We start from the raw sequence: 42,627 nt of genomic DNA, 5'->3' as shown, positions 1-42,627 counted from the left end.
CGGCGCCATGCGCCTGTCCCTCGCCCGCATCTACGACTGGCTCGACGACACCCTCACGACGTGAGCGGCGGTCGCCGGACGGCCCTCCCGGTCGGCCCAGACCGCCCGGTAGGCCCCGACCGCCCGGTGGGCCGCCGCCGGACGTCGGCGGTGCTGCCGCCGTCCGGAGCCGGCACCGCATCGACCCGGATCATCCCGCTGCCGGGCCTGAACACAGTGGGGTGAACACTGGCAGCCGGTCACCTTGAAGTCGGAGGTGCGGTGCCGGCCATCGAGATCGACAGTCCGTCGGTGAGCCATCTATGAGCCACCGTCATGTTCAGCACGCGTCCGCCGGTGACCGTGCCGACCAGGGCCCAATAGCGTTCCAGGCGGGGGTCGAAGCCGGACGACCTCGACACCAGCCCGTGCAGGTATGCGCGGAAGGCGGGGATGTCCGACTCGCGCCGGGCTCGTGCGTGGGCGGAGACGAAGGCGTTCACCGCATCCCCGGCGCTGGGCGGCAGCCCCTGGGTCACAGCGGCGGCCGTCAGGACGACGGCATCGTCGATCTCCCCGTAGAAGGCCGGGGCGTCCCTCATCTCTTCGTCGTGGTCCTGTGTCCAGCGGGTGAAACTGGGCGTGGAGATGAGCAGATGAAGCTCGGCGTAGGCCAGCGCTGAAGCGGGATCGGGGTCCTACGGTGGGTCGGGGGACAGCATGGCGATCATGATGTCGAGCCGGCGCTCGGGCATGGCCGCGGACAGCTCGCGATACCAGTGACCGGTGCGGGTGCGATGCGCCTGTGGGAGCCGCTGCACGCGCGAGAGGATCTCCAGACGCCGGAGCCGCTTCTCGCTTGTGCAGATGCCGGTACCAGGTGCGGGCGTGGTCCTCTGGTCGGAGTACTGCCTCTATCTCAACGTCACGATGCCGACGCCGAAGCCGGCCGGGCAGAAGCGGCCCGTGCTGGTGTGGATGCACGGCGGTGCGTTCCTGGGCGGTTCCGGCAGTGACTACAGCACCGAACAACTGGCGGTCCGGGGTGACACGGTCGTCGTCACGGTCAACTACCGGTTGGGAATCTTCGGTTACTTCGGCCACCCCGGGTTGGGCTCCGCCCCACCGTTCGGTCTGGCGGACCAGCAGGCCGCCCTGCGCTGGGTGCGGGCGAACGCGGAACGCTTCGGCGGTGATCCGGGCAGTGTCACTTTGTTCGGTGAGTCCGCCGGTGCCCTCAGTATCTGTGCACACCTCACCTCGCCGACGGCCGTCGGACTCTTCCAGCGGGCGGTGCTCCAGAGCGGTTCCTGCCTCATGTCCTTCCCCCGTGGTGCTCTTGGACCCGGAATGCCGGCGTACGAGCCGTTCGCCTCGGAGAGCGATGTCCAGACGGCCGGTGCAGAAGCCGCCCGGCAACTGGGCTGTACAGCGGGCGGCGGAGATGAGGTACTGGCGTGCCTGCGTGGGCAGAGCACGGATCGCCTCGCCACCGCGCAGCTGATGCAGTCCTTCAACCGGCCCGCCTTCGGCAATGCGCTGCTGCCCGTGGCGCCTGGCCAGGCGTTGGCGTCGGGGCACTTCCACCGCGTGCCGGTCATCCAGGGTTTCGAAATCGAAGGACCCACCCGCTGGTTTCGTGGTCATGTCCGCGTAGATCAGTCATCCAGCAGCGGGGGAGTCCTCCCGTCCGTACGGGGCCAGCTCTGCCGACAGTCCCCGCTGTTCCGCCTCGAAGGTTGTCCCGGAGTGGTGAGCGACCAGACAGACCAACCACCGCGGTACTTCGAGGGATTTGAGATGACGCGCACCGTCGAGCCACGGATAGGGCATGCGTCCTGCGGATTTCGGACGAACGCCGGGGAGCGATGTCCCCCCGTCATCGGTGATCTTTGACGCCGCAGCGACCGCGGGGACGGACTCTCTCCACCAGATCAAGGCAACTCGCTCCGCTCGCCGCCGCCCTCAACTGTTCCGGTTCAGGTACTGGAGGAACAAGGAAACATAGGTCCGATCGGTGGCTTGCGAGCAGGGAAATGCCCGGCCCGCTCGCCTTCGGTGAGCCGTGCAACAGGGACGCTATGGACACGGATCCGTCGGCCGTCCTAGATTCGTCCCAGTGCGAGGTCAGCCGGGGGATTGACGCTCATCATCGTGTGCCGGGGGGAACATGAGATTCGGCTTGCTGGGGCCGTTGCACGCCCAGATCGCCGGACGCGCGGTCCCGTTGAACGGGCCGCGGCAGACCAAGATGCTGGCAGCGCTTCTGATCGACGCCAACAACATCGTCGCCATGGAGCGGCTCGTCGCCGTGATGTGGGACGGGAACGCGCCCGCCACCGCGGTCCGCCAGGTCCAGGATGCTGTCTCCGGGCTGCGCCGCAACCTCGTCGTCTGCGGAGCACCCGGCTCCTTGATCAGCACGCGGCGCGGCGGCTATGAGATCCACCTGGCCCGGGATCAGCTCGACCTGCTGGAGTTCGACCACGAGCGACACCTCGCCGAACAGCGCACGGCCCCGTTCGAGACAGCCCTCGCGCTGCGGCGGGCGCTGGCCTGCTGGCGCGGAAGCGCCCTGGCCGACACTCCCAGTCAAGTCCTGGAAATCGATGCGGCGGGGCTGAACGAGAAGCGTGCGGCCACGCACAAACAGTGCCTCGCCATCGAACTCGACCTGGGGCGCCACCGAGAGGTCATCGATGAACTGACCGTTCTGCTCCGCGAGCACCCCTACGACGAGCAGGTCGCCGAACACCTGATGGTCGCCCTCTACCGGTGCGGAAGACAAGGCGAGGCGCTGCAGGCGTACGAGCGGCTGCGCCGGACACTGGCCGACGAACTCGGCGTCGACCCCACCCCGCCGCTCCAGGCGCTGCATCAGCGCATCCTGACCGCAGATCCCGCCCTGGCCGCTCCGGTCCCGGCACAGGGTCCCTCGGGCACACCACCGGAGAGTCCTGCCCCGGCGGCCCCCGGGCCGGCAATGGCGATGCCCGTGCGTCAATTGCCCCTCGACGTAACCGACTTCGTGGGCCGGGCAGAAGCACTGGCCGAGATCGCCGGACTGCTCGACGTGTCGGCGTCGAACCGGGCCCCGGTGGCCGTCATCGTGGGCAGTCCCGGTGTCGGCAAGTCCAGCCTGGTGACGCACGCTGCGCGGCTGGCGAGCGCCAACTTCCCCGACGGCCAGCTCTACCTCAACCTCGCGGCAACATCGGACGAGCCACGGGACCCGGGACTGATGCTGGCCGAAGCACTGCGCGCGCTCTCCATCGCCGGCAGTGCGATCCCGAACGGCCTGTCCGAGCGCGCCGCGCTCTACCGTTCGTTGCTGGTCGACCGTCACATGCTGGTGGTACTGGACGATGCCGGTCACGCCGATCAGGTGCTGCCGCTACTGCCAGGCGCCGACGGTTGTGCCGTGTTGATCACCAGCCGCACTCTGCTGACGCAACTTCCCGGCGCCCGGCATATCGACCTGGACGTGCTGAGCCCGGCAGAGGCGCGGGAGTTGTTCACCGGAATTGTCGGGCGGCGGCGGGTCGAGCGGGAACCGGGCGAAGCTGACGCGATCCTCGACTGCTGCGGCAACCTGCCGCTGGCGATCCGAATCGCCGGCGGCAAACTCGCGGGCCGCCCGGCCTGGTCGCTGCGGGTGCTGCGGGAACGCATCGAGGACGAGTCCCGGCGGCTGGCCGAGCTGAGGATCGGGGACCTCAACGTGCGGGCCAGCGTCGAACTGAGCCTACGGCTGCTGCCGGCCGACGCTGTGCGCGCGCTGAGTCTGCTGGGTCTGCTCGGCCCCTACACCCTGCCCGGCTGGGTGGTCGGCCCGTTGCTGGACCGCCCGGACGGCGAAGAAGTGCTGGACACCCTCGTCGACGCCAGCCTGGTGCGGCTGACCGCCACCGACGCCATCGGCCAGCCGCGCTACCGACTGCACGACCTGATCAGGACCTGCGCCGTGGAGATCGCCGCTCCCCTGCCGACCGCGGACAAGCGGGACGCGATCATCCGGGTGCTGTCCGTCTGGCTCGATCTGGTCAGGCGCGGTACCGACCGGCTGCCGGCTGGGCTGCTGACCGCCGCGCCTGGTTCGGCACCGCGCCGGTCGCTGCCCGACGCGGTCATGGACCGGCTCATGGCCGATCCGTTCGGCTGGTTCGACGCGGAACGCGACAACCTGCTCGGTGCGGTGAAACTTGCCGTGGACCGGGGCCTGGACGAGTTGGCCTGGGAGCTGGCGGCCGGCACGGCCACCTACTACGACCACCGGTGTCTGTATCAGGACTGGCAGCACGGGCACCGACTCGCGCTGGACGCGGCCGAGGCCACCGGCAACGCGCGCGGCGCATCGGTGCTGCTCCGCGGACTTGGTCAACTGCACATCTACCAAGACGAATTCGACCGAGCCACCCGCGCCCTCGACATGTCCATCGAGCTGTGCCGGGACAACGGGGACAAACGCGGCGAGGCACTGTCGGTGGCGATGCTCAGTACGGTCAGCCGGGTGCAGGGCCGTGACGACGAAGCACTCGAACGTGTCGAGCAAGCGCTGGCCATCGCGGTCGGTGAAGGCGACCGGGACGTCGAAGCGCAGCTGTCCTGCTCCATGGCCGTGATGCGACTCATGCAGGGCCAACTCGAAGAGGCGGAGTCCTGGTTCACCGGAGCCTTGAACCTGTCCAGGGCGCTTGACGACGAGCATCGCGTCGCCGTCGTGCTGCGGCGGTTCAGCAGACTGCACGATCGGCGCGGTGATCCGGACGAGGCGCTGCGCTGTCTGTGGCAGGCGTCGGCCACCTTCGAGAGACTGGCCGACGAGCGGTGCACCGCGTACACGCTGCTGGAAGTCGGCCGCGTGTACGCCGGTCAGGACGACCGGGACCAGGCGAGCCCGGCGTTGGAGCGCGCGGCTGGCCTCTTCCACCGGCACGGCGACCGCCAGGACGAGGCCACGTGCTGGCAACTGATCGGCGACCTGGACGCCGCGGCCGGCAGCCACCACATGGCGCGCCAACACCGAGGGCGGGCGCTGCGGCTGTGGCAGACGATCGGTGAAATGAACCAGACGACAGCTCCAGCGCGACCATCTTCCCCGTGAAGCGCGGCTGTGACGCGCCCTGCGGCCGTGCGGAACAGGCAGTTCGAAGTCATCCGTACCTACCACCCAGCCGACAAGCACTGTGGTCGGCCGATCCCGAAGTTCGCGCCGCCCGAGAGCAGGATCGCGCCGAGGCGTACCGCCGCGCGGCAGCCGTCATCCAGAGTTAGCAGAAGCGCGAGCATGGCGCGGCATACCTTGGGCGAGCATCCAATGAGACGGGGCTCAGCGGGTCCTCCGCTGCGGAAATCCACAGGGTGGCCGGACCGATGGACCGCCGTCGGATGATCAAGGGTCCTGTGGGCGGACGGCCGCCCGGCGTCGGCACGAGGCCGGCCTGGTCACCTGCGGGCTGCCGCGGAATTCGGCATGGGTCTCGTGAGCACTCGGCTCGGCCGGATGCTGGGAGATGGAGCCATACGGCTGCGCAGGGAACATCCAGACCGGCCGACACGGTTGCATTGGGCGAGGGGCCGGCGCCGCACGGGCGGGAATATGGAGACCGCGAGGTCATCCCACCTGGAGCCGGGCCCCAGGATCGCGGTAGGCCTGCCGCGAGCTCAATTTCTGCAGAGGACTGTTCAATGACTGACCGACCCTTGACGCTGATGGCAGTACACGCCCACCCCGACGACGAAGCCACCGGAACCGGAGGGGTCCTCGCGCGGTATGCGGCGGAAGGCATCCGCACGGTTCTTGTGACGTGTACCGACGGCGGTTGTGGTGACGGACCGGGGGGTGTCAAGCCGGGCGATGCCGGGCACGATCCGGCGGCCGTCGTCCTGATGCGCCGTCAAGAACTCGAGGCGAGCTGTGAGGTCCTGAAGGTCAGTGATCTGGAGACGCTGGACTATGCCGACTCCGGGATGATGGGCTGGCCGAGCAACAAGGCCCCGGGAGCCTTCTGGCAGACCCCCGTGGAGGAAGGCGCCGCCCGGCTCGCGGAACTCATGCGGCACTACCAACCTGATGTGGTCGTCACCTATGACGAGAACGGGTTCTACGGCCACCCCGACCACATTCAGGCCCACCGCATCACGATGGCGGCGCTGGAGATGACCGAGCTGACACCGAAGGTGTACTGGACGACGATGCCCCGCTCGATGATGCAGCGCTTCGGGGAGATCATGCGCGAGTTCAATGAGGACATGCCGGAGCCGGATCCTGCCGAGGCCGCCGCGATGGCCGAGATCGGCCTGCCCGACGATGAGATCTTCACGTGGGTGGACACCACGCCCTTCAGCGGTCAGAAGTTCGATGCGCTGGCCGCGCACGCCAGTCAGGGCGAGAACATCTTCTTCCTCAAGATGGGCAAGGAGAAGTTCGGCGAGTTGATGGGCGTGGAGACCTTCGTACGGGTCAAGGACGCCACCGGCGCGGCCGTACCCGAGAACGATCTCTTCGCCGGATTGCGCTGACCCGCCCGTCCGGCCGAGACCCGGAAGGTCATCGGCCGCACAGCGCGATCGAGCGGGTCACGCACCCGGAGGCTTGTCCGCCGACGCCGCTCGGCCCGAGGACCTGGAGCGGTAAGGCGCTGGTCACAGCGGTGAGGGCTGCCGGAGGTGGGGATGGAACGGATCGCCAAGAGACGGCTGCGGCAGGTGCGGCCCGCCTGGCGGGTTCCGGGGGTTTCAGGTGCGTTCGGCAGCCAGGGTGCCGTGGGGGGCTGGTGCGCGGCCGGTTCGGTGGTGCGCGGGCGCGCGGACGGGTTGCACGCTTACGACCTGGGCACCGGGGAAGCCGTCTGGTCGTGGACCGTTCCCGGCCGCACGGCGCTGCTCGCCATGAGCCGCACGGCTGTGAGCGGGGTGGGTCTGGCCGTCCACGCGGACGACAGCGCAGGTGGCGAGGTCGCCGACTGCGCTGTCACCGCCGTTGGGGTCGAGGGCGGCACTGCCCTGTGGTCCGTTCCGTTCGACCTCAGCGGCGGATCCTGGAGCCTGCACGAGCAGCACGTCCGCGGAGCCGTCGCAGTCGCCCCGAACCGCGCCGTCCTCCTGACGGACGGGCTCGGGCTCCAGGCCTACGCACTGAACAGCGGACGTCCCGTCTGGCCCCCGACCGCAGCGTTGAGGGGCAACGTCCAACTCGCCGTCTGCCGGACCGGCATCATCCAGGTCGGGCTGGACGACGGCCACCTCACCGTCCGGTGTCTCGACGCGGCCGAAGGGACCGTCCGCTGGGAGACCGCTCCGTCCACGCACGGGCCCGTGGCCACGGTCCACGTCCTGCAGGAAGATCCGCTCGCCGTCCTGTGCCGAGGTCGTGGCCGGGGCCGCCGCGGGCCGGAGGAGGTGCTGGTCCTCGACGCCGAGGACGGGCGGACGGCCGGGCGGATACCGGTCTCCGCGCACGGCGAGCTGCGTGTCGCGGCGTACGGACGTGTGGATGGACTGTCCGACGGACAGCGCGTGGCCGCGGTGGGTGAACTGCTGGTTGCCGTGGTGCGTCCGGTGAACGCCTGCGCCGATCAGCTGACCGCGTTCGCCCTGGACGGCGGGGCGCCCCGCTGGACCTGGTGGTCGCATGGGGTGGTCGTCAATGTCTTCGCGGCAGACGGTCACGTCGCGGTGGTGAGCCAAGCGGACCCTCACGTCCGTGTGCACCTGCTCGACGGCGCGACCGGAGCGGTCCGGGCGGTGCGACGGCTGGACGGGTACGAGGTGGGAATGCGTGGCCGGTACTACCTCGACGCCCACCACCGCCTGGTCCACCTGTCGCAATGGGGGGACGGGAGATGGCATCCGCTACAGATGTTCCCCTTGCGTTGACAGCGGGCGCGGCCCTGGTGCGGGCCATCGTGAGCGAGCCTGAGTGTGCCGCAGGTGGCGTGGACCGCGTGACCCCGCAGCCGTCTGCCCGATCCGGCCGTTGCGCCCATGCACCTTCGGCTTTGCCGACAACCAATCGGATTCCGCGATGGTTCGGGGATGAGCGACACACTGATTCAAGCCACGCCCGTCGACCGCACGGCGCGTGCTCATCTCCTCGACCATCTCACCCACCACCGCGCCCGCTTCCGGCGGATCGAGCACGCATCTGAAGGCAGAACCGACGTGGTGAGCGCCCTGCGCGGGCACCCGGTGGGGCAGGCAGCGAAGTGCATCGTCGTCCGAGTGAAGATGACCAAGAAAAGTTCTCACTACGTCCTGGCCGTGGTGCCCGGTGACCGCCGGGTCAATCTGGACAGGATCCAGGAGCTCTGGGAGGCACGGCAGGCGTCCTTCGCCGACCGCGCCACCGCTGAACGCCTTTCCGGTTGTGTCAGCGGCGCCATCGTGCCTTTCACCTTCGATCCAGCGCTGGAACTCGTCGTCGACCCGGCCCTCCTGGAACACGAAGAGATCTTCTTCAACGCAGCCGATCTGAACCTGTCCGTGGCGCTGGACGTGCGCGACTACGTACGGATCGCGGAGCCCCGCACCGAGGCCATCGCGGAGAACGCTGTTGCCCTCGCCGACTGAGCCCCGGCCTGCCGTTGTGTCCCGTCCCACGGGGGCGCAGCGGCAGGCGCCGCGGTACCCGTCAGGACGTGCGGGTGCCTGCCGGGTCGGCATCCGTCCGAAAGGACCACCGGCTCGAACCGGGGGAGAGGAGGCCCGCCCCTGGCTGTGGTCACGGGGACGTTCCTCTTGGCGTAGCGCGCGCACTCGTCAGGCTGCGGCGAAGCTACGACAGACCACATCCACTCAGCACATCAGCCCCCGATGCGTCCGGTCCTGCGCGGGGGATGCAGGACCGAACGCATCGGCATCGCGACCGTGGTGTTACGCGGTCCCGCCCTTGAGCCTGTCCGGTGTGCGGAAGGTTCCGCCGCTGTACATCGGGAGATGTATCGATTCTCCGTATCGGGCGAGCCGGCTCCAGGGTCGGTTGATTCCGGCGGAGCCGTAGCGGCGCACCCTGGTGACGGTGACGGTGACGGTGACGGTGACAGTGTCGAGGACGTCGACGTGGATCTCCTCGCCGGAGCCGGCCTGTTGGCGGACGATGCCCTCCGGGTCGACGACGGCGCTGGTGCCGACCCCGGCCGGGTCGCAGACGTTGACGTTGATGACGTAGACCTGGTTGGTCCAGGCGTTGGCGCGGGCGCAGACGAGTTCCATCTCCCGGTCGCGGGTGGGGGTCAGGGTGGGCTGGATGGCGATCTCCGCTCCCAGCCAGGCGAGCTGGCGGATGGTTTCCGGGAAGGAGCCGTCGTAGCAGATGGCCAGGCCCACCCGGCCGGTGCCGGGAATGTCGAAGACGGTGAACTCGTGTCCGGGCGTTGCTCTTTCGTAGGGCGGCCAGGGGAAGACCTTGCGGTAGCGGGCGACGATCTCGCCGCCGGGTGGGACGGCGAGGGCGGTGTTGTAGATGTGGCCGTCCTCGGCGCGCTCGTAGAGGCTTCCAGGGATGAGCCACAGGCCGGTCTCCGTGGCGAGAGAACAGATCCGGTCGGTAAGCGATCCGGGGATCGCCGTACGCCATGAGCAGGCGGCCCGCCTCATGGCCGCGAGCTCGCTACTGTCCGGGCCTGGGCGCCCGGCAAGTCCTCGGCTGAGCGGCGCGTCGACCTCGCGGCAGACCTGCGGCCGGAGTTATGGCGGGCATCGCTGGAAGTGTTCGTGCACTGCCCCGACCTCGACTTGCGGATGCAGTTGCGCAGCTGCACATCGGGTCCAACTCACCGAGATGAAACGGGGATGTTTCATAGACTGAAGTCACCACCACGCAATGGGCACTCAGAGAGTGGAGATGGACGTGTCACGACGATGGAAGATCGCGATCATCGTGTTGACGGCGGGGATCGCTGCCTTGGTCCTGGTCTTGCTCTACGGGCCCTCCTGGTTCATTGCCTGGGCGGACGACCCGGGCAAGTAGGGCACGTGCATCGGTGCGCAGTGGTACGGCATCCCCGTGTGATCGTCCCTTTGAGTCGTCGGACCGCGAGGTCATGTCCGTAGTCCTCGGCGAAGGCCAGTGGCGTGAGCCCTTCGGGGTCGGGAGTCGGGTCGGTGTACGGCCGAGGGGTACCAAGCGATCACCACGGTGCGGGCGTGATCCAGGGACGTGCGAAGTGCGAGGGACCCGACAACCGGAAGCCCCGACACAGTGGCCGTCCCTCACTCTTCGCTACCGGCATCTCGAAGCGTGGAGGACGGCCACTGCTTGTCTCAACGACGGGACGACATCCGGCCGACCGCGGTCGTGTGGGCTCAGGAGCCGTTGGTGAAGACGGTGACGGAGTTGCCCGGGACGGTCACGTTGTGACCGCCCGTGAAGTCCGCGGTCAGCGTGCGGACCTTGGTGGGGAAGCCGTTGGCGTCGACGGTCGGCGCTGAAGTGCTGGTGTACACGTACTTGTCCAAGGTGACTGTGCCGGTCGGTTCGTTGAGCGAGACGGTCTGCGTGTCGGCGGTGCGATTGACCAGGACGAAGGTCCAGGCGCCGGTGGGCAGTTGGGCGGCCAGGACGCGCACGCCGGTCGGCTGGGCGGGGGCGTGGATGGTGGATCCGGTGGGAAGGTAGCGGCTCAGCAGACTCCAGGTGTAGAACCAGGGCCGGAGCGCGGTCGAGTGCGCCGAGACCGTGTTGGGGTCTTCGGTGCCGCGTCCCCACATGCCGCAGTATGTCTGGGCCGCGTAGCCGTCGAGGCACCATGCGGCGGCGCCGTCGACCCCTGCTCGGGCCTCCTGCACGGCCAGGTCGGCCATGCGCAGCGGCTGCGTCGTGTCCAGCGCGAAGTCGTAGTTCTTGCTGCCGTCCGGGTTCTGGGCCGCCTTCATCCCTGTCTCGCCGAGCAGCACCGGGGTGCCGGTGGGCGTGGCCGCGCGGAGCTGAGCGACCGCCCGGGTCATCACCGGCTCGACGTACGCGGGTGCCGCACCGTACAGCTCCTGGTCGTAGAAGTGCGCCTCACTGGCGCCGAGCAGGCCGCTCTGCGCGGAGCGCAGCCACCACGAGTTGCTGTTGGTCCAGGAGCCCGAGTTCAGAGCGGTCTGCGTCTGCGTCAGGTCGTTGAGCGGATCGTTGAGGGCACTGCCGGCGCCGGCGATCGCCATGCCGCCGACCGTGTGATCCAGGGTCGAGGACGCGACCGACAGACGCAGGTATGTGGCGTTGGCGATGCCCGAGGCCGTGTAGGTGTACTGCCACATACCGCCGCTGTTCTGGCCGGTGACGGTGGCCACCGGCGTCGGTGCGGCAACGGACAGGCTCTTCCAGGTGGTCCCGTCGGACGAGGTCTGGAAGGTGACGGCGGTGTCGGTCGCGCTGGCGGCGTACACCTGCGCCGTGAAGGACTTGAGCGCGGCCGGCTTCCAGACCAGTGCGGAACTGCAGCCCGGGTTGCAGCTCTTCGCGGTCTGGTGGCCCAGGTCGCCGCTGTAGGCGGAGATGCCGGCCTCGGCGGTGTCCGCACCGGAGACGACGGTCTTCGAGGTGCTCACCCCCGCGATGGTGAAGGCGGTGGTCAGGTTGGTGGTCGCGGTCACCCAGTCCGGGTAGGAGTACGACTTCGGTCCGGTCGAGACGTTGGGCTCGTTGAGGCCCACCCAGTACTTCGGTGCGGCACCGTCGACCTGAAGGTGCTTCACCAGCGTCGCCTCGATGGTGGCGGTGCCCGGATCCGTGTAGTTCAGCGGGTCGACGCCGAACAGCCCGCTGACGACGGGGATGCCCTCATCGACGTAGTGTTTGATCACCTTTTCGGCGCTCAGGTAGGCGTCGTTGGTGAAGTCGTAGCCGCCGGTGCTCGTCCAGAACCAGGGCAGGTTGAACATCACCCGCACCACGCCGGGCTTGATGTAGTCCGTGCGGGACACCATCAGATTCCAGTCGGCGGCGGTCCAGGTGGTGCCGTTCGGCGGCTGCGGGGCCTGGTTGTAACCGAAGCCGATCCAGTCGCTGGCGACAACGTCGCTCGGTGCGACGGCGCTGCTGGGTTCGACGGCGCTGCTGGGGGTCGGCACGGCCAGGAAGCTCGTCAGCAGAGCGCCCACCCCCGCAAGAGTCGCGAACGCGGAACGGCCGGCCAGGGAGGGGGAGGGGCGGCGAGAAGGTCGTCGTGGACGCATGATGCGGGGTCTCCAGATCTGCGGGCGGAGCTGAGTCGGAGACGTCACCGTCGATGAGGGTGGTGAGTTCGCCCCAAAACCTCAAACTCAGCGTCCACCACGGTTGATGGTCGTCACTCAGGTGGTGACCGCCTCAAGTCTGGTCTGTGGCGCGGTCCGTGGCATCCGTGAAACTACGTAGTGAGCGGCGGGGCCGGACGTGGTGTCGCCGGGCGGCGGGAACCATGGGCTCGTGCGCCGGCCCGCGACCGGCCCGCGACCCGGCCGGGGACGGGGGCCCAAGGCTCGACATCGCGTCAGCGCCCGTCACCGGATCTCCGCGACCCCGAAACGCTGGGTAGCCTGTTCACATCAGGGCCTGACGAGCGGGGCGAGAGCGTGATGACGGTGGTCGGCAGGTCCGCGGAGGTGGAGCAGTTCGACTCGCTCATCAACGGCCTGGGGATGAACGCGGGGCCCTGGGTGGTCGACATCTCCGGGGACGCCGGTATCGGGAAGAGTCGGCTCCTGGGCGAGGCGTGTGCGCGGGCCAGGCGGCGCGGGCTGACCGTGCTGTGCGGCAGGGCCACCGAGTACGAGCGACACACACCGTTCCAGATCTTTACGGACGCGTTCGCGGACATCGATCCCACGGTGCTCGACGAGGAACTCGTGGCGGCGCTGACGCCGCTGTTGCAGGGTGTCCGCGGTGCGGGGGGCTCCCTGTCACACGCGGGATTATCCAACCGCTTCTCCGTGTATCGCGCCGTCGCCGGGGCGCTGGCACGGCTCGGGGAGAACGGGCTGGTGGTGGCGCTCGACGACCTTCACTGGGCGGATCCCGCGTCCTTGGAGCTGGTGGAGCATCTGATCCGGCATCCGGTGCACGGCCCGGTGCTGCTCCTCCTGGCGCACCGGAAACGGCAGACTCCGACCCCCTTGACCGCCGCTCTCACCCGTGGAATCGACAGCGGCGCCGTGCTGCCCATGGCGCTCGGGCCGCTGGGTGAACGGGAGTCCATCACGGCACTGGCCCCCGACCTGCCTGAGGACGATGCGAGGCAACTGCATGCCGCCAGTGAGGGAAACCCGCTGTACCTGCACGCCCTCCTCCACGCGTACCGGAACGGGGCGTCATTGCCGGGAGTCACCGCCCGGATCCACCCCCACGTACCGGACGACAACGCGGCCGGAGTACCCAATGGGCTGGACTCCTTACTGCTGGATGAACTGACCGCGCTGACGGGGCCGCAGCGCCTCGTCATCGAGGCAGTGGCCGTGCTCGGCGACCATGCGACCTCTTCGATGCTGCGTGTGGCGATCGGTCATTCCGGGCGCGAAGAGCCGGGTGACCCGACCCCCGAACTCGCCCGACGCGACCTGCTCCGGAGGGGAGCGGGCGACAAGTGGACGCTGCGCCACCCGCTGCTGCGGGCACTGGTCTATGAGAACACCGCCCCCCGGCTGCGTACCGAGATCCACTGCCGAGCGGCGGACGAGCTGGCCAGGACCGGTGCCTCCGCCGCCGAGCGCGCCCATCACGTCGAGAGGTCACTCAACGGCTGGGATCCGGCGTCCGCTGCCGTGCTGAGTGAAGCGGCCGTCCAGTTCGCCGATACGGCGCCGGCAACGGCAGCCCATTTGCTGGACGTGGTCCTGCAGATGCTGCCGGAAGCCCCTGAGTTCGACGGACAGCGCGGTGAGCTGACGCTGTCGCGAGCCAAGGCGCTGGGGATCAGCGGCAATCTGCGGCAGAGCCGGGATCTGCTGCACGCACTGATCAGCGTGTCAGGGGACGGCACCCCTGCCCTGCGCGCCGATGCCATCGCCTTGTGCGCCATGATGGAACGGCATCTGGGTCACTCGGCGGAGGCCACCGCGCTGCTCCGCAACGAGCTGTCCCGCACTCCCGGCCCTCCGCCCGGCCAGGTGGTCCCCCTGGGGCTGGCGCTGGGCATGTCCGCGCTGCTGACCGTTTCCTATCCCGACGTACGCGCGGACATCGAGCGGACTCTTGCCGCCGCTCGCTCCCAGGGCGACACCACCGGCGAGGCCGGGGTCCTCGGGCTCGCGGCGCTGGGGGAGGCGTACGAGGGCCGGACCGGGGACGCGGAGCGGTTCGCCGACGCAGCCGCAGGCCTCGTGGACGGCCTGACCGACCCCGGTCTCACCGACCTGTGCGAGTCGCTGGTGTGGCTCGCCTGGGCGGAAGCCCTGCTGGAGCGGTACGCCGAGGCGGAACGGCACGCGGAGCGGGGACTGGACATCGCCCGTCGCGCCGGACAACTCCACGTCCTGCCGCATCTGTTGATGAGCAAGGCCTACGTGCACCTGAGCACCTGCCGACTGCCATCGGCACTGGAGGCCGCCGAGGAGGCCGAATCCGTCGCGCGAGCCATCGGCAGCGGCGACCTGCTGGCGTTCACGTTGTCCACCAAGACGCTGATCGTCCTCGTGGGGAGCCCCCTTGGCGATCACCGGGCGCTGGCGACCGCCGAGGAAGCGGTGGCGGCGGCCGGCATGGGCTGCAACTGGTGGGCGTCACTGGCCTGGTGCATGCTCGGCCAGGCCGCGTACATGGCCGGCGATCCGTACCGTTCGACGGAAGCCATCCTGAGGGCGGGAGGCGGCCCCGGACTTCTGCGGCTGCAACCTTCGCTCCGCCCGGCCCAACTGGAGACCCTCACCAATGCCGCCATCGCGACAGGCGACCTCGACCAGGCGGCAAGCTGGGCCTCCCGGGCCGCGGAGGAGGCGGCCCACATTGGGCTTGCGGGCCAACGCGCGGCGGCGTTGCGCGCCAGGGCCGCGATCGCCGAGCAGCGGGGCGACACCAGCGCTGCCTCGCGCCTGTTCCACGAGGCGGCCCAGGAACACGCTCACACCGATGGGCTTCTCTGGGAGGTGGTGTCCTTGTTGCGGGCGGCCTCGCCGGCGAAGGTCACCGGCCACGGACCTCGTGCCGACGCCATGCTTCGCCGCGCCGAGCGGGTGGCCACCGGAGGCGGGGCGCGGTTGGTCTCCGACCTGGCCGAGTTGATCCGGTCACAGATGGAAGACCCGCCGCACGTCCCCGCGGAGCTGGCCCAGCTCACGGCACGCGAGCTGGAAGTCGCCGCATTGGTGGCCGAGGGACTGAGCAACCAGAACATCGCCACCAAACTCCACCTCAGCCGCCGGACCGTCGAGACCCACCTGTCGACGATCTATCGCAAGACCTCCGTACCTTCACGCTCGGCCCTGGCGAGTCTCATGACCCGGGTCGCTTGTGACAGCCGCGGGTGGCCGACAGCCTGAGCCTCAAGGACTACTGACCGGGCCCACCGATCCGGTGCGGATGTCGGGGGTTCGTCACAACGGTCCGCCGTTGGACCCAGGTTCGTGACGTCACGCTGTGCGGTGCCGCGGTCGCGGTACGTTCTCGGGCAGGCATCAACACCTTGGGGGGACCATGCGTAAGATCCTGCTCGCGACGGCGGCCACCGCCTGCCTCGCGCTGACGGCGTGCAATGGCACGACCGGCAGCGACGCGCACACGACGCCGACGGGCACACCGTCCGCCGGGCAGCCGACCACCGTGCTGCCGACGGCCACCGGCAGTCCTACCGGCACCGCGACCGCTCCCAGCGGCGACACCGGCAAGGGCAGCGCCGCGCTGGCGCTCGGAACGCCGGCACGGACGGTGGGGACCAAGCTCGTCGGCATCGTGGAGATCACGCCGACGACCGTCGTCCATGCCACGGCAGGTCGCGGACAGACCTCGCGGTACGGCACCTTCGTCGTCATCACGACCCTGGACACGTCGCTCTCCGCGAACGCGGCCGACGAGGAGACCACGGACGGCACGGGCGCCGGCTGGCAGTGGATCGGCTCGAACGGCCAGACCGTCTCCGAGGGCAAGGGCAACGCCTTCAAGGTCAGCATCGCGGGGTACGACAGCCTCGGCCGGATCGAGCCGGGAGCTCGGCAGAACCGCGCCGAGATCTTCGATCTCACCCCGGAGCAGGCCAAGGGCGGCACACTCGTCTACACCGACTCCACCAAGGCCTCCTACCGCTGGAAGATTCCGGCGGCCGACGCCGGGCCCGATGTGGCGGCGGTGAAGCAGCGTCTGGGCTGATGGCCACGAGGCGGCCGTGCTCGTGTGACCACAACTGTGCGGGGCCCGCACTCTGCCCATGGACTGAGAGTGCGGGCCCGTCGCGCTCCGGCGTGTTCTGGGAGATCAACCCTCCAAGCTCATTGCCGCTTCCCTGGGGTTGCCCGTGACGAACGTGCCTACCTCGGGTCCGAGGTAGGCAGCCTGACGATGGTCTTGCCGTCTGCTTCGCCCGCGGCCATGCGCATCAGCCCGGCCGTCACGACGTCCTCGAGGTCGATGACCGCGTCTATTGACGTGGTGGCGATCTCCGGGTGGTCGTTGAGCAGGGCCAGCGCCTCAGGCAGATCCTGATCGCAGATGTGTACCTTCGATGTCGAGATCCGGATCTCGTCGAGGACCAGCCGGGTCAGGTTCAGGGGCGAGGGGTCACGGTGCAGGCCGACCAGGCGGATGTGGCCGCCACGGCTCACCGCGTTCATGGCAGTCTCCAGCCCCTTGGGCACGCCCGACGTCTCCAACACGATGTCGGCGCCGTCGCCACCGGTGGCCCGCTTGATCGCGGCGGCGGCGTCCTCCTGGGACGCGTCGATGAGCACCGAGGCGCCACTTCGCTTCGCGATGTCCAAGCGGGCCGGCGAGACGTCGACGGCTATCGTCTCGATGCCCTGCGCCGTGCAGGCAGCCACCGCCAACGAGCCGATCCCGCCCAGGCCGATCACCGCGATGCGCGCACCCGCCTTGGCCTCGGCGCCGCGCACCGCGTGCAGTGCGACGGCGAGCGGCTGAGCCATGATCGCGATGTCGGCCGGCATGCTCCCGACGGAGCGGCTGATGCGCGCAGGGACGTTCACCCGCTCGGCAAGGCCGCCGTCCACGTGCAGTCCCACGGTGAAGTAGCTTGAACAGAGGTTCGTCCGGCCCGCATGACACCACCGGCAGTTCCCGCAGGAGACGCCGGAACCCGGGACCACCACGTCCCCGACGGCGAACCCGGTGACCTCCGCCCCCACCGCCGCCACCCTTCCGACCATCTCGTGCCCCAGCACGAGCGGACCGACATGACGGCTCGCCGGATGCGGCTTGGTGAGGGGGATCAGGTGGGGACCCGAAGCGAACTCATCCACGTCGGTACCGCAGATGCTGGCCCGCAGAATCTCCAGTTGGAGTTCTCCTGCCGCCGGTAACTGAGGATCAGGCCATTCCTGGACACGCACATCGCGTTGACCGTGGTAGACGGCAGCAAGCATCTGTTCAACTCCCAGAATTCAAAAGGATCTTCACCCTAGTGGAGGATCGTGGACCAGAGACGGTGGAAACGAGACAACAGGGCTCGCACCGCTCGTCGGGAACCGGCCTCGCGGCCGGATTCCGCCGGCCGGCAGCCGCCGCTGAAGAGAGCTCTCCCATAGTGGGCTACGTCATGCGGTGGTCTCGGTCCGGGGGCTGTTGAACGCCTCGGCGCGCAGTGAGACCGGTCCGTGGTGGGCGCCGTCCGGCCAGGATGCGGTGACGGTCTGCTGTTCCACCAACCCGGAGTTCCTCGCCTCCTTCGCCAACTACTACGTGGGCAACGGGGCGGTCATCAGCGGCCAGTTCGGCGACACCCCGGCGGACACCGCGGCCAAGGCCACCCTGACCCGCCTCTTCCCCGGCCACGTCATCGAACAGCTCAACATCGACCGCCTCGGCACCGGCGGTGGCGGCATCCACTGCGTCACCCAGCAGCAGCCGGTGCCGTAACGGGACCGCGGCACACCGGAGAGCGGTGCCTGACGAGGTTTTCGGGTGGGTCGGGCACCGCGCTCATGTCCTCATGATCCCGTGCCCCGGTCGGGGGCCGGGTTCTGCGGCGGACCCGGTTCGTCCGTCCGGCGCAGCGCCTGATGGACCGACCACAGGACGGACACCAGCGGTACGGCCACCACCGCGCCCATGACTCCGGCCGCGATGGCGCCGCCGATGACCGTGAACGCGACCACCACCGGATGCAGCCGGACGGCCCAGCTCATCACGATCGGGTGCAGCAGATGGCCCTCGATCTGCCCGATGACCACGATGAGGGCGACGACCATGGCCGCGATCAGCGGGCCTTTGGCCGCCAGCGCCACCACGGCGGCGACGGCAAGGGCGATGGGTGAGCCGATCAGCGGAATGAACGCGGCGAAGAACTCCAGCAGGGCCAGCGGGACCGCGAGCGGCACGCCGAGGGCGAAGAGAGCGACGCCGACCAGGGTCGCGTTGATCGCGGCCACCAGCACGATGCCGTGGGTGTAGCCGGTGAAGGTCCGCCAGGCGGCGCGGCCCCCGACCATCACCCGTTCCCGCGCGGCCGGCGGAAGCTGGTCGCAGAACCAGCCCCACTGCCGGTCGCCGGAGTGGATGAAGAAGACCGAGGAGAACAGGGCCAGCGCGAACACGGTCAGGACTTCGACCAGCCGGCCGGCGCCACTGACCGCCGTACTGATGAGAGTGGACCGGTGGCTCGACAGGAACTGCCCGATCCGGGACTGGACGTCGGTGAGCGCCTCGGGGTTGAGCCGGAACGGCGGCTGCTGGAGCCAGTGCTCGATCCTGTTGATGCCTGCCCGGAACTCCCGCGCCAGCCCGGTGCTCTCTCCCGCCACCGACCCGCCGACCAGGGCCAGGACGCCGAGGGCGAGCAGAATGCTGCCGATCAGGGTCACCGCGACAGCCAGCGGTCGTGGCAGGAAGCGCGCCAGGAGGTCGGTCACCGGTCGGAGCATCGCGGTGATGACCAGGCCGAGGAAGACGGCCACGGCGATCTCGTGGAACCGCCCCAGCACGGAGAAGACCGCGTACACGAGGACGCCCACCACGAGGATCCGCCAGGCGTACGCGGCGGCCGTCCGCAGGGCGGGGAACACCCGCGGCTCGCCGCCGGGCCCGGCCGGAGGTGGGGTGATGCCGCGCAGCGCTTGACGCGACGCCTTCCGGATCCGGTGCCCGCGCTCGGCGGACGGCGCGACGGGGTCCGGTTTGCCGGACTGCGGATGCGATGGCCTGGACATCTCCAAGCGCGTACCACCGGAGCCCGTTCCCGCCACGCCGTCGGCGCGACATTCGCCCGAAGGCGCGCCGACCGTGTGGCGTAGCGCCGGGGGACGCGTCACGGGAACGGACATTCGATGCCCCCGTCCCCGTCCCCGTACGGGCCGGCGCCTGCACGAGCGCTGCGTCGACCCCGCCCGCTGGCTCTGCCGTGTGGTGCAAAGTATGCAAATCTGTCGGATAACAGAGGAAAGGGACCGAGGGCTGAGCTCGGCACCCTACGGCGTGCGGGAGGACCGGACATGCGTCGGTGGGCCGAGTTCGTTCTGCGGCATCGCAGGGCGGTTGTGGCGTTCTGGGGTCTCGTGCTGGTTGCCGGCGTGCTGCTGGCGGGCCGGACGACGGATCGGCTGACGATCGACTTCTCGCTGCCGGGTCAGCCCGGCACCGTGACGGCGCACAAGATCGAGGCCGCTTTCGGCAGCGGCGGCGACACGAGTCCGTATCTGGTCGCGGTCACGCTCCCGGCAGGGCAGACGATCACCGGCCATGAGGCCGAGGTCGGCCGCGCATTCGCGGCCGTGGGCGCAGCGGTTCCGAACGTGCGAGTGATCGACGAGGCGAACACCGGCGACAAGGCCTTCAGGACGAAGGACGACCGCACCGCCTACGCGATGGTGTTCTACCGGTTCAACCCGTCACCGAGCCAGAAGCTGCTCACCGATCCCATCCAAGTGGCGGCGGCGAAGGCCTTGCCGTCCGGCGCCACGGTCGGGGTGACGGGTCAGGACGTCCTGGCCTCCGGGGGCAATGACAGCGGCGGGCCGGGGGTGCTCGGGGAGACACTCCTCGGTGCCGTCGGAGCCCTCGCCGTGCTCGCCTTCGTCTTCGCCTCGTTCCTCGCCCTGCTGCCGTTGCTGGTGGCCGCGGTGTCGATCCTCGCGACCTTCGTGATGCTGCTGCCGCTCACCTACGCCACCGATGTGTCGTTCATCGTGCAGTTCCTGGTCGCCCTCATCGGCCTGGGTGTGGCGATCGACTACTCGCTGCTGTTCGTCACCCGCTGGCGTGAGGAGCGCGACCGCGGCCGGGAGAATCACGAGGCGGTCGTGGTCGCGATGGAACGGGCCGGTCATGCGGTGGTGTTCAGTGGTGTGACGGTGGCCATCGGCCTGCTCGCCCTCGTCGTCCTGCCGGTCCCGTTCCTGCGCAGCATGGGCTACGGCGGCGCGCTCATCCCGCTCGCGAGCGTGTTGACCACTCTCACCCTGACCCCCGCGATCCTGGGCGGCATCGGGCCGAAGGTCGACTGGCCGAAGATCCGGCACGAGAACCGGGCGAGCCGGTTCTGGAGCCGCTGGACCGCCGCCGTGGTACGGCGCCGCTGGATCGCGGCCGCCGCCGCCCTGGCCATGCTCGGGATCCTGATCGGCGTTTTCTTCGGTATCAAGATCGGCCTGGCCTCCTCGGAATCGCTGGCCAAGAACGGCCCGGCCTACGACACCCTGCAGACCCTGGAGCGCGGCGGCGTCCCGACCGGCGCGCTGACCCCGATGGAGGTACTGGTCCGCACCGACCAGGCCGGACCGGTCGCCGCCGAACTGGGCAAGGTCGACGGTGTGCGTGGGGCGTTCGTGCCCTCCGGGCCGGCCGGCAACCGGGACGGACAGAGCATCGTCGTGGTCATCCCGGACCACGAGACGGTGAACTCGAAGAGCATCGACGTCGTCAAGCGGGTCAAGAACGTCGCGGCGACCTTTCCTGGGGTCACCGGCGTCGCCGGGATCGGTGCGGCGCAGATCGACTTCCTGCACGCCGTCTACGGCAACTTCCCCCTGATGCTCACCATCATCGCGCTGCTCACGTACATCCTGCTCGTGCGCGCCTTCCGCTCCCTGTTGCTGCCGCTGAAGGCGGTGCTGCTCAATCTGATCTCCCTGGCGGCGACCCTGGGTCTGATGGTGCTCTTCTGGCAGAACGGTCACGGCTCCAACGCGATCTTCGGCATCGCCGCCACAGGGGCCGTCACGTTCTGGATCCCGATCATGATCTTCGCGTTCCTGTTCGGACTGTCCATGGACTACGAGGTGTTCATCCTCTCCCGCATCCGCGAGGAGTACGACGCCGGCCACTCGACCGACGAAGCGGTCATCGAGGGCATCGGCCGCACCGGCCGGCTCGTCACCAGCGCCGCACTCATCCTCTTCCTCGCCTTCGCCGCGCTCGCCTCCGGCCCCGGCACCGATCTCAAAACCCTGGCGACCGGCCTCGGCCTGGGCATCCTGATCGACGCGACCATCGTGCGGATGCTGCTCGTTCCGTCCCTCGTCTCCCTGTTCGGCAAGTGGAACTGGTACCTGCCCGAATGGGCAGCCCGCCCCCTCCGCGTACAGCCGTCCTCCCCACACCCCGAGCAGCCCGCGCCCGGGCCGCAGCCCGAGCCGCAACCGCCCATGGGCTGAACCTTCAACGACCGCGGAAATGGGTGACGTCCGGCGTGTGGGCGCCGGACGTCACCTTCGGTGAGGGGGTGGTTCTCAGTCGGTGCAGACGGTGCCGGGGGCGGGCAGGGCTCGGGTGGTCAGGTAGCGGTTGGTGGCTTCCAGGGCGCACTTGGAGACCAGGAACATGCTGTAGTCGTCGCCTTCATGGCCCAGGACGACGCTGCCCGGGAGTTGGGCGGCCATGGCTGCGCCCGCACGGAAGGGGGCGAGGGCCTGGTGGGTGGACTGGAGGATCAGTGCGGGCGGTGCGCCGTGGACCGGCGCGCCCGCCTTGACGGGCTGGGACGGGGTGGGCCAGCCGAGGCAGCCGGCGATGGCCTTGTAGGAGCGCACGGCGCCACCGAGGTGCGGGGACACCCGGGCGAGTTCCTTCCCCAGTTGGGTGAGCTGGGCGAGGGAGTGCACCGGGCGGGTGTCGTCGAGACAGGCCGGCACCTGTACCTGGACCGGGTCGAGGGTGTCGTCCTGGTCGTGGGTGAAGTCCATCGGGTCGCCCGCCTGGGCCTTGACGATGGCTTTCGCGAAGTCCGGCCAGGCCTGACCGGACAGGGTCAGGTAGTCCTGGGTGGCCTCGCGGATGTCCTCACCGGTCAGCGGCTGGTGGGACGCGCCCCCGGTCGGGATCGGGGTGCGGTCGGCGCGGGCGACGAGGGCGTCGTACTCGGCCGCGACGTCCTTGCCGTGCAGGGCGCAGTCCTTCGACGTGGCGCACCAGGCGGCGAAGCGGTTGAAGGCCGATTCCGCGGTGGCCGCCTCCTGGGTGACCCGGGCGAGCGGCGAGCCGGTGTCGTCCAGGGCGGTGTCGAGGACCATGGTGCGCAGCCTGCCCGGGTAGAGCTTGGCGTAGGTGCGTCCGAGGAGCGTGCTGTAGTGGATGCCGTACCAGTTCAGCTGCTTCTCGCCCAGCCCGATCCGGACCGCCTCGAAGTCCCGTGCGGTGCTGGTCTGGTCGAGGTGGTCGGTGAGCGGGCCGTTGCGGCGCTGGCAGTCCTCGGCGAAGGCCCGGTTGTGGGACACGAGCGCGTTGAACGCGGCCTGGTTCTGCGGGAAGTGGCTGACTCCGGCGGGCTTGAGCGGTTCCGCGCAGAGGATCGGCGTGCTGTGCCCCACACCTCGCGGGTCCACGGCGACCAGGTCGAAGTTCTGGGTCATGGCGCCGGCGAAGGCCGGGAGGTGGATGTGCATCGCCAGCCGCAGCTGCTCGATGGAGGAGCCGCCGGCTCCGTCGTTCAGGAGCACGGTGCCCTGGCGGTGGGCCCGGTCGTCCGCCGGGCGGCGGACCAGGGCGAGGGTGGTGCTGCCGGCGCGGGGGCGGGACCAGTCGACGGGTACCTGGATCGATCCGCACTGCATGTTCGTGAAGTCGGTGTCGGCGCAGGCGTGCCAGTCGATGCTGTTGGCGGGGGTCCGGTGATCGGCGTCCTCGGTCTGCGCGAGCGCCGGTACGGCGATGGTGGCCACGAGCGCGGAGAGGGCCGCGGCGATCCAGCCCGCGTTCTTCCGGATTCTTGTCATGTCGACTTTCCTTGGTCATGAGCCTCGGCCTGTTCGGGCTCGAGGGGTTGTTCGGGATGTTCCGGTGGGGGTGTTCCGGTCGGGGTGCTCAGGTCAGGGCGTTTCCGGGAGGAAGCGGGGTCAGCTTTCGCTTCCGTCCAGGGCGCTGTCGGGGATCCAGGAGCCGTGGATGCCGGCGGTCACGCGGCGCGGCAGGTGGACGGTGGCGATCCGGTCGAGGCCGGAGGCGTCCAGGACCAGCAGCTGGGAGGCGTCCTGCTTCAGGTCGGAGACGACGGTGAGCAGATAGCCGTCGTCCTCGTTGGTGGCGCCGGCCGCGGGGACGAACACCGCCTCACTGGGCAGCCGGGCGTCGCCGACCTGGTGGATGCGGCGGGCGCCGGTGGTGCGGTCGTACTTGACGACGCCGTAGCCGCCGAACCCTTCCTGGTCCGGGAAGGACACCGCGTACTGGTAGCGGTGCTCGGCGCCCAGGTAGTCCTCGTTGAGGGTCGGGAACTCCACCGCGAGGTCGTCGATGATCTGCTCGTCGACGGTGCCGGCCGCCGGGTCGATCACCCAGCGGCGGGTGTAGGAACGGGTGCTGGGCTCGGTACCGCGCCCCGGCGCGCCGACCCACCAGTTCCAGGAGAGCTGGAACCCCTCGCGGTCCACGGTGGGGCCTTCCAGAACGATGCGTCCCTGGCCGTCCTCGTAGGCGTTGCCCGCGTGCAGCATGTTGCCGGGTTCGACGGAGAACCAGCGGATCTGCCGGGCGCCGTCGCCGCCGCGGGGCATGACGCCGATACGGGAGGGCTGCTGGTCGCTCCAGCTGTAGGGGATGCCGGAGTGCTCGGTGTGGTCGAAGGTGACGTTGCCCTCGATGAAGACCACGTGGCGGCGGGTGATGGCGAAGTCGTGCTTGAGGGAGGCGGTCGCTCCCGGGATCTCGGCGCTGTGGACGATCTCGCCCTTGGCGTCGGCGACGTAGTACGTCAGGAACGGCGGGAAGGGCGAGGAGGCGAAGAAGTGGAGCTCTCCGGTCACCGGATCGACCTTGGGGTGCGCGGTCATGGCGTTGTTCAGCCGACCGTTGAAGTCATGGGCGCCGACCGTCTCCAGGTCCCGGGTGAGCTCGAAGGGGAGGTTGGCCTCGCAGAGCGCCAGCAGACGGCCGGCGTGCTCGATGACGTGGGTGCCGGCGGTGCTCGCGGTCAGGTCGGGCCCCTTGTCGGTCATGTAGGGGGCACCGTCGAGGGCGGGGGTGTGCACCCACCGGTTGCGGTACCACTCGGCGCGGCCCGCGCGGAGCCGGATCCCGTGCACCATGCCGCTGCCCTTGAACCAGTGGGTCGGGGTGACGCCGGGCTTGGGGTTGTGGCTGTTGCGGATCAGCCGGCCGGTCAGCTCGGGGGGCAGGTGGCCCTCGACGGTGAGGTCGGTGGCGGTGATCTCGTCGGCGACGGGGGTGTAGTGGCCGGTCAGGTAGGGCTTCGCAGCAGTCATGGCAGGAATCTCTTTCCGTGGATGTGGGGTGCGGGGTGCGGGGTGCGGGGTGGGTCGGGTGTGTTGTCCGGTGTCAGGCCGCCTGTTCGGCGCGGGGCACGGCTGATCCATGGACCGGCTGATCCATCGGTACGGCCGGATTCAGGGGATTCAGGCGAGTTGTGGGTCGGAAGCCGGGCTGGTGGCGGTAGCGGCGACAGCGGCGTCGGTGGGGGTCCGCGGGCGGATGCAGCGGGTGAGGAGCACCGCGAGGAGCGCTGTTGCGGCCAGGACCGCGGCGGCGACGGTGAAGACGGCGCGGTAGCCGGCGGTGAGCGCTTCCAGATGGGGTTGGTGGGTGGCCGCGTGGGCGGTGACGGAGCCGGCCAGGGTGGTCAGGGCGGCGAGGCCGATCGCCCCGCCGACCTGGCGGGTGGTGTTCACCAGTCCGCCGGCCAGGCCCGCGTCCTGTTGCGGGACGCCGTCCACGGCGAACGCGGTGAGCTGGACGAAGGCGATGCTCAGACCGAGGCCGATCAGGATGCTGGGACCGAGGACGTCGGCGAGGTAGCTCCCGTCGGCGCTGATCCGTGACAGCCACAGCAGTCCGGCGGCCTCGGTGAGCAGGGCCGCGGTCACGGTCGCGGTGCCGCCGACGCGCCGGGATATGCGGGGCGCCATGGCGGCGCCGAGCATGTTGGCCCCGGCCAGGGGAAGCTGGCCCGCACCAGTGGCCAACGGACTCGATCCGAGCACCAGTTGCTGGTAGAGCGGCAGGAAGAAGAACAGGGCGATCCACACGGACCCCAGCAGCGCCATCAGCTGGTTGCCCGCCGCGACGCGGCCGGTGGTGAACAGTCGCGGCGGCATCAGCGCGTTCGGCCGGCGGAGCTCGATCACGACGAAGGCCGCGAGCAACGCGGCGGCGCCGAGGAGGGCGCCGAGCACCCGGCCGGCCGTCCGTCCAGCCGGCGCCGCGTGCGGTGGTCAGCCCCCAGACCAGGCAGGTCAGGGCGAGTGTGACGGTGGTGGTGCCCAGCAGGTCGAACCGTCCGGCCGTCCGGGCGGGCGCCGCCCGTGGCACGAGGGCCGCGACGGCGACCAGGACCAGCACCGACCCGAGTGCGACGGCGTAGAAGATCCAGGGCCAGCCCCAGGCCTGGGTGAGCACACCGCCCAGCAGGACGCCGCCCGCCCCTCCCGCACCGGAGACCGCGCCCCACACCCCCAGGGCCCGGCCACGCCCGGGGCCGGACGGGTACAGGTCCATCGTCAGAGCGAGCGCGGCCGGGGCGATGGCGGCGGTGCCGAGGCCCTGAACGGCGCGGGCGGTGATCAGGACGCCGGGGGAGGCGGCCACTCCTGCGGCCAGCGACGACACCGCGAACAGCGTGAGGCCGGCGATGAGTACCCGGCGGCGCCCGAGCAGGTCGGCCGTCCGCCCGCCGGCCAGGAGCAGCGCTCCGAACGCCAGGCCGTAGGCGTTGACCACCCACGTGGTGCCGCCGTCCGACAGGCCCACCCCGGCCCGGATCTGGGGGAGCGCCACGTTCACGATCGAGGTGGCGAGCGCGCGAGTACAGGCCTTCATCGGCCGGGACGAGGAACTCGCGCGCTTCGCGGCGGCCTTGGCCTGCGATCCGCAGGCGCCGTTCGCGTTCTACGTGTTCGGGCCGGGTGGCATCGGGAAGTCGACGCTGCTGCGCCGGCTGGCGGACCATGCCCGTAAGGCGGGCCGGCTGCTCGTCGAACTGGACGGCCGATTCGTCGGCCGGGATCCGGCCGACTTCGAGCGCGCGGCCGCCCCGTTCCTGGACGTCGCCGGCACGGTCCTGTTCGTGGACTCCTTCGAGCACTGCCAATGGCTGGAGAGCTGGCTGTGGCACCACTTCCTGCCGCGCGCCGCGGACGGCGCCCTGGTCGTCCTGGGCGGCCGGCTCGCGCCGCAGCCGCAGTGGAGCTCCGATCCCGCCTGGGCCGGGCTCCTGCACGTGGCCGAACTGGAGCCGTTCTCCGCGGAGCAGGCCCGGAGCGTGCTGGTCGCGGCGCGGATCCGGCCCGAACTGCGGGACCTGGTGCTGCGCTTCGCCGGAGGCAACCCGCTGGCCCTGTCCCTCGCGGCGGCGGCGGACTCGACGGGCTGGAGCAGGGAGGAGACGTGGTCGCCCTCGGGCGACGTCCTGCGCACCCTGTTGGCGGGGCTGATCGGAGAGGTGCCGACGGCGGCTCACCGCCGTGCCCTGGAGGTGGTGGCACAGGCGCATTCGACCTCCGAGGAGCTGCTGGCCGCGGTGCTGCCCGAGGAGGACAACCATCTGCTGTTCGGCTGGCTGCGGGAGTTGCCCTTCATGGAGTCCACGCACCGGGGGGTTCACCCGCACGACGCCGCACGTGAGACCCTCGCCGCCGACCTGCGCTGGCGGGCACCCAACGCCTTCCTGACGATGCGCCTGCGGCTGGCGGAGGAGTACATGCGCCTGCTGCGCGAGGCACCCGAGGAGCGGGTCTGGACGGTCACCGACGAACTCTTCTACCTCTTCCGTGAGGTGGAGCTCCTGGCGCGGCTGCGCACGTGGTCCCGCGAGGACGAGGTGCACGACCGTCCGCTGCACGCGGACGACCTCGACACCGTACTGCGCATGGCCGAGGAGACCGAGGGCCCGGAATCCGCGGAGCTGGTCCGCTACTGGGCGCGGCGTCAGCCGCAGGCGTTCAGCGTCTACCGTCTGGTGAACACGGGCCGGATCGTGGCGTTCACGGCCCGACTCGCCCTGCCGGCCCCTCCCGACCCCCAGGACCTGGCCACCGATCCCGTGGTCGCGGCCGCCTGGGCGTACACCGACGCCACGGCGCCGGTGAGCCCCGGCGATCACATCGGCGTGAGCCGCTTCTCGATCTACCCCGAGCGGTACCAGATCCCCTCGCGCGTCATCGACCTGAGCAGTTCCCGCGCCCAGGCGGAGGCCGCCCGCGCCCGCGGCCGCGCCTACGGCTTCGCCGTCTGGCGCGACGCCGACACCTGGGCCGAGCGCGTCAGGGGCAGCCTCGCCGACACCGGTGCGCGACCGCTGGTCGGTGAGCACACCTACGGGCTGTTCGGCGTCGACTGGCGACAGGTGTCCGTCGAGGCCTGGATCGGCCGCTTCATATCGGCCCCCGGCGTGCCTGCCGAGTCCGGACCACCGCACGGCTCGCGGAGCGCGTTCGACCAGGCCGTACGCGAAGCCCTGTCGCACTGGCGCGACCCTGGCGCCTTCGCGGCCTGTGCCCTGATGCGCGCCCGTCTGGCGGCCGACTTCGCCGACCCCGTCGAGGAACTGCGCGCCCTGCTGCGCCAGGCCACCGACGACCTCGCCCGCGATCCGCGCGGAGTGCGGGCCCGCGAGCCCTGACGGCGAGCTACTTCTCCGGCGCGCCCACCCAGGAGGCCGCCGCCTCGGCCTGCCGTACGGAACCTACCGGCGTCACCTGCGCCAGGGACTGGACCTGCTGTGCGAGGCGCTGTGGGAGTGGGAGCTGCACGGTTCCCACAAGGCTCCGTAGCGGGAGACCGCACTCCTGGGACCGGGACCCGGCCTGGTGCAGCGGTACCGGTGTCAGGGTCGGCTGCGGCGTCGTGCTCGACATCGGGCGGGACGCCTCCACCGGCAGGCGAACCGTCGCGAAGGTCTCCGGGGACAGGAAGCACCCGACGAACTTCGGGCGGCTCTGCACGAAGGGCTCCAGGACGGCGCCCACTTCTCCGTCTGCGGCGACGCGGGTCGCATGGCCAAGGACGTCGGCCGGACGCTGCGGCAGATCGTCGCGGCACACGGCGGCATGGACGGGCAGTCGGCCGCCGCGTACGTCCGGCAGTTGGCGTCCGACAAGCGGTACGTCCGCGACGTCTACTGATCGGCCGCCCGACTGCCGACCTGTCTGCCATCTGCAAGGCATCCTGCGAGTACAGCGCCAATCTCCGGCTCGCCGACTTCACCTCCGACCGCACGATCCTCGTGACCCACCGCAACGGTGAATCACTCACCGCCGAGCACGGCTTTCCGCTGCGTCCCGTCGTCCCGCACCGGGACCGCCGCTGCTCCCACCAGGAACAAGAGGGAGACGGACCACCTCTGTGAGCGTCACGGGCGCAGTAGGGGGAACGATCAGTAAGCCCCGGGATTGAGTTCCCGCAGGACGGCCTCACCCGCCGCGCGGTGCTCGGCGGCCGCCGCCGGATCCGTTGCGTCCAGCACGATCGCGATGCCCTCGTGAGCCAGCGCCTCCTCGGACCGGTATCCCAGTTTCGGGGCCAGCTCCAGTGCCTGCCGGTGCAGCCGCAGGGCCTCGTCGGGGAGGCCTGCGAGCCGGCAGGTCTCGCCGTAGCCGTTGAGGAAATGGATCTTCCAGTGTTCCTCGAACAACTCGTCCAGCAGCGCGAACGCCTCCCGGTGGCTGGCCAGCGCCTCCTCGTAGCGGCCCATCTGCCGCAGCGCGACGCCCAGGCAGTTGAGGCACCACGCCTCGTTGTTCATGTGCCCGTCCTCACGGGCCAGGGCCAGTGCCTGGTGCAGGTGCTCCGCCGCCTCGTCGGGTGCCTCGCCGGCGATGGCCACGCCGAGGGTGATCCGAGCCGTCAGCGTGGGCGGCCAGGACGGGTCCGCGTGGGGAATGTCGAGCACTTCGCGGGCCCGCTGCGCCGCCTGGTCGCGGTGTCCCAGCTGCAGCATCGCCCAGGCCTCCGACGCGGCCGCGTGGGCCGCCCCCGTCGGGCAACCCGCCTCCTCGTACAACTTCCCCGCCAGCCTGAAGAGTTCGAGCGGCTCGTCGACATGGCCCTCGTCCGACCTCAGATAACCGCGGCGCATGGCCAGTTCGGCCTCCGACCGTACGTCCCCGGTCCGGGACAGCCCCAGTTCGGCCGCCTCGTACGCGGCGCCCGCCTCCGCCATCCGGCCCGCGTTGTAGCGCGCGAAGCCCAGGTCGCTGTGCGCCTCGGCCAGTTGCAGCGGATCGCCCAGGCGCTGCGCGGCGGCCAGCGACCGCTCGAAGAGGAAGTTGAGGTGCGTCGTGCCGCAGCGCCGCGCGAAGTACGCCCGCAGGAAGCGCGGCAGCTCGCTCACATGCACATCGGCTCCGATGGCGACCGCTGTCTCGAAGACGGCGATCAGCGTTTCGTACTCCGAGGTGAGCCAGGCGAGGGCCGCGTGCTTGTCCGCGAACTGCGGCAGGGCGGCCGGCGGCCGGCCCGCGGAGGCCGGGCGGCCGGGCGACAGGACCGGCAGCGCGGCGTCGGCGGCGGCCGCCGCGTGCACGTAGTAGTCGAGGAAGCGGCCCAGCGCCCGTTCCCGCTCGGCCGGCGAGTCCTGCTGTTCGCATGCCCGGCGGGCGTGCTGGTGCACCAGGTCGTGCAGCCGGTAGCGGCCCGTCGCCGGCTGCTGGACCAGGTGCGCGTCGAGCAGGTCCTCCAGCATCTCCCTGGCGCTGTGCAGCGGCACGTCCGCCAGGGCCGCCGCCACGTACTCGTCGAAGGCGGTCCCGGGCAGCAGGCCCAGCATCCGGAACAGGCGGGCCTGGGCCCGGTCCAACTGCCGTACGGACATGGCGAACGCGGTGTCGAACTCGGTCGCGCCCTCCGACAGCCGCTCCACGAGGATGCCGACCGTCCAGCCGGGCCGGTGCCGCAGCCGGGCCGCGGCCAGCCGCAGGGCCAGCGGCAGATGGCCGCACAGCCGCAGCACCTCGGCGGCGGACTGCGGATCGCGGGCCAGCCGCCCGTCGGGGCCGCTGGGGTCACCGCTGGCGCGGGCCAGCAGCTCCGCGCTCTCCTCCGGACTCAGCACGTCCAGCGACACCGGGGGCACCTCGTCCAGGCCCAGCAGCCGGTTGCGGCTCGTGATCAGGGCCACGGAGGGGCCGGCGCCGGGCAGCAGCGGGCGGACCTGGTCGGCGTCGGCGGCGTTGTCGAGGACGATGACGGCCCGCCGGCCGGCGAGCTCCGACCGCCAGCAGGCGGCCAGCTGTTCCACGCCCTCCTGCGGGACCCTCTCGGACGGGACGCCGAGCGCGCCGAGCAGCATCCGCAGGACCGAGCCGGGATCGAACGGCTCCCGGCCCTCGGTGAATCCGTGCAGGTCCACATAGAGCTGGGCGTCCGGGTACCGGTCGGTGAGCCGGTGCGCGGCATGCACCGCCAGACAGGTCTTGCCGACGCCCGCCATACCGTCGACGGCGACCACCTGATGGCTGTCCACCGCGGCGAGCACGGCCGAGAGTTGGGCCTCGCGTCCGGTGAAGTCCGGTACGTCGCGCGGCAGATCATTGCGGGGCTTCGGCGGGACCAGCCGGCTGGCCTTCGGGGGCGCGGGCAACGGGTTCGAGGACCGTTCCCACAGGGGCCGCAGCGGGCGGGGGTCGCGCTTGACGAGCCGGCAGAGGGCGATCACCGCAGGCCAGGGCGGCACGGTCTGTCCGCTGAGGTAGCGCGACAGCGACGAGGAGCTGAGGCCTGCGTCCTTCGCGAGAGCCCGGACGCCGAGCCCGGACAGCTCCTGGAGCAGGCGCAGTCGGGCGGCCAGTTCGTCCTGTGGGTCGGCCTGCGCTGTTCGCTGTTCCATGTCCACCGTTCCCCCGCTTCGCTGTCCCGCCCCGGCCGAAGTATTACGGGCCGTTTCTCCGCTGGTCAAGGCTGTTCCAGCTGTCCCAGAGCGTCCCATCGCCGTCGTCGTAGAAGGCCGGAACGGCTGTTATGGAGTCACGCCCCGGGGAGAACGGGGCACCGAACAACACGAGGAGCAGACCGAGATGCAGTCCCGTATGCAGAACCCCGCCGTCGTCCTGTCCGACGCGATGCAGCCCATCCAGCAGATCTTCAAGGCCGTGCACTCCGGCGGGGTGGACGGTCAGACGCTGGAGCTGGTGCATCTGCGGGTCAGCCAGATCAACGGCTGCAGCGCCTGCGTCGACGGCGGCGCCAAGACGGCCCGCAAGGCCGGAGTGAGCGATGAGCGGCTGGCCACGGTCGTCGCCTGGAGGGAAGCCCCGTACTTCACCGACGAGGAGCGGGCGGCCCTCGCGCTGGCCGAGGCCGCGACGCGGCTGGCCGACACTCCCGACCCGGTGAGCGACGAGGTCTGGGACACGGCCGCCACCTACTTCGACGAGAAGCAGCTGGCCGCGATCGTCCTGATGATCGGCGTCACCAACATGTTCAACCGGCTCAACGCCACGACCCGTCAGATCGCCGGCGCGTGGGGATGACGGGCACCGGCCCCGGCCGGCGGGCACGGACCCGCCGGCCGCCCGACCCGGGGCCCCAGGGGTGAGTGGCCCCGTGAACGCCGGTTTCGGAGGAGCCGCCACCGCGGCGGCTCCTTAGCATGACGATGCCATCCATCACATCACGTACCAGGAGGAAATCCACCATGAAGGACACGCAGAAGCCCGCCAGCACCACCGCCAAGAGCACCACCGGGACCGACAAGAGCTTCGAGGGATTCACCGCCGAGGAACGCGATGCGATGAAGGAGCGCGCCAAGGAGCTGAAGGCGTCCGCGCGCCGCGGATCGCGCGCCGAGAAGGCGGCGGAGGAGGAAGCCGCCGTGGTCGCGAAGATCGCCGAAATGGAGGACTCGGACCGGGTGATGGCCGAACGGATCCATGCGGTCGTCAAGGGAAGTGCGCCGGACCTCGCACCGAAGCTCTGGTACGGGATGCCCGCGTACGCCAAGGACGGCAAGGTCGTCTGCTTCTTCCAGAGCGCGCAGAAGTTCAGCGCGAGGTACGCGACGTTCGGCTTCAGCGACAAGGCCAACCTCGACGAAGGCGCCATGTGGCCGACGTCCTACGCCTTGAGGGAGCTGAGCGCCACCGACGAGGCGCGGATCGGCGCGCTCGTGAAGCAAGCGGCGAGCTGAGGGAAACCCGTGGGTCCGGGGGCCTGGCCCTTCTGGAGCAAGGCCCGAGCCCCGGACGTCCTCTACTCCACGTCGTCCCAGGCCATCGAGCTCATGCGCCAGCCGGCGGGCGTCCGGATGAACTGGGTGGTCTTGTGGCCGGAGCCCTCGAACCAGTCGCCGTTGAGGAAACCGGACTTGCGGTAGTCGCTGAACCGGTGCGCGATCGACCCGAAGATCTCGGTCCGCTCGGCGACCTCCCACTCGGAGAACTCGGTCAGAGTCCCATCGGTGAGGATCCTCTCCCGGGGCTCGATGAACGCGTCGAGGTCGTAGACCACCGGCTCGGCGCCGACGTTCTTGATGATCATTCCTTGCGGGATGAACACCTCACGGACGACGTCGACGTTCGGCCGGCTGCCGGCGGTGTTGGTGAACGCGCCGAGGAAAGCGCGCATCAACTGGTCGAGTTCGGCCTTGACATCGGACACGGGTACCCCTCCCACACGGCGATCTCTTCGCGCCTGATCGTGGCCCACCACCCACGGGTCAGCAAGCCCCGTGGCGGCCGGGACGATCCTCAGCGCGGCCGGGTACGCGTCCGGGGCACTCGCGGGCCGCGGAACGGCAGGGTGCTGCTGAGCACGAGGTTGGTGGTCGTGCTGCCGAACTGGGCCAGGGCGTCGACGATCTCCTCCAGGTCGGCCATCGATGTGGTGGCCACCTTCAGGACGTAGCAGTCGTCGCCGGTGGTGCGCAGGCACTCCAGGATCTCGGGGCGCTCCTCGATCAGCCGGTGCAACGGCTCGTGCCGGGTCCCCGGGTATTTCAGCCGGACCACCGCCAGCACCCCGTACCCGGTCCGCTCCAGGTCCACCTGCGCCCGGTACCCGGTGATCACCTCGGCCGTCTCCAGCCGCCGTACCCGTTCCGTCGTCGCCGACGCGCTCAGGTTCACCCGCCGTGCCAGCTCCGTGAAGGCGATCCGGCCGTCCTTCTGGACCTCCGCGAGGATCGCCCAGTCCGTCTCGTCAAGACTCTCCGTCATCCGCTCAGATTACCGGCGAATCCACGGGCGAACCGCCTCTGAACAGGGAGGAATCCCTTCTGGCCGCCCGGGCGGCCTGGCTAGGCTGAGGTCTGTGAAGATCGGCGTCAACATCCTCAATTTCGGCCCCGGCACCGACCCGGGAGTCCTGCGGAGCTGGGCCCGGACCGTGGAAGGCCTGGGCTTCGATCTGCTGATGCTCTCGGACCACGTCGCCATCACTCCCGACGTCGCCGAGCGCTACCCGGCACCCTTCTACGAGCCCTTCACCACCCTGTCGTGGCTGGCGGGCCTCACCACCCGGATCCGGCTCGGCACGACCGTCCTCATCGCCCCGTACCGGCACCCGCTGCTCACCGCCCGGATGGCGGCCAACCTGAACGAACTGAGCGGCGGCCGGCTGGTCCTCGGCGTGGGGGTGGGCTGGGCGCGGCAGGAGTTCGCGGCCCTCGGGATCCCGTTCGAACAGCGTGGCCGCATCACTGACGACCATCTGCGCGACATCCGGGCGGCCTGGACGGACACCGCCTCCTACGGAACGCGGCGGATCCCGGTGTGGGTCGGCGGCAACAGCGACGCGGGACTGCGCCGGGCCGTGCGGCTCGGCGACGCGTGGCATCCGCTGCGCTGCACCATGCCGTGGCTGCGCGAAGCCGCCGACAGGCTGCAGGCGTCCGCGGCCGGGCAACAGCTCCCGGTGCCCGCCTTCGCCCCGCGGATCGCTCTGAAGATCACCGCCGGACGGGTCGGCGGACCGGAACGACTCGCCGGTGAGGGCACGATCGACCAGATCATGGACGACCTCGACCAACTGCGGCTGCTCGGCGCCGACTCCGTAGTTCTCGACACCTACGGCGGCGACCCCGGTGAGACCTGCCGACCGCAGGGGAGTTGGCAGGCACTCGCCACGGTCGCCGCGCACTTCTGTCCGCCCCGCACCAGAACGGAGCCGTCATGACCACACCCGACGACCACGCCCTCCTCCGGCGGGCCATCGCGCTCGCGGCCAAGGCACGCGAGGGCGGTGACCCGCCGTTCGGGTCGCTGCTGGCAGCACCGGACGGGACGGTGCTGGCCGAGGAGCACAACACGACGCTCACCGGCCAGGACATCACCGCCCACCCGGAGCTGAAGCTGGCGCGGTGGGCCGCGAAGGAACTGGACGCGGCCACCGCGGCGCAGACCACGATGTACACCAGCTGCCAGCCGTGCGAGATGTGCGAGGCGGTCATCCAGCGGGCGGGGCTGCGGCGGGTGGTGTTCGCGCTGTCCAACGAACAGCTCCTGGACATCAGGCCCGGCAGCGGGCAGCCGCCCGTGCCGCAGGACGGCCCCGCGCTGCTCGACGAGGTACGGGCCGTCGTCGAGGGGTACTACCGCTGACCGTCCGGCAGCGCGGCCGTCCCGCCCGTCCCGCCCGTCCCGCCCGTCAGGCGTTCACCAGGGCCGAGGAGAACTGGTTGGCGGGCCGGGGGAGGCCGTAGTGCTCGCGCAGGGTGCGGCCGGTGTACTCGGTGCGGAACAGACCGCGCTCCCGCAGGATCGGCACCACCCGCCGCACGAACACCTCAAGTCCTGAGGGCAGAACGGCGGGCATGATGTTGAACCCGTCGGCCGCCCCGTTCCTGAACCAGTGCTCGATGGTGTCCGCCACCTGCACCGGCGTGCCCGCGAAGGTCCGGTGGCCGCGGCCGCCGCCGAGCCGGCCGATCAGCTGGCGCACCGTCAGCCGCTCCCGGCGGGCGAGCTCCACGACCAGGGTGTAGCGGCTCTTGGAGCCCTCGATCTCGTCCTCGTCGGGCAGGTCCGCCGGCAGTTCCTCGTCGAGGGCGAACCGGTCGGGGTCGAGCCCCAGCAGGGTGGCGAGCTGGAGTTTGGCGTACTCCGGCTGGATCAGCCGGCCCAGCTCCGCGTCCAGCTCCAGCGCCTCGGCCTCGGTGTCGCCGATGACCGGCACGATGCCCGGCAGGATCTTCACGCCGTCCGGGTCCCGGCCGGCCGCCGCGGCCCGCCGCTTGACGTCGGCGTAGAACGCCTGGCCCTCCTCGAAGGTCGGCTGGGCGGTGAACACCGCCTCGGCGTAGCGGGCCGCGAAGTCCTTGCCGTCCTCGCTGGACCCGGCCTGTACCAGCAGCGGATGGGCCTGCGGTGAGCGCGGCACGTTCAGCGGACCGTCCACCTGGAAGTACTTGCCGACATGGCCGAACCGGTGCACCCGGTCCGACTCGGCGTGCACCCCGCGGTCCTTGTCCGCCACGACGGCGCCGTCCTCCCAGCTGTCCCAGAGCTTGGTGGACACCTCGATGAACTCCGCCGCCCGCTCGTAGCGGTCGGCGTGCGCGGGCTGGGCTTCGAGGCCGAAGTTGCGCGCCGCGGCGTCGCCTGCGGTGGTGACGATGTTCCAGCCGGCCCGGCCGCCCGAGATGTGGTCCAGCGAGGAGAACCGCCGCGCCAGGTTGTACGGCTCGTTGTAGCTGGTCGACGCGGTGGCGATCAGCCCGATCCGGCTGGTCACGGCGGCCAGCGCGGTCAGCAGCACCGTCGGCTCCAGCCGGCCGCTCGGCCGCCGGCCCGGGTCGCCCCACAGCGCGGGACTGTCCGCCAGGAACAACGAGTCGAACGCGGCGTCCTCGGCGATCCGGGCGAGCCGCTGGTGGTAGGCGACGTCGATGTGTGCCAGCGGCTCGGACTCGGGCAGCCGCCACGACGCCTCGTGATGGCCGGTGTCATGGATGAACAGATTGAAGTGCAGGCTGCGGTCGGTGCTGCTCATGATGCGTCGGCTCCAAGGAGAAGGTCCGGGTGCGGGGCGGCGGGGAGGGAAGTGAACGCGGCGCTGCGCTGCGCCGTCCTCACAGAGGTGGTCGCCCGGTGTGGCCTCTGTGCCCTGGATCGGAGACCGGCGCATCGAGCCGGCGGGCAGCCGACGGAAGCGGGGGTCTCAGGATCAGGGCGCGAGCGCCGCACCAGCCTGCTGGCGGCATGACGGAATATCGCGGCACAGGGATATCTGCCGGAAATGCGACTGGCGGAGCCAGTTCAGCGGGAAATGAGCCGACAGCGGCGACTACATCGCATCGCACCGAGGCAGGCGCATCGCGCCTGCTCTCCAGGGTGCCGAATCGATCTCATGTGCCGACACTAACCAGGCCCGGTCAGGGGCGACAAGGTTTGTTCCAGGCCTGGAATTAACTCCCGACGGAGCCTCGGGAGCGCGCGTGCGAGCGAGATGGGGCAGACCCGACGTCAGGCCGGGCGGTGGCCCCAGGCGGTGATCATGCCGGGGGAGAGCTCGGCGAGTTCTGGGGATGCCAGATAGGCCAGCGCCTCGTCCACCGTCCGCGCGTCCACCAGCCCGCTGGATTCCAGGCTGGGACGCATCCGTTCCCAGGTGGCCCGCCAGAAGGCGGTCACCGGCGCGTCGGGGGTCAGCGGCGGCACGTAGATCTCCGCTCCGACGTCGGACAGACCGTGGGACCGCAGCAGCCCCGGATAGCCGGTGACCCAGCTGATGTCGGTGCCGATCGTGTCGCCCAGCGCGTGCCACATGGCTGCCATCGTGCGCCGGTAGGCCGGGTGCGCGGAACGGGCCGTGGTCAGATCGACGGCGTCGCTGACGACGAGCCATCCCCCGGGGGCCACCCAGTTCGCGAGCCGCGCCAGCACGGCATCGTGCCGGGGCAGGTGCATGAGGACGAACCGGCAGTGCACGAGGTCGAACCGGCCCGGTCCCAGGTTCGGATCGGCCAGCTCCGGGTCGGCGAGGTCGGCGATGACCGTGTGCACGCGGCCTCCCGGCTGCACCGCCAGGAAACGGGTGTCGCGATCGACGGCGACAACGCTGTCGACGCCCGCCGTCCCGGCCAGCCAGCGCGTGATGGTCCCCGTTCCGGCGCCCGCGTCCAGACAGGCCCATCCGGGCCCGGCCCCGAGCGCCGAGAGGCGCCGGAACGTCACGTCGTCGTAGGCCAGCGCGCCGTAGTCGATCCGCGCGGCCTCGCCCTGCCGCTCCGGCGGGAAGAGGTCCCTGCCGTAGTGGCCGGTGGCAGGGGAGCCGGCCGGCCGGTTGTTGCCGCCCGCAGGGGCGGACGGCCGGGAGTCGGACATCGGATCCTCGTTTCTGCCTCGCCCGGTCGAGATGCTCCACCGTCGTACTGCTCGCGGCGGCCCGGGCGCACCGGCTCCAGGGTCGCACCGCCCGCTCGGGTGGTGGGAACACCGACCTTCCCGAGCGCTTCCGCGCACACCACGACCCCTTCGATCCTGGAGCCACCGGACGGATCCCGCCACCGCAGCCGGTTGACGGCCCGGCTCATTGCGGCACCCGTGCGTGGATCATGATCACGGCGGGAAGCCGGATCAGGGCTGCTCGTCGATGATGCGGCGGATCTCCACCCGGGCGTCGGTCTCCTGCCGGCAGCGCATATCGGGCATCCGCCGGCGACCGCGGGGATGCGCGCGCCGGACGGGGTTCCGGTGATCAACTCGCCTCTGGTAGAACCTCCTTGATCACGGCTGGGACGGGGCGGCGGCTCCCGCGACGGCGGTGCTCCCGAGTCTCGACGGCATGGTTGGCTCCGGTTCTTCGATGGCATATTCCAAAGGCGAACTAAATGTCGCCTGCGCCCAGGACGGACAGCCCCGGCTGCTTCCTTCGGACGGTGCTTCGCGTCGCCCATCGATCGACGGAGGTCACAGAGGAGTCACGATCCAGACAGCCGCAACCGATCGGACGAAACGACCGTGCGCCCGCACCGGACCGGGCGCAGCCCCAGCCGAGGAGACCCCCCATGGCCACGAGAACCGCTCCTGAACTGCCGCCCTTCACCCTTGAGTGCCCCCCGATCTGGTGCCCGGTTCCGGCTCGCACGCATCCACAGGCGGACGGTATCGATGATCATCTCCTGGACTGGGTCAAACGCACCGATCTCATACGCAGTCGGCCGGCTGCCGAGCGCTTCCACTCGGCCGGCTTCGGTGAGTTCGCGGCTCGGGTGTATCCGCGAGCCACCCAGTTGCACTTGGTGGCGGAGTGGCAGGCGTTCAACTGGATCGTCGATGACCGGCTCGATGAGGGGTACCTCGAAGGCACCTACCAGGAACGCGAGGAGGTCGTCCGCGATCTGGTCGCCCAGCTGCCGCTGGATCTTCGCGCCCCTCGCGCGTCCGGTCCGCTGACGGCGGCGCTGTCTGACCTCTGGCAGCGGACGGCGTCCCAGCATTCCTGGGCGTGGCGAGAGCGGTTCGCCACTCACTACGTGGACTTCCTGGCGTTCACCCTGCTGCCGCACTCAGATCCGGAGAAGTCACAGGAATCCCCCTCCGACATGACGGCATTCATTCGGCGCCGCCGGTTGAACTCCGGGTGTGAGATGAGCTTCGACCTCATCGAAACAGCGAATGCCCGGGAGGTTCCGGCCTCCGTGGCGCGCAGTGACGCCTATCGAGCCGTCCGATTGGCTGCCAATGACGTCATCTCCTGGACCAACGACATGTTCTCCATACGCAAGGAGAACGCCCGCGGCGACCAGGACCACCTCGCGGCCGTTCTCCGACACGACACCGGTAGTACCTGGGAGGAGGCCCTCACCCACGCGTCGGACCTGGTCGAGGCGCTCACCCGGGATTTCCTCGAGGCCGCCGCTGACCTTCGCGCCATTCGCGGCGTTTACGGCCTCGACGAGGACGCCTGGACACGGGTGGATGAATCGCTGACCGACCTCGGCGAATGGATCGCCGGCAGTTTGAGCTGGCACCGGTGGTCCCCCCGCTACAGAGACGTGGAGACCACCGAAGCAGGCGCCGTTCCTACCTACATCGAAAGGCACTTGATGTGACCGCAGTGATTCAGATGCGGTCCGGCGCAGACCGCCCGGAGAAGGTCACCGACTCCGAAGCCAGCGGGTCAGCGCCCTCCACCAGGGCGTTCCCTGCTGTGGCGCGTGCTGTGGCGGCAGGGGGATCGGCGGGGCGGTGGGCAGCATCTCCGCCCTCGTCGGAGCCTGGGCCGTCGCCGGCGTCCGCTGAGCGGGCGGTGTGGTCGGCCACGGCGTCGCCGGCGTCGCCGATTGAGTGGGCCTGCGCGGGGTGAAGGTCACCGGAAGCGCGTCGAGGTTTCGGGACAGGAGGGTAGGAGTCCACGTCAACTCCTCCTCGTCGACGGCCAATGCCAGGTCGGGCAACCGGGTGAGCAGTGCGTCGATTCCCGTGTCCGCGATGGCGCGGCCGAGGTCCTGGCCCGGGCACTCGTGCGGCCCGCGACTGAATGCGAGGTGGGAACGGTTGCCGTACATCGGCACGGTCGGATCGGGGCGAACCGCGGGGTCGACGTTGCCGGCGGCGAGGCAGAGCACCAGCATGTCCCCACTCTTGATGCGCTGTCCGCCGAGTTCCGTGTCACCGGTGGCCCAGCGACCGTAGACGGCCGTGAAGGGCGGTGAGTCCCACAGCGACTGTTCCAGGGCGTCGGGAATGGTCATCTGGAGGCCGGCCAGCGACGCTCGGAACCGGCGGTCGGTGAGCACCATGCGCAGGGTGTTCACGATCAGGTTGGCCGTGGTCGAGTAGCCGGCGATGAGGACGAGGCGCAGGTGTTCCACGGCCTCGTCGTCGGTGAGCGACGCGGGATTGCCGATGAGCCAGGAGGCGAAGTCCTTGCCTGGTGTGGCGCGTTTGCGGGCTACGAGTGCCTGGAGCGTCCGCACCACGTAGTCGTTGCTCGCGATGGCCGTCTCCGAGCCCTTCATCATGTCCTGAGCGGCCTCGACCAGACGCGGGCCGTAGTCGTCGGACATACCGAGCAGCTGCGTCATGACCAGCATCGGCAGGTGCCCGGCGAACCGCGTCACCAGGTCGGCATGGCCGTCGGAGCAGAAGGTGTCGACCAGTTGGTTGGCGAAGCGGTTGACATAGCGGCGGATTCCGCGGCCGTCGAAGCGCTCCATGCTCTGGGTGACCGCGGCTCGCAGCCGTTGGTGCTCCTCGCCGTCGACGAAGGAGCACATGGGCTGCCAGGCGACGATCGGGAGCAGCGGTGAGTCCAGCGCGACGTTGCCCTTCTGCAGCTCCAGCCACCGGCGGGAGTCACGGGAGAACCGCGAGGGAGTACGAGCGACCTCCTCGTTCTCGCGATGGCCCAGGACCAGCCAGGCGGGGACGTCGCCGTGCAGCAGAACGGGCGCGACGGAGCCGTGTTCGCTGCGCAGCTGTTCGTACAGGGCCATCGGGTCCGCGTCGGCTTCCGGCCCGTAGAGCCGTCGCCGGCCGGCAACCGCTCCCGTGGAGTGGGCCGGGCACTCGGGGGGTGGGGTGGCGAAGCTGTTGGCGCGTGTGTCGTCGGCGTGAGGGGAGGTCACGTGTGCTCCGGGGTCGCGGTGAGGGAGTGCAGGTAGCGCATGAGCGTCATCAGGACGTCCCGGCTCGACGTGCGCGCGCGGGCGTCGCAGTTGACGATCGGAACGTTGCCGGGCAGGTCCAGGGCGGACCGCAGTTCCTCCGTGGGGTAGGAAGGCGCCTCCGGGAAGGTGTTTATGGCGACCACGAAGGGAACGCCGCGCTCTTCGAGCCGCCCGATCACATCGAAACTGACTTCGAGACGTCGGGTGTCGACCATGACGACGGCTCCGAGCGCCCCGTCGAACAGGCCGTTCCACAGGAACCAGAAGCGTTGCTGGCCGGGCGTTCCGAAGAGGTACAGCACGAGTTGCTCGTTGAGGGTGATCCGGCCGAAGTCCATCGCCACGGTGGTGGCGGCCTTCTGTTCGACACCGTGGACATCGTCCACACCGACGCCCGCCTGCGTCATCGTCTCCTCGGTCGACAGCGGTCGGATCTCACTCACCGATCCGACCAGGGTTGTCTTGCCGACCCCGAAGCCACCGACGATCACGACCTTCACCGCAGCGGCGGCAGTCGACGGCAGTATGTCCTCGCTCCGCGGCCCTGGGAGCGTGTCAGAGCTTCTGAAGTCCACGCATTACCGCCTCCAAGAGTTCAACATCGGGAAGAAGGGCGGGTGGAACAGGCTTTCGTGCCTCCACCCGTTCATCGGCCAGCAGGTCGGCGAGCAGTACGGTGACCACGCTGAAGGGCAGCTCCAGATAGGCGGAGATCTCCGCGACCGAGAGCGGGGAACTGCACATGCGCACGATGGCGACATGTTCGGGCTGCATCGTCGGCTGCGGCGGTGACCGCGACACGATCAGGGTGACCAGGTCGAGGACGACGTGCTCGGACGGACCACTACGCCCTCCGGTGATGACGTAGAGCCGCTCGGGGCTTGCTTCATCCCAATCTTGGTCTGATTCGCTCATGCGCGCTGCTCGTCGTTGCGTGGCGGGCTGCTCAAGTGCTCACCGATGCGGGCCACCAGGTCACGCATCCGAAGCCCCATCAAGCCCGCGTCGACTCCCTCGTCGGCGAGCACGGCCAGATACGCCCGCTCGCCGGCGGCCATGAGGTAGAAGAAGCCACCGGTGATCTCGATGACGACCATCCGCATCCGGCCGTCACTGTGCGGGACTTCCGCGGCGACCGCGGCCGCAAGGCTCTGCAGACCCGCGCACGCCGCGGCGAGGCGCTCAGCGGTGTCCCTTTCGGTGCCGTGCTGCGCCATGCACAAGCCGTCGGACGACAGAACCACCACGTGGCGGGTCTGCGGAACGCCTTCCGCGAGGTCCTTGAGCAACCAGTCGAAGTTGGCCCGCTGCTGAATCACGGCTATTCATCCCTATCCGACGACGTCGTGTCACTGACGTGATGATCAGAACCGGTGCCCGACGTCTCGCCGGACACACCCCGTTGGAAATCCGCCAGCCACAGGCCGGGCGGCGCGGGCTGATCGGCAGGCGGCGGTGCGGACTCGGCCGGGGCGTGTCGTGCGGACGCCGCTCCCCCGGAGGTGCCCGTGCGGCGGCTGCGCCGCTGCGGCAGGCCGTTCGGCGCCCGGTCGTATTCCGGCTCCGCTTCGGTCGCCCTCACCGGGCCGGT

37 protein-coding genes and 3 pseudogenes (1 of these 40 cut by a window edge) are annotated in these 42,627 nt (G+C 70.1%); 19 read left to right on the top strand and 21 right to left on the bottom strand.

Translation table 11 applies throughout. The features are described from left to right. Nucleotides 1–239: 239 nt before the first annotated feature. Nucleotides 240–581, bottom strand: a complete 342-nt coding sequence (locus C6N31_RS14680; protein ID WP_138352789.1) for a hypothetical protein — start codon at nucleotides 579–581, stop codon at nucleotides 240–242. Nucleotides 582–677: 96 nt separating this feature from the next. Then, nucleotides 678–800, bottom strand: a complete 123-nt coding sequence (locus tag C6N31_RS45155) for a hypothetical protein (RefSeq protein ID WP_269288850.1) — start codon at nucleotides 798–800, stop codon at nucleotides 678–680. A 67-nt stretch (nucleotides 801–867) separates the two neighbouring features. On the opposite strand from C6N31_RS45155, the gene C6N31_RS14675 reads away from it, so the two are divergent. From C6N31_RS14675 to C6N31_RS14655, 5 genes are all read left to right on the top strand, one after another. Beyond that, nucleotides 868–1,875: a carboxylesterase family protein gene (locus C6N31_RS14675; RefSeq protein WP_269288852.1), complete on the top strand. Its 1,008-nt coding sequence runs from the start codon at nucleotides 868–870 to the stop codon at nucleotides 1,873–1,875. Nucleotides 1,876–2,149: 274 nt separating this feature from the next. Next, a complete protein-coding gene (locus tag C6N31_RS14670; protein ID WP_138352791.1) occupies nucleotides 2,150–5,083 on the top strand; it encodes an AfsR/SARP family transcriptional regulator in 2,934 nt (977 codons plus the stop codon). A 584-nt stretch (nucleotides 5,084–5,667) separates the two neighbouring features. Next, complete coding sequence (locus C6N31_RS14665; protein WP_138352792.1) at nucleotides 5,668–6,501, top strand: PIG-L family deacetylase; 834 nt, start codon at nucleotides 5,668–5,670, stop codon at nucleotides 6,499–6,501. A gap of 153 nt (nucleotides 6,502–6,654) precedes the next feature. After that, nucleotides 6,655–7,857, top strand: a complete 1,203-nt coding sequence (locus tag C6N31_RS14660; protein WP_138352793.1) for an outer membrane protein assembly factor BamB family protein — start codon at nucleotides 6,655–6,657, stop codon at nucleotides 7,855–7,857. Nucleotides 7,858–8,016: 159 nt separating this feature from the next. After that, the gene (locus C6N31_RS14655) at nucleotides 8,017–8,550 is read left to right on the top strand and encodes a YbaK/EbsC family protein (RefSeq protein WP_138352794.1); all 534 of its coding nucleotides are present in this window, start codon (nucleotides 8,017–8,019) and stop codon (nucleotides 8,548–8,550) included. A 303-nt stretch (nucleotides 8,551–8,853) separates the two neighbouring features. Here C6N31_RS14655 and C6N31_RS14650 read toward each other — a convergent pair whose 3' ends face one another. Then, complete coding sequence (locus C6N31_RS14650) at nucleotides 8,854–9,576, bottom strand: carbon-nitrogen hydrolase family protein (RefSeq protein ID WP_138352795.1); 723 nt, start codon at nucleotides 9,574–9,576, stop codon at nucleotides 8,854–8,856. Nucleotides 9,577–9,802: 226 nt separating this feature from the next. Here C6N31_RS14650 and C6N31_RS14645 point away from each other — a divergent pair, with 226 nt between their 5' ends. Beyond that, nucleotides 9,803–9,949, top strand: coding sequence for a hypothetical protein (locus C6N31_RS14645; protein WP_187145117.1), 147 nt, complete (start codon nucleotides 9,803–9,805; stop codon nucleotides 9,947–9,949). A 335-nt stretch (nucleotides 9,950–10,284) separates the two neighbouring features. Here the strand turns inward: C6N31_RS14645 and C6N31_RS14640 are convergent, their stop codons facing one another. After that, on the bottom strand, nucleotides 10,285–12,069 hold the full coding sequence (locus tag C6N31_RS14640) for a hypothetical protein (protein ID WP_138352796.1): 1,785 nt from the start codon (nucleotides 12,067–12,069) through the stop codon (nucleotides 10,285–10,287). A gap of 456 nt (nucleotides 12,070–12,525) precedes the next feature. On the opposite strand from C6N31_RS14640, the gene C6N31_RS14635 reads away from it, so the two are divergent. Next, the gene (locus tag C6N31_RS14635) at nucleotides 12,526–15,420 is read left to right on the top strand and encodes an ATP-binding protein (RefSeq protein ID WP_232485214.1); all 2,895 of its coding nucleotides are present in this window, start codon (nucleotides 12,526–12,528) and stop codon (nucleotides 15,418–15,420) included. Nucleotides 15,421–15,574: 154 nt separating this feature from the next. Continuing rightward, the gene (locus tag C6N31_RS14630; protein WP_138352798.1) at nucleotides 15,575–16,243 is read left to right on the top strand and encodes a hypothetical protein; all 669 of its coding nucleotides are present in this window, start codon (nucleotides 15,575–15,577) and stop codon (nucleotides 16,241–16,243) included. 158 nt (nucleotides 16,244–16,401) lie between these two features. On the opposite strand, the gene C6N31_RS14625 is transcribed toward C6N31_RS14630, so the two are convergent. Further along, nucleotides 16,402–17,472, bottom strand: coding sequence for a zinc-binding dehydrogenase (locus C6N31_RS14625; RefSeq protein ID WP_138352799.1), 1,071 nt, complete (start codon nucleotides 17,470–17,472; stop codon nucleotides 16,402–16,404). A gap of 178 nt (nucleotides 17,473–17,650) precedes the next feature. Between C6N31_RS14625 and C6N31_RS14620 the strand changes: the two genes are divergently transcribed. Further along, nucleotides 17,651–17,965, top strand: coding sequence for an agmatine deiminase family protein (locus tag C6N31_RS14620; protein ID WP_138352800.1), 315 nt, complete (start codon nucleotides 17,651–17,653; stop codon nucleotides 17,963–17,965). A gap of 71 nt (nucleotides 17,966–18,036) precedes the next feature. Here C6N31_RS14620 and C6N31_RS14615 read toward each other — a convergent pair whose 3' ends face one another. Beyond that, nucleotides 18,037–19,254 carry an AI-2E family transporter gene (locus C6N31_RS14615; protein WP_138352801.1) on the bottom strand — a complete coding sequence of 406 codons (1,218 nt, stop codon included), beginning with the start codon at nucleotides 19,252–19,254 and terminating at the stop codon, nucleotides 18,037–18,039. A gap of 282 nt (nucleotides 19,255–19,536) precedes the next feature. Between C6N31_RS14615 and C6N31_RS14610 the strand changes: the two genes are divergently transcribed. After that, complete coding sequence (locus tag C6N31_RS14610) at nucleotides 19,537–21,696, top strand: MMPL family transporter (protein WP_138352802.1); 2,160 nt, start codon at nucleotides 19,537–19,539, stop codon at nucleotides 21,694–21,696. 75 nt (nucleotides 21,697–21,771) lie between these two features. Here the strand turns inward: C6N31_RS14610 and C6N31_RS14605 are convergent, their stop codons facing one another. The 4 genes and pseudogenes from C6N31_RS14605 to C6N31_RS43810 all read right to left on the bottom strand — a co-directional run. Next, complete coding sequence (locus C6N31_RS14605) at nucleotides 21,772–23,253, bottom strand: alpha/beta fold hydrolase (protein ID WP_138352803.1); 1,482 nt, start codon at nucleotides 23,251–23,253, stop codon at nucleotides 21,772–21,774. A 120-nt stretch (nucleotides 23,254–23,373) separates the two neighbouring features. Beyond that, on the bottom strand, nucleotides 23,374–24,738 hold the full coding sequence (locus C6N31_RS14600; RefSeq protein WP_138352804.1) for a carotenoid oxygenase family protein: 1,365 nt from the start codon (nucleotides 24,736–24,738) through the stop codon (nucleotides 23,374–23,376). 150 nt (nucleotides 24,739–24,888) lie between these two features. Next, complete coding sequence (locus C6N31_RS43815; protein WP_244809573.1) at nucleotides 24,889–25,665, bottom strand: MFS transporter; 777 nt, start codon at nucleotides 25,663–25,665, stop codon at nucleotides 24,889–24,891. A gap of 238 nt (nucleotides 25,666–25,903) precedes the next feature. Then, nucleotides 25,904–26,308 (bottom strand): annotated as a pseudogene (locus C6N31_RS43810) (MFS transporter); the annotation flags it as partial. Here C6N31_RS43810 and C6N31_RS14590 point away from each other — a divergent pair. Beyond that, complete coding sequence (locus C6N31_RS14590) at nucleotides 26,202–28,109, top strand: AAA family ATPase (protein WP_232485173.1); 1,908 nt, start codon at nucleotides 26,202–26,204, stop codon at nucleotides 28,107–28,109. The pseudogene C6N31_RS43810 and the gene C6N31_RS14590 sit on opposite strands and share 107 nt — an antisense overlap. Nucleotides 28,110–28,116: 7 nt before the next feature. Here C6N31_RS14590 and C6N31_RS46085 read toward each other — a convergent pair whose 3' ends face one another. Further along, on the bottom strand, nucleotides 28,117–28,239 hold the full coding sequence (locus tag C6N31_RS46085; protein WP_368860179.1) for a hypothetical protein: 123 nt from the start codon (nucleotides 28,237–28,239) through the stop codon (nucleotides 28,117–28,119). A 94-nt stretch (nucleotides 28,240–28,333) separates the two neighbouring features. On the opposite strand from C6N31_RS46085, the pseudogene C6N31_RS46080 reads away from it, so the two are divergent. From C6N31_RS46080 to C6N31_RS14580, 3 genes and pseudogenes are all read left to right on the top strand, one after another. After that, nucleotides 28,334–28,393 (top strand): annotated as a pseudogene (locus C6N31_RS46080) (hypothetical protein); the annotation flags it as partial. An 89-nt stretch (nucleotides 28,394–28,482) separates the two neighbouring features. Next, on the top strand, nucleotides 28,483–28,611 hold the full coding sequence (locus C6N31_RS45150) for a hypothetical protein (protein ID WP_269770772.1): 129 nt from the start codon (nucleotides 28,483–28,485) through the stop codon (nucleotides 28,609–28,611). 50 nt (nucleotides 28,612–28,661) lie between these two features. Continuing rightward, nucleotides 28,662–28,835, top strand: a pseudogene (locus C6N31_RS14580) (molybdopterin-dependent oxidoreductase); the annotation flags it as partial. 27 nt (nucleotides 28,836–28,862) lie between these two features. Here C6N31_RS14580 and C6N31_RS14575 read toward each other — a convergent pair. Further along, nucleotides 28,863–31,313 carry a tetratricopeptide repeat protein gene (locus C6N31_RS14575; RefSeq protein WP_198357659.1) on the bottom strand — a complete coding sequence of 817 codons (2,451 nt, stop codon included), beginning with the start codon at nucleotides 31,311–31,313 and terminating at the stop codon, nucleotides 28,863–28,865. Between the two features lie 187 nt (nucleotides 31,314–31,500). On the opposite strand from C6N31_RS14575, the gene C6N31_RS14570 reads away from it, so the two are divergent. Next, nucleotides 31,501–31,956, top strand: a complete 456-nt coding sequence (locus C6N31_RS14570) for a carboxymuconolactone decarboxylase family protein (RefSeq protein WP_138352809.1) — start codon at nucleotides 31,501–31,503, stop codon at nucleotides 31,954–31,956. A gap of 164 nt (nucleotides 31,957–32,120) precedes the next feature. Then, nucleotides 32,121–32,612 (top strand): iron chaperone, encoded by a 492-nt coding sequence (locus tag C6N31_RS14565; RefSeq protein ID WP_198357658.1) that lies wholly within the window; start codon nucleotides 32,121–32,123, stop codon nucleotides 32,610–32,612. Nucleotides 32,613–32,674: 62 nt separating this feature from the next. Here C6N31_RS14565 and C6N31_RS14560 read toward each other — a convergent pair whose 3' ends face one another. After that, a complete protein-coding gene (locus C6N31_RS14560) occupies nucleotides 32,675–33,082 on the bottom strand; it encodes a DUF4440 domain-containing protein (protein ID WP_198357657.1) in 408 nt (135 codons plus the stop codon). Between the two features lie 89 nt (nucleotides 33,083–33,171). After that, nucleotides 33,172–33,639, bottom strand: a complete 468-nt coding sequence (locus C6N31_RS14555; RefSeq protein WP_198357656.1) for an Lrp/AsnC family transcriptional regulator — start codon at nucleotides 33,637–33,639, stop codon at nucleotides 33,172–33,174. Nucleotides 33,640–33,733: 94 nt separating this feature from the next. Here C6N31_RS14555 and C6N31_RS14550 point away from each other — a divergent pair, with 94 nt between their 5' ends. Beyond that, entirely contained in the window at nucleotides 33,734–34,597 is an 864-nt protein-coding gene (locus C6N31_RS14550; RefSeq protein WP_138352813.1) for an LLM class flavin-dependent oxidoreductase, read from the top strand. After that, nucleotides 34,594–35,022: a nucleoside deaminase gene (locus tag C6N31_RS14545; protein WP_138352814.1), complete on the top strand. Its 429-nt coding sequence runs from the start codon at nucleotides 34,594–34,596 to the stop codon at nucleotides 35,020–35,022. The genes C6N31_RS14550 and C6N31_RS14545 overlap by 4 nt, the downstream gene beginning before the upstream one ends. A 46-nt stretch (nucleotides 35,023–35,068) precedes the next feature. Here C6N31_RS14545 and C6N31_RS14540 read toward each other — a convergent pair whose 3' ends face one another. After that, nucleotides 35,069–36,412, bottom strand: coding sequence for an LLM class flavin-dependent oxidoreductase (locus tag C6N31_RS14540; RefSeq protein ID WP_187145118.1), 1,344 nt, complete (start codon nucleotides 36,410–36,412; stop codon nucleotides 35,069–35,071). A 473-nt stretch (nucleotides 36,413–36,885) separates the two neighbouring features. Further along, nucleotides 36,886–37,746, bottom strand: a complete 861-nt coding sequence (locus tag C6N31_RS14535; protein WP_138352815.1) for a class I SAM-dependent methyltransferase — start codon at nucleotides 37,744–37,746, stop codon at nucleotides 36,886–36,888. Nucleotides 37,747–38,429: 683 nt separating this feature from the next. Between C6N31_RS14535 and C6N31_RS14530 the strand changes: the two genes are divergently transcribed. Beyond that, nucleotides 38,430–39,476, top strand: coding sequence for a terpene synthase family protein (locus C6N31_RS14530; protein ID WP_138352816.1), 1,047 nt, complete (start codon nucleotides 38,430–38,432; stop codon nucleotides 39,474–39,476). A 45-nt stretch (nucleotides 39,477–39,521) separates the two neighbouring features. On the opposite strand, the gene C6N31_RS14525 is transcribed toward C6N31_RS14530, so the two are convergent. The 5 genes in view from C6N31_RS14525 to C6N31_RS14505 are tightly spaced (at most 2 nt apart) and all read right to left on the bottom strand, a layout consistent with a single transcriptional unit that may run on beyond the window. Further along, on the bottom strand, nucleotides 39,522–40,994 hold the full coding sequence (locus C6N31_RS14525; RefSeq protein ID WP_138352817.1) for a cytochrome P450: 1,473 nt from the start codon (nucleotides 40,992–40,994) through the stop codon (nucleotides 39,522–39,524). Further along, a complete protein-coding gene (locus tag C6N31_RS14520) occupies nucleotides 40,991–41,611 on the bottom strand; it encodes a GTP-binding protein (protein WP_138352818.1) in 621 nt (206 codons plus the stop codon). The genes C6N31_RS14525 and C6N31_RS14520 overlap by 4 nt, the downstream gene beginning before the upstream one ends. Then, entirely contained in the window at nucleotides 41,592–41,951 is a 360-nt protein-coding gene (locus C6N31_RS14515) for a DUF742 domain-containing protein (protein ID WP_138352819.1), read from the bottom strand. Before C6N31_RS14515 ends, C6N31_RS14520 begins: the two co-directional genes overlap by 20 nt. Continuing rightward, on the bottom strand, nucleotides 41,948–42,355 hold the full coding sequence (locus C6N31_RS14510) for a roadblock/LC7 domain-containing protein (RefSeq protein WP_138352820.1): 408 nt from the start codon (nucleotides 42,353–42,355) through the stop codon (nucleotides 41,948–41,950). Before C6N31_RS14510 ends, C6N31_RS14515 begins: the two co-directional genes overlap by 4 nt. 2 nt (nucleotides 42,356–42,357) lie before the next feature. Beyond that, on the bottom strand, nucleotides 42,358–42,627 hold the 3' end of the coding sequence (locus tag C6N31_RS14505; RefSeq protein ID WP_187145119.1) for a sensor histidine kinase. 1,233 nt of this gene lie beyond the right edge of the window; 270 of the gene's 1,503 nt are visible here — the last part of the coding sequence; its start codon lies off the right edge, out of view; it ends in the stop codon at nucleotides 42,358–42,360.

This window comes from Streptomyces fildesensis, assembly GCF_016107395.1.
In the GTDB taxonomy this organism is placed as follows: domain Bacteria; phylum Actinomycetota; class Actinomycetes; order Streptomycetales; family Streptomycetaceae; genus Actinacidiphila; species Actinacidiphila fildesensis.
The sequence above is the reverse complement of the archived record's forward strand: the minus strand, read 5'-3'. Positions and strand labels throughout refer to the sequence as shown.

What these genes read in the sequence shown, in the direction of transcription:
- C6N31_RS14545 (WP_138352814.1), top strand. Translation starts at nt 34,594, where the DNA reads ATGACCACACCCGACGACCACGCCCTCCTCCGGCGGGCCATCGCGCTC.
- C6N31_RS14605 (WP_138352803.1), bottom strand. Translation starts at nt 23,253, where the DNA reads ATGACAAGAATCCGGAAGAACGCGGGCTGGATCGCCGCGGCCCTCTCC.
- C6N31_RS14645 (WP_187145117.1), top strand. Translation starts at nt 9,803, where the DNA reads ATGGGCACTCAGAGAGTGGAGATGGACGTGTCACGACGATGGAAGATC.
- C6N31_RS14660 (WP_138352793.1), top strand. Translation starts at nt 6,655, where the DNA reads ATGGAACGGATCGCCAAGAGACGGCTGCGGCAGGTGCGGCCCGCCTGG.
- C6N31_RS14535 (WP_138352815.1), bottom strand. Translation starts at nt 37,746, where the DNA reads ATGTCCGACTCCCGGCCGTCCGCCCCTGCGGGCGGCAACAACCGGCCG.
- C6N31_RS14650 (WP_138352795.1), bottom strand. Translation starts at nt 9,576, where the DNA reads ATGAGGCGGGCCGCCTGCTCATGGCGTACGGCGATCCCCGGATCGCTT.
- C6N31_RS14540 (WP_187145118.1), bottom strand. Translation starts at nt 36,412, where the DNA reads ATGAGCAGCACCGACCGCAGCCTGCACTTCAATCTGTTCATCCATGAC.
- C6N31_RS14530 (WP_138352816.1), top strand. Translation starts at nt 38,430, where the DNA reads ATGGCCACGAGAACCGCTCCTGAACTGCCGCCCTTCACCCTTGAGTGC.
- C6N31_RS14615 (WP_138352801.1), bottom strand. Translation starts at nt 19,254, where the DNA reads ATGTCCAGGCCATCGCATCCGCAGTCCGGCAAACCGGACCCCGTCGCG.
- C6N31_RS14555 (WP_198357656.1), bottom strand. Translation starts at nt 33,639, where the DNA reads ATGACGGAGAGTCTTGACGAGACGGACTGGGCGATCCTCGCGGAGGTC.
- C6N31_RS14515 (WP_138352819.1), bottom strand. Translation starts at nt 41,951, where the DNA reads ATGAGCGAATCAGACCAAGATTGGGATGAAGCAAGCCCCGAGCGGCTC.
- C6N31_RS45150 (WP_269770772.1), top strand. Translation starts at nt 28,483, where the DNA reads ATGGCCAAGGACGTCGGCCGGACGCTGCGGCAGATCGTCGCGGCACAC.
- C6N31_RS14575 (WP_198357659.1), bottom strand. Translation starts at nt 31,313, where the DNA reads ATGGAACAGCGAACAGCGCAGGCCGACCCACAGGACGAACTGGCCGCC.
- C6N31_RS14680 (WP_138352789.1), bottom strand. Translation starts at nt 581, where the DNA reads ATGAGGGACGCCCCGGCCTTCTACGGGGAGATCGACGATGCCGTCGTC.
- C6N31_RS14625 (WP_138352799.1), bottom strand. Translation starts at nt 17,472, where the DNA reads ATGCTTGCTGCCGTCTACCACGGTCAACGCGATGTGCGTGTCCAGGAA.
- C6N31_RS14610 (WP_138352802.1), top strand. Translation starts at nt 19,537, where the DNA reads ATGCGTCGGTGGGCCGAGTTCGTTCTGCGGCATCGCAGGGCGGTTGTG.
- C6N31_RS14670 (WP_138352791.1), top strand. Translation starts at nt 2,150, where the DNA reads ATGAGATTCGGCTTGCTGGGGCCGTTGCACGCCCAGATCGCCGGACGC.
- C6N31_RS14665 (WP_138352792.1), top strand. Translation starts at nt 5,668, where the DNA reads ATGACTGACCGACCCTTGACGCTGATGGCAGTACACGCCCACCCCGAC.
- C6N31_RS14565 (WP_198357658.1), top strand. Translation starts at nt 32,121, where the DNA reads ATGAAGGACACGCAGAAGCCCGCCAGCACCACCGCCAAGAGCACCACC.
- C6N31_RS14570 (WP_138352809.1), top strand. Translation starts at nt 31,501, where the DNA reads ATGCAGTCCCGTATGCAGAACCCCGCCGTCGTCCTGTCCGACGCGATG.
- C6N31_RS14655 (WP_138352794.1), top strand. Translation starts at nt 8,017, where the DNA reads ATGAGCGACACACTGATTCAAGCCACGCCCGTCGACCGCACGGCGCGT.
- C6N31_RS14635 (WP_232485214.1), top strand. Translation starts at nt 12,526, where the DNA reads ATGACGGTGGTCGGCAGGTCCGCGGAGGTGGAGCAGTTCGACTCGCTC.
- C6N31_RS14630 (WP_138352798.1), top strand. Translation starts at nt 15,575, where the DNA reads ATGCGTAAGATCCTGCTCGCGACGGCGGCCACCGCCTGCCTCGCGCTG.
- C6N31_RS14600 (WP_138352804.1), bottom strand. Translation starts at nt 24,738, where the DNA reads ATGACTGCTGCGAAGCCCTACCTGACCGGCCACTACACCCCCGTCGCC.